Origin of the sequence: Polaribacter sp. AHE13PA (assembly GCF_019278505.1) — a bacterium.
In the GTDB taxonomy this organism is placed as follows: domain Bacteria; phylum Bacteroidota; class Bacteroidia; order Flavobacteriales; family Flavobacteriaceae; genus Polaribacter.
On record NZ_CP058985.1, the window covers coordinates 115,343 to 173,013 of the forward strand.

General features: G+C 31.1%; 49 protein-coding genes and 3 tRNA genes (1 of these 52 cut by a window edge). 25 read left to right on the forward strand and 27 right to left on the reverse strand.

Going from position 1 to position 57,671, the window contains the following annotated elements; genetic code table 11:
* The first annotated feature begins 471 nt into the window (after positions 1–471).
* Complete coding sequence (locus H0I28_RS00500) at positions 472–3,531, forward strand: TonB-dependent receptor (RefSeq protein ID WP_218760050.1); 3,060 nt, start codon at positions 472–474, stop codon at positions 3,529–3,531.
* 12 nt (positions 3,532–3,543) lie between these two features.
* Positions 3,544–5,121 (forward strand): RagB/SusD family nutrient uptake outer membrane protein, encoded by a 1,578-nt coding sequence (locus H0I28_RS00505; RefSeq protein WP_218732771.1) that lies wholly within the window; start codon positions 3,544–3,546, stop codon positions 5,119–5,121.
* A gap of 447 nt (positions 5,122–5,568) precedes the next feature.
* Here the strand turns inward: H0I28_RS00505 and H0I28_RS00510 are convergent, their stop codons facing one another.
* On the reverse strand, positions 5,569–6,081 hold the full coding sequence (locus tag H0I28_RS00510) for a hypothetical protein (protein ID WP_218732772.1): 513 nt from the start codon (positions 6,079–6,081) through the stop codon (positions 5,569–5,571).
* Between the two features lie 280 nt (positions 6,082–6,361).
* Positions 6,362–6,436, reverse strand: a tRNA-Pro gene (locus tag H0I28_RS00515).
* Positions 6,437–6,518: 82 nt separating this feature from the next.
* On the opposite strand from H0I28_RS00515, the gene H0I28_RS00520 reads away from it, so the two are divergent.
* Together H0I28_RS00520 and trxB are read left to right on the forward strand one after the other, a co-directional pair.
* On the forward strand, positions 6,519–7,601 hold the full coding sequence (locus H0I28_RS00520; protein ID WP_218760052.1) for a PQQ-dependent sugar dehydrogenase: 1,083 nt from the start codon (positions 6,519–6,521) through the stop codon (positions 7,599–7,601).
* A gap of 108 nt (positions 7,602–7,709) precedes the next feature.
* Entirely contained in the window at positions 7,710–8,657 is a 948-nt protein-coding gene (gene trxB, locus H0I28_RS00525; protein WP_218732774.1) for a thioredoxin-disulfide reductase, read from the forward strand.
* Positions 8,658–8,733: 76 nt separating this feature from the next.
* Here the strand turns inward: trxB and H0I28_RS00530 are convergent, their stop codons facing one another.
* A complete protein-coding gene (locus tag H0I28_RS00530; RefSeq protein WP_165732937.1) occupies positions 8,734–9,180 on the reverse strand; it encodes a KTSC domain-containing protein in 447 nt (148 codons plus the stop codon).
* Between the two features lie 236 nt (positions 9,181–9,416).
* Here H0I28_RS00530 and H0I28_RS00535 point away from each other — a divergent pair, with 236 nt between their 5' ends.
* On the forward strand, positions 9,417–10,190 hold the full coding sequence (locus tag H0I28_RS00535) for an RNA polymerase sigma factor (RefSeq protein WP_218732775.1): 774 nt from the start codon (positions 9,417–9,419) through the stop codon (positions 10,188–10,190).
* 56 nt (positions 10,191–10,246) lie between these two features.
* Here the strand turns inward: H0I28_RS00535 and H0I28_RS00540 are convergent, their stop codons facing one another.
* The 6 genes from H0I28_RS00540 to H0I28_RS00565 form a co-directional block, all read right to left on the reverse strand.
* Positions 10,247–11,062, reverse strand: a complete 816-nt coding sequence (locus H0I28_RS00540) for a 5'-nucleotidase, lipoprotein e(P4) family (RefSeq protein ID WP_218760054.1) — start codon at positions 11,060–11,062, stop codon at positions 10,247–10,249.
* Positions 11,063–11,291: 229 nt separating this feature from the next.
* Positions 11,292–13,088, reverse strand: a complete 1,797-nt coding sequence (locus H0I28_RS00545) for an acyl-CoA dehydrogenase family protein (RefSeq protein WP_218760055.1) — start codon at positions 13,086–13,088, stop codon at positions 11,292–11,294.
* Positions 13,089–13,137: 49 nt separating this feature from the next.
* Positions 13,138–13,500 (reverse strand): four helix bundle protein, encoded by a 363-nt coding sequence (locus H0I28_RS00550; protein ID WP_218599624.1) that lies wholly within the window; start codon positions 13,498–13,500, stop codon positions 13,138–13,140.
* A 41-nt stretch (positions 13,501–13,541) separates the two neighbouring features.
* Positions 13,542–14,732, reverse strand: a complete 1,191-nt coding sequence (locus H0I28_RS00555; RefSeq protein ID WP_218760056.1) for an acetyl-CoA C-acyltransferase — start codon at positions 14,730–14,732, stop codon at positions 13,542–13,544.
* Positions 14,733–14,809: 77 nt separating this feature from the next.
* Positions 14,810–17,215 carry a 3-hydroxyacyl-CoA dehydrogenase/enoyl-CoA hydratase family protein gene (locus H0I28_RS00560; protein WP_218760057.1) on the reverse strand — a complete coding sequence of 802 codons (2,406 nt, stop codon included), beginning with the start codon at positions 17,213–17,215 and terminating at the stop codon, positions 14,810–14,812.
* 103 nt (positions 17,216–17,318) lie between these two features.
* Positions 17,319–17,780 carry a MarR family winged helix-turn-helix transcriptional regulator gene (locus H0I28_RS00565; RefSeq protein WP_208888610.1) on the reverse strand — a complete coding sequence of 154 codons (462 nt, stop codon included), beginning with the start codon at positions 17,778–17,780 and terminating at the stop codon, positions 17,319–17,321.
* A 283-nt stretch (positions 17,781–18,063) separates the two neighbouring features.
* Here H0I28_RS00565 and H0I28_RS00570 point away from each other — a divergent pair, with 283 nt between their 5' ends.
* From H0I28_RS00570 to H0I28_RS00590, 5 genes are read left to right on the forward strand one after another with little or no spacing between them, the layout of a single operon-like run.
* On the forward strand, positions 18,064–18,993 hold the full coding sequence (locus tag H0I28_RS00570) for an ABC transporter ATP-binding protein (RefSeq protein WP_218732781.1): 930 nt from the start codon (positions 18,064–18,066) through the stop codon (positions 18,991–18,993).
* A 4-nt stretch (positions 18,994–18,997) separates the two neighbouring features.
* Positions 18,998–20,326 (forward strand): ABC transporter permease, encoded by a 1,329-nt coding sequence (locus tag H0I28_RS00575; RefSeq protein WP_218760058.1) that lies wholly within the window; start codon positions 18,998–19,000, stop codon positions 20,324–20,326.
* A gap of 11 nt (positions 20,327–20,337) precedes the next feature.
* Complete coding sequence (locus tag H0I28_RS00580) at positions 20,338–21,180, forward strand: mechanosensitive ion channel family protein (protein WP_218732783.1); 843 nt, start codon at positions 20,338–20,340, stop codon at positions 21,178–21,180.
* A gap of 8 nt (positions 21,181–21,188) precedes the next feature.
* Positions 21,189–22,058 (forward strand): DUF6268 family outer membrane beta-barrel protein, encoded by an 870-nt coding sequence (locus tag H0I28_RS00585; protein ID WP_218760059.1) that lies wholly within the window; start codon positions 21,189–21,191, stop codon positions 22,056–22,058.
* On the forward strand, positions 22,058–23,221 hold the full coding sequence (locus H0I28_RS00590) for a sigma-54 dependent transcriptional regulator (protein ID WP_218760060.1): 1,164 nt from the start codon (positions 22,058–22,060) through the stop codon (positions 23,219–23,221). The genes H0I28_RS00585 and H0I28_RS00590 overlap by 1 nt, the downstream gene beginning before the upstream one ends.
* Here the strand turns inward: H0I28_RS00590 and H0I28_RS00595 are convergent.
* A complete protein-coding gene (locus H0I28_RS00595) occupies positions 23,199–23,699 on the reverse strand; it encodes an ankyrin repeat domain-containing protein (protein ID WP_218760061.1) in 501 nt (166 codons plus the stop codon). The two genes, H0I28_RS00590 and H0I28_RS00595, sit on opposite strands and share 23 nt — an antisense overlap.
* Before the next feature lie 164 nt (positions 23,700–23,863).
* Entirely contained in the window at positions 23,864–26,038 is a 2,175-nt protein-coding gene (gene katG, locus H0I28_RS00600) for a catalase/peroxidase HPI (protein ID WP_218760062.1), read from the reverse strand.
* Positions 26,039–26,341: 303 nt separating this feature from the next.
* On the opposite strand from katG, the gene H0I28_RS00605 reads away from it, so the two are divergent.
* The 3 genes from H0I28_RS00605 (at position 26,342) to H0I28_RS00615 (ending at position 27,626) form a co-directional block, all read left to right on the forward strand.
* Positions 26,342–26,983, forward strand: coding sequence for a peroxiredoxin (locus H0I28_RS00605; protein ID WP_165732922.1), 642 nt, complete (start codon positions 26,342–26,344; stop codon positions 26,981–26,983).
* Between the two features lie 69 nt (positions 26,984–27,052).
* Complete coding sequence (locus H0I28_RS00610) at positions 27,053–27,361, forward strand: co-chaperone YbbN (protein ID WP_218752327.1); 309 nt, start codon at positions 27,053–27,055, stop codon at positions 27,359–27,361.
* A 7-nt stretch (positions 27,362–27,368) separates the two neighbouring features.
* A complete protein-coding gene (locus H0I28_RS00615; RefSeq protein WP_218760063.1) occupies positions 27,369–27,626 on the forward strand; it encodes a hypothetical protein in 258 nt (85 codons plus the stop codon).
* 34 nt (positions 27,627–27,660) lie between these two features.
* On the opposite strand, the gene H0I28_RS00620 is transcribed toward H0I28_RS00615, so the two are convergent.
* From H0I28_RS00620 to H0I28_RS00655, 8 genes are all read right to left on the reverse strand, one after another.
* On the reverse strand, positions 27,661–28,437 hold the full coding sequence (locus H0I28_RS00620) for an SGNH/GDSL hydrolase family protein (protein ID WP_254712811.1): 777 nt from the start codon (positions 28,435–28,437) through the stop codon (positions 27,661–27,663).
* A complete protein-coding gene (locus tag H0I28_RS00625; protein ID WP_165732919.1) occupies positions 28,427–28,594 on the reverse strand; it encodes a hypothetical protein in 168 nt (55 codons plus the stop codon). Before H0I28_RS00625 ends, H0I28_RS00620 begins: the two co-directional genes overlap by 11 nt.
* Positions 28,595–28,615: 21 nt before the next feature.
* On the reverse strand, positions 28,616–29,302 hold the full coding sequence (locus H0I28_RS00630) for a GNAT family N-acetyltransferase (protein WP_218760064.1): 687 nt from the start codon (positions 29,300–29,302) through the stop codon (positions 28,616–28,618).
* A gap of 72 nt (positions 29,303–29,374) precedes the next feature.
* Positions 29,375–30,226, reverse strand: coding sequence for a DUF2807 domain-containing protein (locus H0I28_RS00635; protein WP_218760065.1), 852 nt, complete (start codon positions 30,224–30,226; stop codon positions 29,375–29,377).
* Positions 30,227–30,304: 78 nt separating this feature from the next.
* Positions 30,305–31,933 (reverse strand): pyruvate dehydrogenase complex dihydrolipoamide acetyltransferase, encoded by a 1,629-nt coding sequence (locus H0I28_RS00640; RefSeq protein ID WP_218760067.1) that lies wholly within the window; start codon positions 31,931–31,933, stop codon positions 30,305–30,307.
* 3 nt (positions 31,934–31,936) lie between these two features.
* Positions 31,937–32,926, reverse strand: a complete 990-nt coding sequence (gene pdhA, locus H0I28_RS00645) for a pyruvate dehydrogenase (acetyl-transferring) E1 component subunit alpha (RefSeq protein ID WP_218732792.1) — start codon at positions 32,924–32,926, stop codon at positions 31,937–31,939.
* A gap of 129 nt (positions 32,927–33,055) precedes the next feature.
* Positions 33,056–33,730 (reverse strand): hypothetical protein, encoded by a 675-nt coding sequence (locus tag H0I28_RS00650; RefSeq protein WP_254712812.1) that lies wholly within the window; start codon positions 33,728–33,730, stop codon positions 33,056–33,058.
* A gap of 75 nt (positions 33,731–33,805) precedes the next feature.
* Positions 33,806–34,474 carry a M15 family metallopeptidase gene (locus H0I28_RS00655; RefSeq protein WP_218760069.1) on the reverse strand — a complete coding sequence of 223 codons (669 nt, stop codon included), beginning with the start codon at positions 34,472–34,474 and terminating at the stop codon, positions 33,806–33,808.
* A 123-nt stretch (positions 34,475–34,597) separates the two neighbouring features.
* Between H0I28_RS00655 and ctlX the strand changes: the two genes are divergently transcribed.
* A complete protein-coding gene (ctlX, locus tag H0I28_RS00660) occupies positions 34,598–35,533 on the forward strand; it encodes a citrulline utilization hydrolase CtlX (protein ID WP_218732794.1) in 936 nt (311 codons plus the stop codon).
* Positions 35,534–35,659: 126 nt separating this feature from the next.
* Positions 35,660–36,358: a PrsW family intramembrane metalloprotease gene (locus H0I28_RS00665; RefSeq protein ID WP_218760071.1), complete on the forward strand. Its 699-nt coding sequence runs from the start codon at positions 35,660–35,662 to the stop codon at positions 36,356–36,358.
* Positions 36,359–36,416: 58 nt separating this feature from the next.
* Here H0I28_RS00665 and pafA read toward each other — a convergent pair whose 3' ends face one another.
* On the reverse strand, positions 36,417–38,057 hold the full coding sequence (pafA, locus tag H0I28_RS00670; protein WP_218732796.1) for an alkaline phosphatase PafA: 1,641 nt from the start codon (positions 38,055–38,057) through the stop codon (positions 36,417–36,419).
* Between the two features lie 108 nt (positions 38,058–38,165).
* Here pafA and H0I28_RS00675 point away from each other — a divergent pair, with 108 nt between their 5' ends.
* The 5 genes from H0I28_RS00675 to H0I28_RS00695 all read left to right on the forward strand — a co-directional run bounded on the left by H0I28_RS00675 (position 38,166) and on the right by H0I28_RS00695 (position 41,603).
* Positions 38,166–38,906 (forward strand): ABC transporter permease, encoded by a 741-nt coding sequence (locus H0I28_RS00675; RefSeq protein ID WP_165732910.1) that lies wholly within the window; start codon positions 38,166–38,168, stop codon positions 38,904–38,906.
* A gap of 3 nt (positions 38,907–38,909) precedes the next feature.
* Positions 38,910–39,683, forward strand: a complete 774-nt coding sequence (locus H0I28_RS00680) for an ABC transporter ATP-binding protein (protein WP_218760073.1) — start codon at positions 38,910–38,912, stop codon at positions 39,681–39,683.
* A 56-nt stretch (positions 39,684–39,739) separates the two neighbouring features.
* Positions 39,740–39,812 (forward strand) — tRNA-Lys (locus H0I28_RS00685).
* Positions 39,813–39,927: 115 nt separating this feature from the next.
* Positions 39,928–40,000, forward strand: a tRNA-Lys gene (locus tag H0I28_RS00690).
* A 121-nt stretch (positions 40,001–40,121) separates the two neighbouring features.
* Complete coding sequence (locus H0I28_RS00695) at positions 40,122–41,603, forward strand: DUF389 domain-containing protein (protein ID WP_218760075.1); 1,482 nt, start codon at positions 40,122–40,124, stop codon at positions 41,601–41,603.
* Between the two features lie 160 nt (positions 41,604–41,763).
* Here H0I28_RS00695 and H0I28_RS00700 read toward each other — a convergent pair whose 3' ends face one another.
* From H0I28_RS00700 to H0I28_RS00715, 4 genes are all read right to left on the reverse strand, one after another.
* On the reverse strand, positions 41,764–42,360 hold the full coding sequence (locus H0I28_RS00700) for a SprT-like domain-containing protein (RefSeq protein ID WP_218760077.1): 597 nt from the start codon (positions 42,358–42,360) through the stop codon (positions 41,764–41,766).
* Positions 42,361–42,387: 27 nt separating this feature from the next.
* Complete coding sequence (locus H0I28_RS00705) at positions 42,388–43,068, reverse strand: SDR family oxidoreductase (RefSeq protein ID WP_218760078.1); 681 nt, start codon at positions 43,066–43,068, stop codon at positions 42,388–42,390.
* Positions 43,069–43,337: 269 nt separating this feature from the next.
* A complete protein-coding gene (locus H0I28_RS00710) occupies positions 43,338–44,855 on the reverse strand; it encodes a hypothetical protein (protein WP_218760079.1) in 1,518 nt (505 codons plus the stop codon).
* A 111-nt stretch (positions 44,856–44,966) separates the two neighbouring features.
* Positions 44,967–46,010 carry a glutaminyl-peptide cyclotransferase gene (locus H0I28_RS00715; protein ID WP_218760080.1) on the reverse strand — a complete coding sequence of 348 codons (1,044 nt, stop codon included), beginning with the start codon at positions 46,008–46,010 and terminating at the stop codon, positions 44,967–44,969.
* A 262-nt stretch (positions 46,011–46,272) separates the two neighbouring features.
* On the opposite strand from H0I28_RS00715, the gene H0I28_RS00720 reads away from it, so the two are divergent.
* Together H0I28_RS00720 and H0I28_RS00725 are read left to right on the forward strand one after the other, a co-directional pair.
* On the forward strand, positions 46,273–46,527 hold the full coding sequence (locus H0I28_RS00720; protein ID WP_218760081.1) for a type B 50S ribosomal protein L31: 255 nt from the start codon (positions 46,273–46,275) through the stop codon (positions 46,525–46,527).
* Positions 46,528–46,814: 287 nt separating this feature from the next.
* Positions 46,815–47,783, forward strand: a complete 969-nt coding sequence (locus H0I28_RS00725) for a YpdA family putative bacillithiol disulfide reductase (RefSeq protein ID WP_218760082.1) — start codon at positions 46,815–46,817, stop codon at positions 47,781–47,783.
* An 11-nt stretch (positions 47,784–47,794) separates the two neighbouring features.
* Here H0I28_RS00725 and H0I28_RS00730 read toward each other — a convergent pair whose 3' ends face one another.
* The 3 genes from H0I28_RS00730 to gcvP form a co-directional block, all read right to left on the reverse strand.
* Positions 47,795–48,481: a hypothetical protein gene (locus H0I28_RS00730; protein WP_254712813.1), complete on the reverse strand. Its 687-nt coding sequence runs from the start codon at positions 48,479–48,481 to the stop codon at positions 47,795–47,797.
* Positions 48,482–48,929: 448 nt separating this feature from the next.
* On the reverse strand, positions 48,930–50,570 hold the full coding sequence (glgP, locus tag H0I28_RS00735; RefSeq protein WP_218760083.1) for an alpha-glucan family phosphorylase: 1,641 nt from the start codon (positions 50,568–50,570) through the stop codon (positions 48,930–48,932).
* A gap of 375 nt (positions 50,571–50,945) precedes the next feature.
* Positions 50,946–53,825: an aminomethyl-transferring glycine dehydrogenase gene (gcvP, locus tag H0I28_RS00740; RefSeq protein WP_218760084.1), complete on the reverse strand. Its 2,880-nt coding sequence runs from the start codon at positions 53,823–53,825 to the stop codon at positions 50,946–50,948.
* Between the two features lie 185 nt (positions 53,826–54,010).
* Here gcvP and H0I28_RS00745 point away from each other — a divergent pair, with 185 nt between their 5' ends.
* The 3 genes from H0I28_RS00745 to H0I28_RS00755 form a co-directional block, all read left to right on the forward strand.
* The gene (locus tag H0I28_RS00745; RefSeq protein ID WP_218732807.1) at positions 54,011–54,832 is read left to right on the forward strand and encodes a hypothetical protein; all 822 of its coding nucleotides are present in this window, start codon (positions 54,011–54,013) and stop codon (positions 54,830–54,832) included.
* Positions 54,833–54,973: 141 nt separating this feature from the next.
* Positions 54,974–56,866, forward strand: coding sequence for a phosphoglycerate dehydrogenase (gene serA / locus H0I28_RS00750; RefSeq protein WP_218732808.1), 1,893 nt, complete (start codon positions 54,974–54,976; stop codon positions 56,864–56,866).
* A 10-nt stretch (positions 56,867–56,876) separates the two neighbouring features.
* On the forward strand, positions 56,877–57,671 hold the 5' portion of the coding sequence (locus H0I28_RS00755; protein WP_218760085.1) for a M23 family metallopeptidase. Its footprint extends 57 nt past the window's final position; the window shows 795 of its 852 coding nt (coding positions 1–795); its start codon is at positions 56,877–56,879; the stop codon falls past the right edge of the window.

Here is a 57,671-nt window from a genome sequence, read left to right on the forward strand (position 1 = left end):
TTTGGTTTCTATAATTTGCCCTATATTATTTCGTGCTTTACGGAAAAATATAGGGCAAAATATTTTATTAAAAACATGTTCTTTTGAAGTAGCATATATACAAGCTTTATTCAAATTTCTACGTTCTATCTTAATATTAAACTAAACATTATTAGTTTTAATATTTTATCGATTACTTCTCTTTTTTTTTAGTAAAAATAAACACTATATTTTTTTAAATTATTATTGGTAATACATGTTTTTTAAGCATTACCTATGTAAAAAGGGCTTCTCTAAAGCAATACTGATTTTAGTGATATCATCTTTTTTATAAACTTAAATTACTGGTTATTTAGAATTTTATGTTAATTGTTGAGTAATTGCAACAATACTACCCTGTTTTTGAGAATTTCTGAATTTAAATAATTAATAGGTTTGAAGTAACCATTCGTTGTAATGGTAAAACCAAATTATAAACTAATTATTAAATCAATGAAATTAAAACTAAGTGCTTTGTTGTTGCTGTTTTGTAGTTTTATGTCTTTAACGGCTCAAACAACAATTACAGGGACGATATCAGACGAGACAAGTTTAACTCTTCCGGGAGTTAATATTTTGGTAAAAGGGACAGATAGAGGTACAAATTCTGATTTTGATGGAAAGTATTCTATTAAAGTTTCTAAAGGTGAAATTTTACAATTCTCATTTGTAGGTTTTGTAAATCAAGAAGTTGTGGTTGCGGATAAAAACGTAATAGATATTGTCTTAAAAGAAGATGCTCAACAATTAAATGAAATAGTAATAATAGGATATGGTTCTACTACAAAGAAAGATCTGGTTTCTTCTGTTTCTTCTGTAAAAGCAGATGTATTAGAAAATCAACCAGTTGCAAGATTAGACCAAGCATTACAAGGTAGAGCAACAGGAGTTTCTGTAACCTCTAATAGTGGAGACCCAGGTTCTGGTTCTACAATTAGAATTAGAGGTAATAGTTCTATTAATGGAAATAATAACCCATTATATGTTATAGACGGATTTATTGTAGGTACAGATTTTAACTTAAATACTTTAAATGTAAATGATATTAAATCTGTAGATGTTTTAAAAGATGCTACTGCATTGTCTATTTATGGAACAAGAGGTGCTTCTGGAGTTATTTTAGTAACGACTAAAAATGGTACAGAAATTTCAAAAGGAAAACCAAGAATTAGTCTGAATCATTATTATAGTGTGCAGCAAGTAGCAAATGAGGTCGATCTTTTAAACGGAGAAGATTATGTAAATTATATTAATGAGGCAGGGCAATTTAACCCGAACTTAAATAATGGTTTTGGAGGGACCGATCCTACTTTGCCTTTGTTGTTTAGTGAGCCTGGTGAAATTGAAACTACAGATTGGTTAGATATTGCAGCTCAAACAGGTTATGTTAGAAATACAGATTTATCTATAATGGGGAATTCAGAAAATTCTAATTATTATATTTCTGTTAATCATTTTGATCAAGAAGGAATTTTAAAAGGTTCTGGATTAGAGAGAGTTACTTTTAGAACGAATTTAGATGTAAGGCTTTCAGATAAATTTAAAACAGGTATCCGTTTAAATGCAACACATTATAAAAAAGAAAATAATAAAGTCAATTATTCAAGTATTGTCTCTTCAGTTTTACCTATTAGAACTGTCTATGATGAAAATGGAGATTATACAGGTGTAAACCCAATAAGTTCTTCAACGGAAAGAAACCCGGTAGCAGATGCTAATTTAAGAGTGGATCATGATTTAGTTACCAAGCTTATTACAAATGCTTATCTTGAGTATGAGTTGTTTGAAAACTTTAAATTGAAGTCTACTTTTGGTGCAGAAATAACTCATACAAAATACAACGATTATCTTCCGGGAGCTTTACCTGATAGACAGATTTCTAATGGTGGAACGGGATACGCTAATATAGCTACAAATTATGCAAAAAGTATTTTAAATGAAAATACGTTTACCTATGATTTAGGTTTAGAAGATCATTCTGTTAAGTTGTTAGGTGGGTTTACATGGCAAAAGGATACGAATGAAAGCACTGTTTCCCAGGCAGATGGTTTTCCTAATGATGCTGTTTTGTTTAATAATTTAGCTTTAGGTGATGCAACGCTTTATTATGCAAATTCTGGATATGGTCAAAGAACATTAGCTTCTTTTTTAGGTAGGGTAGATTATGGTTACAAAAGTAAATATCTTTTAACTTTAGTTGGTAGATACGATGGCTCTTCTGTTTTTGAAGAAGGTAGCAAATATGCCTTTTTTCCTTCTGTGGGGCTTGCTTGGAATGTAAGTGATGAGGCTTTTTTAGAAGATGTAGATGTAATTGATAAATTAAAAGTTAGAGGTAGTTATGGTATTGTTGGTGAACAAGGAGTAAATTCTTATAATTCTATTGCAACGTATAATAACACTATTAATATTTTTAACGACAATGTTGTAAATGGTGTTCAGTTGGGATCTGTACCAAGTGAAGGATTAACATGGGAAACGACAAAACAGTTGGATCTTGGTTTTGAAGTTAGTTTTTTAAAGGATAGAATTTCTTTTGAAGCAGATTACTATTTAAAAACTACAGAAGATTTACTTTTAGCAAAAGCTTTATCTGCACAAGCAGGAGGTGGTACTCAGTTGCAAAATGTAGGTTCTGTAGAAAATAAAGGTTTTGAATTTTCATTAAACACCATTAATGTGGAGAAAAAGGATTTTTCTTGGAATTCAACATTAACAATATCTACAAACAAAAGTAAAGTTTTAGAGTTAGATGGTAGAGATTATTTAGATTTACAATCTACAGGTAACCAGGGTGGTACTTCTGCAAGACTTATTGTTGGAGAGTCTATGCCAGTTTTTATTGGACTTAAATACTTAGGAACTTATAAAAATGAAGATGAGATAATTGCAGATGGTAGAAAAGGAATGTCTTTTATTGGTGGTCCTAGGTTTGAAAATTTAGATGATAACCCTACCTGGAATGATGAAGATGCTGTTATAATTGGTAGTCCAGAACCAGATTTTTATGGAGGTTTTAGAAATACATTTACTTACAAAGGTCTTTCTTTGGATGTCTTTTTTCAAGGTCAATATGGTAATGATATCTTCAATATAAGAACACAGGCATCTTATTACGGAAGAGGAGAGCAAAATTTAGATTCTAGAGTGTTAAATCGTTGGCAAGAAGGGGTAAATGAAACTTCAGATATACCTAGAGCGGGTGCTTCTACAAGTTTATTCAATCCTAATAGTACTGTTAATATAGAGGATGGTTCATTCTTAAGATTAAAAACAGCTACTTTAAATTATAATCTTCCATTAGATAAAATAGGATTAGAAAATACATTAAGCGCATTTAATGTATATGTAACCGGTACTAACTTGTTTTTATTATCTAAATTTAAATTAGGAGATCCAGAAACAAGTAATTTTAGTGCTAGTAGTGGGTTAGGTTCAGTATCTCAGGGTTTTGCTTCTGGTACTTACCCTTATGCTAAATCTGTTACATTAGGATTAAAAATGGAATTTTAAAAAAATAATAAAATGAAAAATATATTAAAAAATAAAGTTGTTCTAGTCTTACTAGGTTTATTTGCTTTAATTTCTTGTGATGATTTTCTACAAGAAGATTTAAGAGATGCAATTACACCTGGAAATTTTTTCAATAATGACAAAGAGGCAGAATTAGCTGTAAACGGAATTTATAGAATATATCATAATAATAACCTATATGCACAAAGAGGTTTAGATGATTATTACACGCATGGTGCAGATGTTGTTGGACCTAATAGAAATGTAAATGGATCTATACACAATTATTTAATTGCAGAAGGAGTAGCAGACGGAAACGGTGTATGGTCTCAATTGTATGAAGTTGTAAACGGAACAACAGAATTTTTAGCAAATATTGACGGTAATGAAAAACTTACGGAAGCTAATAGAAATCAGGCGGTTGGAGAGTTACTGTTTTTAAGAGCTTTGGCTTTTTATCATTTAACAAATTTATGGGGAGATGTTCCTTATTTTAGAGAAATGTTAAACCCAATTGAGGCTGGAGAATTAGGGCGTTATGATAAAGACCTAATTAGAACAGATATGAAAGCAGATTTAGAAAGAGCGGTAAGTTTATTGCCATCTACATATTCTGGTTCAGATTTAGGAAGAGCAACAAAGTGGGCGGCTTATGCTTTAAAAGCAAAATTTCATTTATTTGATAAAGAGTGGTTATTGGCAAAAAATGCTTGTGATGAGATTATAAACAATTCTCCACATACTTTATTATCTAATTATGCAGATGTTTTTAATCAATCAGATCCTGCTAATTCAATAAATAACGAACACATTTTTATCATCGATTTTAAATCAGATGAGGTTTCAACTACAAGAACCGATGATTATAATCCTCGAATAAGAGATGAGCCTTCAAATAGAAATGATGATGCTTTTGATGAATTTGGAGCACCTGTTTTAAAAACGAATGGTACACAAATGAAAAGATGGGAATACTTTCAAAGTGTAATGTTAGAGCAAGAGGAAGATATGCAGGGTTATGGATGGTCTGTCCCTTTACCAGAATTAGCAGATAAAAATAACTGGCAAGATGGAGATTTGCGTTATGATGCAACTGTAGTAACCGAGTATTTAGGATTTGAACTAGCGTTTCCATATTTCAGAAAAAATTGGAACTTAGATCAAGTGAACTCTTTAAGAGGGAACCATCATGAAAATTATATTGTTTTTCGTTTAGCAGATATTTATTTAATGGCTGCTGAGGCAGAAAATGAATTAAATGGTCCAGGAACTGCGTATTCTTATGTAAATGAAGTTCGTAAAAGAGCTTTTGAACCAGATCAGCCTTGGAGTGGAATGTCTCAAACATCTTTTAGAGAAGCAATGTATGATGAAAGAAAGTTTGAACTTTCTGCAGAAGGACATAGAAAAATGGATTTAATTAGATGGGGAATTTTATTAGATGTGGTTAAAAGTACAGAACATAGAAGTTGGAATAATCCGGCAGCTAATATTCAGTCATATCATGTGTTACTTCCAATACCACAAGCACAAATAATATTGAATGCAAATTTATTAACATCAGATCCTTCTAATAACGGTTATCGTTAGGATGTAAGAAGTTTTTAGTAAAGAGGTTGTTTAAAAAGTTAGTTTCTTGTCATTCTGAATTTATTTCAGATTCTTATGAAGGTTAAACTTCAGTGCGACAGGATTTATTTCTTTCTATACGGCCTCTTTTTTTGGGGAATATTTGTCACTTAATTTTTTAAAATAAAATACCATTTAAAAAGCATGCTTTTTAAATGGTATTTTATTTGTTCAACAGATAGATAGTTAAACAATAATCTCAAACAAAAAGTATAATATCCTTTAAAGTAATTGATAAAAGAAATATAATGAGCCCCTTTTAGAGATAGTTAAAAGTACTAAATGTTAATCTTTGATATTTTAATATTGTTTTTATAAATCTACTTTGTTCGCTAATTGCTTTAAGATTAAAGTTTTTTTAATCAAAAAAACAAAATGAACAAAGAAGTTATCGTTTTTTATTGAAAATTAAAATCGTTTTCCAATACCGATTCCTATGGCCCAAGTACCTAAATCATTTGCACGATAATCGTATAAGACGGTAGGAGAAACATCCCAATGATTTCCAAATTCTATTTCATATTCCAGGCCTGTTCTTATAATAAAAAGATTCTCTTGTTTTTCCAACTCAACACCTGTACCTAGTACTAAAACCCAATTTTTGTGAAACTTATAAAGTGCATCTATAGTTAAAACTACAGGGTACTCCTTTTCAACAAAAAGTTCATGTTCTTTTTCTATTTCAAAAGTTTCAAGTTCTAAATCATTGTGTAAACCCACTCCCCATTTTTCATTAATCCAATATTCTAAATCCAATCCAATAGTAGGTACAATAACAGTTTTATTTCCATCGGATGTAGAGGTGGGAATATATGTATGGCTTAATACGGGGCTAACTCTAAAGTGTTTAAAGTGATTTTCTTGTGCGGTAGTAATAAAACTAATAAAAGTAAATACGATTATTAAAATGGCTTTTTTCAAAATTATTTTTATTTAGGCAGCAAAAATAACTATAAAAATAAATGCCAAATATGATATATGTTATTTTTTAAGAAAGATTTAGAAAATATTTAAATTGCTGTAATGTCAATTTAAGTCTTTAAGTAGTATCCTTTGTTGATGGAGTTTCTTAAACTGAGAGGGCGATTTTTGTAAGAAGTTATAATTTCGACAACTTTTAGACTTGATTCAATTTTCGATTTGATTTGTAGTTTTTGTAAAATAAAAAAGCAGAATATTTTAAAAAATATTCTGCTTTTTGTCGGGGTGGCAGGATTCGAACCTGCGACCTCCTCGTCCCAAACGAGGCGCGATGACCGGGCTACGCTACACCCCGAAAATTGATACATCAATTTGCGAGTGCAAATATAGAATAATATTTATATATTTAATGAAAATTTAATTTTATTTTTAAAAAAATGAAGCAATCTATTTATTTCTTTTTCGTCTATTTTAGTTTTATTGTATTTGGGTTTTCTCAAAGTAAAGAGTATGAGTTAATTGTGCCTAATTTAACAAATCCTTGGGGTTTTACTTTTTTACCGGATAACGCTATGTTAATTACAGAGAAAGAAGGAAAGCTAATTCATTTTAAAGATGGAGTAAAAACAGAAGTAAAAGGTGTTCCAGAAATTTACCTGAGAGGTCAGGGGGGATTTTTAGATATTGAGTTGCATCCTAATTATCAAAATAATAATTGGATTTATTTTACCTACGCATCATCCGAAGGAAAAGGAAGTGGTGGAAATACCAGTTTAATGAGAGCAAAATTAAAAAACAATCAATTAATAGATAAACAGGTCTTATACAAAGCAAGTCCTAATTCTTCTAGAGGACAGCATTTTGGTTCTAGAATAACTTTTGATGAAGAAAACCATGTTTATTTTAGTGTAGGAGATAGAGGAAATAGAGATGAATATCCGCAAGATATTACAAAAGATGGCGGAAAAATATATCGGTTAAATGATGATGGTACTATCCCTAAAGACAATCCTTTTGTAAGTGTTAATAATGCAAAAAAAGCAATTTATAGTTATGGACATAGAAATCCACAAGGGATGGAAGTGAATCCAGAAACAAAAGAAACTTGGTCTCACGAACATGGTCCGAAAGGAGGAGATGAAATAAATATTATTAAAATTGGTAAGAATTACGGTTGGCCTAAAGTGAGTTATGGTGTTAATTATAGTGGCACTAAATTTACAGATAATACTTCTTTGCCGAATATGGAAAACCCCATTTATTATTGGACACCCTCTATTGCACCAAGTGGTATGGCTTTTATCAACAGTGAAAAATATGGTAAATGGAACGGTAATTTATTAATTGGTTCTTTAAAGTTTCAATATTTAACAAGATGTATTTTAAAAGGAAATAAAGTTTTTAAAGAAGTAAAAATGCTTAAAGATATCGGGAGAGTCCGTTCTATAGAACAAGGTTTAGATGGTTTTATATATGTTGGTGTAGAAAATTTAGGGATTATTAAATTACTCCCAGAATAATATTTCAATTTTATAAACTTATTTTTCCATTGTTAAAACTTATAAACAATCGTGTTATAAAGGAATAAAAAAGAATATTTTTGTTATCCATAATCAAATAAATTTAAAATGTCAGATACAATAGAAAAAATAAAATGTTTAATTATTGGTTCTGGTCCTGCCGGTTATACCGCAGCAATATATGCAGCTAGAGCAGACATGAAACCTGTAATGTATACAGGAATGCAAATGGGAGGGCAATTAACAACTACAACCGAGGTTGATAATTTTCCGGGATATCCAGAAGGTACAGATGGTACTGCAATGATGACAGATTTACAAAAACAAGCAGAACGTTTTGGTACAGAAGTTCGTTTTGGTTTGGTAACAAGTGTAGAATTAAGTGACAAAGTTGGCGGAATTCATAAAGTTATTGTGGATGAGTCTAAACATATTGAAGCAGAAACCATAATTATTTCTACAGGAGCTACTGCAAAATATTTAGGTATAGAGAGTGAGCAGCGTTTAATTGGTGGTGGAGTTTCGGCTTGTGCTACATGTGATGGTTTTTTCTATAAAGGACAAGATGTAGTTGTTGTTGGTGCAGGAGATACTGCAGCAGAAGAAGCTACATACTTATCTAATATTTGTAGTAAGGTTACTATTTTAGTTCGTAAAGATTTTATGAGAGCTTCTAAAGCGATGCAACATAGAGTTAATAAAACTAAAAATATTGAAGTTTTATACAACACAGAAATAGATGAGGTTTTAGGCTCTAATGTAGTAGAAGGTGTAAGAGCAATTAACAATCAAACAAAGGAAACTACGGATATTGCAGTTACTGGAGTTTTTATTGCAATTGGTCATAAACCTAATTCAGATTTGTTTAAAGGTGTTTTAGATATGGATGAAACTGGGTATTTAATTACTAAAGGGAAATCTACAAAAACAAATTTACCAGGAGTCTTTGCAGCTGGAGATATTCAAGATAAAGAATACAGACAAGCAGTAACTGCCGCAGGTACAGGTTGTATGGCAGCTTTAGATGCAGAGCGTTATTTAGGTGCTTTAGAGTAGAGTATTTTAAATAGAGCATAAAAAAAGAGATTACATTAAAATGTAATCTCTTTTTTTGTTTTTATAAGAAAAGTCTTTAAACAGTTACAGAAGCTTTCATAGATTTTCTGTAAGTAAAAGAGTTAAAAATATTTCTTTTACCAAAGTTGTTCATTGATTTCGCATTTACAAATTTTCCAAAAAGTATTTTACTAACACCAAAGTATTCGTATTTATTACCATCTGTAAAAGTTACTTCTAATAACATACTTTTGTGATGCCAGTCTGCAACTTGAAACTCTGTAATAGTTGTTTTATAAGCATCTAAATTAGCTGCTTTAGTTTCTGGAGCTATACTTACTAAGAAATGATACCCATCTATAATTTGAGTACTCATAAGATCTGCTTCCTCCTTTTTAGCGTCATCGGTAAATTTATCTGGATGCCATTCCTTAACTAAACCTCTATAAGCTTTCTTTAAATCTTTTAAATCTATAGGACCTTCTACTTTAAAAAGTTTTTTATATTCTTTAATACGTTTCATTCGTGTGTTTTCAAATTGCGTGCAAAAGTATTGATATTAAATGGATTATAATGCAATAAAAGTTTATTAAATTATAAAGAGAGTTTTTAAAGGTTTAATTTCTTTTAATTAGAACAAATTTATCGCTCCCTAAGACAGTTCTTTTTTATTGTTAAAGTTGATAGTTAACTGATTTTTATCATTTTATTACCAGGTTTTCTTTCGCATCTTTAGAGATATCTTTAAAGTATTTTATTATGAAAACGAGCATTTCTTATTTCGAAACCAAAACCGAATTTCGTCTGTTTGTAACGAAGTCATTTTCAAGTTTAGTAAAATTAAAAAAGGAAGAAAAACAAATCGATTTTAATCAATTGGTTTTAAAAATTTTACCTGAAATTAGAAAGTATGTAAATCAAAGATTAAATACAGCGATAAAAAAAGGTCACTTTTCTAAAAAAAAATATAAAGCAGATGATATTATAGATCAACTTTTTATTACTATTTATGATACTATTGATGAAGTAGAAAATGAAGGTGATTTCTATTTATGGTTGTATAAAAAAACGAATGATTTATTAGAAGACGTTATTGTTGAAGAAGAGTTTAATGAATTGTTTTTCAAAAACATTGATGATTATTCTAAACCAGATTGGGATGAAATGCAAGAAGAATTTAGCATAGACGGAGAGGGAGATTTATTACTGTTAGAAGAAATAGATGATGTTACTTATTCAGATAACGAATATAGCTTAGATCATGTATTTGTAGAAGATGATGAGAAAGATTTGGTAGATAAATTAGATACACAATTAGGGGAAGATAAGGTGAATGCACATATAGAATTAGTACTGCACAATATGCCTGTTGCGATGCGTATTGTTTTCTATTTATTTACAAATCAAAAATTAAAAATAGAGGAAATTGCAGAAATACAGAAAAAGTCAATTCCAGAAATAGAAAAACTTCTAAGTGATGCTAAAAAAGCAATACAAAGAAGTTTGTTTAATAGATATTCTGTATCTGATTAATATTTTAAAACGGAGGTTCTTAAATCACTTTTTATACGATTGATAAAAAAATCAATTTAATAAGAAGTGATTTTTTTATGACGAATAGAGTCTTTTTGAGAATCGGTCCAATTATAGTTTCCTTCATAAATACCTTTTGTTTCCCAATCTCCATACATTGGGTTTGGTAAAACAATATATTTATTCCCAAAAGAAGTATGTAAACTATCAGTGTTTTTATTCCTCTTATCAGTAGTGCTATTTTCGAATATTGATGAAAAGTCAGATAAATTATCACCTAAAAGCAATACTATTTCATGTGTTTTATTAACAACACTTCTTCTGGTGATTTTTTCGCTACTGTTCGTTTTTAAAAGTACATGAGTTTCATCGGCATAAGGGAAGCCTTTTAATTGTAGGTTTTCGATGGTTTCTTTTGTCTGTACTGCAGATCTGTTAGAGATGTAAAATATGGTTACATTTTTAGTTTCAGCGTATTTAAAAAAAGCGAGTGCTCCTGGTATTGCATTTGCTTCTTTCTGTGCTACCCATTCTGCCCATCGATCTGATGTGTAGTTTTCATCTAACTCAATTTGTTTACCAGAATACGGACTGTTGTCTAAAAGAGTTTCGTCTATATCTGTTACAATAGCTATTGGCTTTTCAGAATCATTATTGGCAAGAATTTGATCTAATCTAAGTTGTGCCAAATTATATGCTTGGTAAGTTAACGCTTTGTATTCTGCAGCATTTTGAACCCATAATAAAGATTGTATGGTATGCTCTTTAATAGGAGTATTATTTATAGTTTGTTGTTTAATTGTGGTAATCTGAGTTTTACATCCTAAAAAGATGAATGCAGCAAAAAGGAAAAAAAATATTTTATTTTTCATTATTAATTATGTTTTGTAAATACTAAAGTACTTCAAAATTAATATAATTTTAATTATTCTATGAATGTTTAGGGTATAAAAAAACCATCAAAAAAAATGATGGTTTTTACAACAAACAACTAATTTTTAACCTAAAAGTAAGATTAATTTTTTATTATATAATGATAGTCAGTTGAGTTTGAAGAAGAATTTGAAAACTTCGACAAACTCAATTTGACATCAAGAGTTTTTAGAAGCAGTATTTATTTTCTGCTTTTACTTTTTCTGCGATTTCGTTTCGTAAATCTACAATATCTGGGTAGTTTTGGTATTTAGTAAAACGTTTTAATCCCATTAACATCATACGTTGTTCATCTCCTTCGGCAAAAGAAATAATACTTTCTTTCCCTTTTTCTTCAATAATATCTACTGCATGATATAAATATAATTTAGACATTGCAATTTGAACAGACTGTGCTTCTTTGCTAGTACGTTTTACATTTTTTTCTGTTCTTAAAATGGCAGATTCTGCCATGTATATTTCAATTAAAATATCTGATGCAGCAAGTAATAATTGCTGATGTTCTTCTATTTCTGGACCATATTTTTGAAGTGCTGCACCGGCAACCATTAAAAATGTTTTCTTTAGTTTGGAAATCATCAGTTTTTCTTCAGAAAATAATTCAGAAAAATCAGGAGTATCAAAAGAAGGAATTCCCATTAAGCTATTTGCAACTTCTGTTGCAGGGCCTAATAAATCAACATGACCTTTCATCGCTTTTTTAATAAGCATTCCTACAGAAAGCATTCTGTTAATTTCGTTAGTTCCTTCGTAAATACGAGCAATTCTTGCATCTCTCCAAGCAGATTCCATTGGGGTTTCTTCAGAGAATCCCATACCTCCAAAAATTTGAATTCCTTCGTCCGCACAATTTTGTACATCTTCAGAAACGGCTACTTTTAAAATAGAACATTCAATAGCATATTCTTCTACACCTTTTAATTCTGCTTCTTGATGTGTGTTTCCAGCTTCTACTCTTAACGCAATTCTATCTTCAATATCTTTAGAAGCTCTATAAGTTGCAGATTCGCCAACATAAGAATTCGTTGCCATTTCTGCTAATTTTACTTTAATAGCACCAAAATCTGAAATAGGAGTTTTAAATTGTTTACGTTCGTTTGCATATTTTACAGCATGTGTAACAATTCTTCTTTGAGAGTCTAAACAAGCAGCAGCTAATTTAATTCGCCCAACATTTAAAGCATTCATGGCAATTTTAAAACCTTCCCCACGTCCTGCTAACATGTTTTCTACAGGAACTACAGTATCATTAAAAAATACTTGTCTTGTTGATGAAGCTCTAATTCCTAATTTATGTTCTTCTTCTCCTAATGTAATTCCATTAGGGTTTTCCTGATCAAATTCAACAATAAAACCTGTTATGTTTTTATCACCTTCTATACGAGCAAAAACGATCATTAAACGACAAAAACCTGCGTTTGAAATCCACATTTTTTGTCCATTAATTTTATATGATTTTCCATCTGCAGACAATTCAGCAGTTGTTTTACCAGAGTTTGCATCCGATCCAGCGCCTGGTTCAGTTAAGCAATAAGCTCCAAACCATTCTCCAGTAGCTAATTTTGGAACATATTTTTGTTTTTGTTCCTCTGTACCGTATAAAGTAATTGGCATAGTTCCAATTCCCGTATGTGCACCAAAAGCAGTACTAAAAGAACCTGTTCCAGAAGAAATATAATCGCAGGTTAAAACCGTAGAAACAAACCCCATTCCTAAACCCTCATAAGCTTCAGGAACTGCTACTCCTAAAAAACCTAATTCACCAGCTTTACGCATTACTTCTTCTGTAAGTGCGTAATCTTTTGCTTCAAAACGTGCTTTATGAGGAATAATTTCTCTGTCATTAAATTCAGTAACAGCCTCTTTCATCATTTGTTGCTCTTCAGAAAAATCTTCTGGAGTAAATATATCTTCACAGTTTGTTTCCTTAACAAGGAATTGACCACCTCTTAATAAATCTGCCATATTTTTGTTTTTTTTAGATTATAGAAGAAAGAAAATAGAAAAAAGACCATTATTGGAGGTTCCTTTGAAATCCCATAGTCATTCGTTGGAATTCTTCTATTTTTTCTTCAATTTTTTTTAAATTAATTTCAGTAATATACTGCCTATGTTTTGCTACTAATAGTTGAGTTCCTAATTCAAAAGAAGAGCCTAAAGAAATATCTAAGAAATGACTGAAAGATTTATTCGTTCTAGAAGAACCTTCAGCAATATTACTTGGCATAGACACAGAACATCTACTTATTTGTGAACTTAAATCATATCTTTCATGCTTTGGAAAGTTTAATAACAAGTCAGAAATATCATTTGTAATCTCTAAACCGAGTTTCCAAATTTTTAAATTCTTGTAATTATGTCTTTGCTTAGCACACATCTATTTATCTCTTATCTTTTTTCTTTGTTCTCTTTTTTATTTTATGAAAGAAATTCAAAAACACCCGCAGCACCTTGTCCTGTACCAACACACATTGTAACCATTCCGTATTTGTTTTTCATATCGCGTTTACGCATTTCATCAAATAACTGCACAGATAATTTTGCTCCTGTACAGCCTAAAGGATGTCCTAATGCAATGGCTCCTCCATTAACATTTACAATGTCTTGGTTTAAATCTAACTCACGCATTACTGCTAAAGACTGAGAAGCAAATGCTTCATTCAATTCAATTAGCTCGATATCTTTTTGTTGTAAACCAGCTTGTTTTAAAACTTTAGGGATTGCAGCAACAGGCCCAATTCCCATAATTCTTGGTTCTACACCCGCAGCAGCATAATTTACTACTCTTGCAATTGGTTCTAGATTTAATTCTTTCACCATTTCTTCACTCATTACCATAACAAAAGCAGCACCATCACTCATTTGTGATGAGTTACCTGCAGTTACACTTCCACCAGCAGCAAAAACCGGACGTAATTTATTTAAAATAGCTGTTGAGGTTCCTGTTCTTGGACCTTCATCTTTATTTACGGTATACTTTTTTGTAGCTTTCTTTCCGTTTGCATCTAAATAAGTTTCTTCAACTTCTATAGGTACAATTTGGTCTTGAAAACGGTTTTCTGCTTGCGCTTTTAAAGCTTTCATATGAGAATTAAATGCAAATTCATCCTGATCTTCTCTAGAAACTTTAAATTGGTTTGCAACTGCTTCAGCCGTGTTTCCCATTCCCCAATAATAATCTGCATGACCAGATTTAATGGTGTCATAATTCAATTCTGGTTTAAAACCTGTCATTGGAACCGAACTCATGCTTTCTGCACCTCCGGCAATAATACAACTCGCCATTCCTGCATTAATTTTAGCTGCTGCCATGGCAATTGTTTCTAATCCTGAAGAACAGAAACGGTTTACAGTTACACCAGGCACATCCACAGAGTTTAATCCTATTAAAGAAATAAATCGTGCCATGTTTAATCCTTGTGCTCCTTCTGGCATTGCATTACCAACCATAACATCATCGATGCGCTTTACATCTAAATTTGGAATTTCTTTCATCATGTGCTGAATGGTTTCTGCACCTAATTCGTCTGCTCGTTTAAAGCGAAAAACACCTTTTGGAGCCTTTGCAACGGCAGTTCTATATGCTTTTACTATATATGCTGTTTTCATTTTTTCTTGATTTTTAGATTATTGGATTTTCAGATATTTAGATTTCAAACAATCGAGAAATCTAACGTTCTAATAATCTAATTTCTTAATGGTTTTCCAGTTTTTAACATCGCTTGAATTCTCTCTAACGTTTTTCTTTCCGTACAAAGTGATAAAAACGCTTCTCTCTCTAAATCTAATAGATACTGTTCTGTAACTAAAGTAGGTTCAGATAAATCTCCTCCTGCCATAACATAGGCAAGTTTATTGGCAATTTTCATGTCATGTTCAGAAATATACTTAGAATGTTCCATAGAATCTGTTCCTACTAAAAACATACCTAAAGCTTGTTTTCCTAAAACTTTTACATCTGTTCGTTTAACAGGTTGAGTATAACCACTTTCTGCCATTAATTTAGCGTGTGCTTTTGCAGTTGCTATTTGTCTGTCTTTATTAACAACGATTACATCTTTTCCTTTTTGAAGTAAGCCTAAATCGAATGCTTCATACGCAGAAGTAGATACTTTTGCCATACCGATGGTTAAGAAATTTTCTTGTAAAATGTTTAGCTCAACATCTCCTTTTTGAAAAGAATCAGATGCTCTTAAAGCCATTTCTTTAGAGCCACCACCACCAGGAATTACACCAACTCCAAATTCGACTAATCCCATATAGGTTTCTGCTGCTGCCACAACTTTATCTGCATGTAAAGAGATTTCACAACCACCACCTAAAGCCATTCCGTGCGGAGCAGAAATAGTTGGAATAGATGAATAACGCATGCGCATCATGGTATCTTGAAAATATTTAATGGCATAATTTAATTCATCATATTCTTGCTCCACAGCCATCATAAAAATCATACCAATGTTTGCCCCAACAGAAAAGTTTGCTGCTTGGTTACCAACAACCAAACCTTGAAAATCTTTTTCTGCTAAATCTATTCCTTTATTAATTCCGGCTAAAACATCACCACCAATGGTATTCATTTTAGATTGGAATTCTATATTTAAAATTCCGTCTCCAATATCTTCTATAACAACACCAGAGTTTTTAAAAACTTCGTTTGATTTTCTAATGTTATCTAAAATAATAAAACCATCTTGACCCGGTTTTTTAGTTTGAGATTTCTTTGGAATATCATAAAAATAAGTAGCGCCTTCTTTTACTGTATAGAATGATGAAACTCCATTTGCTAACATTTCTGTTATCCAAGTTGCAGGTTTTGCTCCTTCAGCTTTCATTAACTCAATCCCTTTTTCTACACCAATTGCATCCCAAATTTCGAAAGGACCATTTTCCCAACCAAAACCAGCTTTCATTGCATCATCAATCCTGTAGAGTTCATCAGAAATTTCTGGAATTCTATTTTGAACGTACGCAAACATTGCAGAAAAGTTCTTTCTGTAAAATTCACCCGCTTTGTCTTTTCCTCCAACTAATATTTTGAAACGGTCAATTGGCTTATCAATCGTTTTCGTAAGTTCTAAAGTTGCAAATTTTGCTCTTTTAGAAGAACGATATTCTAAAGTATCTAAGTCTAAGGTTAAAATTTCTTTTTTACCTTCAGCATTTACTGTTTTTTTATAGAAACCTTGTCCCGTTTTACTTCCCAACCATTTGTTTTCCATCATAGTGTTGATGAAATCTGGAAGTTTAAATAGATCATGAGCTTCATCATCAGGACAGTTTTCATAAATTCCGTTAGCAACGTGTACCAAAGTATCTAAACCAACAACATCAACAGTTCTAAAAGTAGCAGATTTTGGTCTACCAATAACCGGTCCTGTTAATTTATCAACTTCTTCAACAGTTAAGCCTAATTCCTTTACTTGATGGAATAAAGATTGAATACCGAAAATTCCAATCCTATTCCCAATAAAAGCAGGAGTATCTTTTGCTAAAACAGAAGTTTTACCTAAAAATTTTTCTCCGTACATCATTAAGAAATCAGTAACTTCTTGTTTACAATCTGGACCAGGAACAACTTCAAAAAGTTTTAAATATCTTGGAGGATTAAAAAAGTGAGTAACCGCAAAATGCTTTTGGAAATCTTCACTTCTTCCTTCATTCATGAATTTTATAGGAATACCAGAAGTATTAGAAGAAATAATAGTACCTGGTTTTCTGTATTTTTCTAGTTTTTCAAAAACTATTTTTTTTATGTCTAGTCTTTCTACAACAACCTCCATAATCCAATCTACATCAGCAATTTTTGCAATATCATCATCTAGATTACCTGTGGTAATTCTGTTTGCAAATTTTTGATTATAAATAGGAGATGGTTTAGATTTTAGGGAAGCTGTGAGTGCATCATTTACTAAACGATTTCTTACAACTTTGTCTTCGAGGGTTAGTCCTTTAGCTTTTTCTTTGTCGTTTAATTCTCTTGGCACAATGTCCAATAAAAGAACTTCAACTCCAATGTTTGCAAAATGACAAGCAATTCCGCTTCCCATAATTCCAGAGCCAATGATTGCTACTTTTTTAATTCTTCTAGTCATTTGTTTTTAAAATTTTTTGACGTATGATTTAAAAAGAAATAAGATGTAAGACTTTTGTTTTCAGTCTAATTATCTCAGGTCATTCAGTCTTTAGTCAATTTTGTTATACTGCTTTATTTTTGTTGGCATTTTCGTAAATATCTTTGTCTGCAATTAGTTTGTTAATGGTAGATGTTACTTTAAAAAATCCTGCTAAATCTTCTTCAGAAACATTTTCCATTACGGTTTCATTAAACTGTATTACATACGCTTTAGATATTTTACGCATTTCTTTGCCATACTCAGTTAATTTGATGATGACACTTCTACCGTCATCTGGGTTTTTCTCTCTAGAAATAGCACCTTTATCTTCCATCGTTTTTAATATTCTAGAAAGACTTGTAGGTTCCATTCCCATTAAAGGGCCTAAAGCTGTAGATGGTGTACCGTTTAGCTTGTCTATATTTAATAAAACAAATGCGGTAGCCATTGTACTATCATGTTTTACGGCCTGCTCGTTATACACTTTAGCTACTGCTTGCCAAGTTGCTCTGAGCTCATGATCTATTGATTTTAGTTTATTCATTATGTCAAATATATAAAAATTTATTATGCATGCATAGTAAATTTATAAAAAGTTATGCGTGCATAGTAAATTTTAACAAATAATTTAGCGTTTTTAAGGCCAGAAACTTATGTTTCTAGAGTTACATTTTATAATTATTATCTAAAAGGAGATCTTTTGTTTTAATTAATTGAAGTCTTTTTAAATTATATTGTAACGTTTTATCAAGTTTTTATACTAATCTTTTTAAAATATGTAAGTTTGTGATTACTGAGAACTTTCAGAAAAAAATTATTAAGAGGCAATGAAAAATTTATTAGAAGTTAATAATGTTGTAAAAAATTATGGTGATTTTAGAGCATTAAATGATGTTTCATTACATATACCTAAAGGATGTGTTTTTGGATTATTAGGTCCAAATGGAGCAGGAAAAACATCTTTAATTAGAATTATAAATCAAATAACAATGCCAGATAGCGGATCTATTATTTTAGATGGAGAAGTATTGGCACCGCATCATACAGCACAAATTGGTTATTTACCAGAAGAACGTGGTTTGTATAAATCTATGAAAGTAGGGGAGCAAGCCTTGTATTTAGCACAATTGAAAGGATTGAGTAAAGCCGAAGCGAAAAAACGTTTAAAATATTGGTTTGATAAATTTGATATTTCTGCTTGGTGGAATAAGAAAATTGAAGAGCTTTCTAAGGGAATGGCACAAAAAGTTCAATTTATTGTTACGGTAATGCACAATCCTAAATTATTAATTTTTGATGAACCTTTTTCTGGGTTTGATCCTATAAACGCGCAATTAATTGCCAAAGAAATTTTACAACTTCGTGACGAGGGTGCAACCATCATTTTTTCGACCCACAGAATGGAATCTGTAGAAGAAATGTGCGATGAAATTGCTTTGATAGATAAATCGAACAAAATTTTAGACGGTAAGTTAGACGATATCAAGCGTCAGTTTAGAACGCATACGTTTCAAGTTGGCCTGCATACGGAGCATCCTAAAGAAGTAGAAGCGAAATTAAAAGAGAATTTTGAGGTTTTTCCATCAAACTTTAAATTATTGAATGATAGTTTAACCATGAATATAAAATTAACAGAAGGGAATTCTGCAAACGATTTGTTATCATTTTTAACAAGTAAAGGAGAAGTACAGCATTTTGTAGAATTGATACCAAGTGCAAATGATATTTTTATTCAGGCAATAAATAAAAACAGTTAAGAAAATGAGCAAGTTAAAATTAATAATAGAACGCGAGTTCATAGCAAAGGTTCGTAATAAATCATTTATAATGATGACTTTTTTAAGTCCGTTATTGATGATTGGTATGGGAGCTTTGGTTTATTTTCTGATGCAAAAAAATGATGAGAAGGTTAAAGAAATTGTTTATGTAGATAATAATTCTGGAATGTTCTCTAAAGAAGATTTTAAAGATTCTAAAACCATTCATTATACAGATTATACTGCTTTAGGAATTGAAGAAACAAAGAAAAAAGTAGAAGAAGGTAACTATTACGGAGCATTAATTATCCCAAAACAAGATAGTTTAGAGTTATTGGCAAAATCTATAGAATTTTATTCTACAGATTCCCCAGGAATGTCTGTAATGAGTTCTATGGAAAATAAGATTGAAACTAAAATTAGGCACCTAAAACTGAATAATTTTGGTATTGATATAGAGAAAATAGAAGCTTCTAAAATTAATACAGATATTAAAATGTATAATTTTTCTGGTGAAGAATCATCCAAATTAATAAACGGATTAAAAATAGGAGTTGGAGCTATAGCTGGTTACTTATTAATGATGTTTGTAATGATTTATGGTACTTCTGTAATGAGAAGTGTCATTGAAGAAAAAACAAGTAGAATTATAGAAATTATTGTTTCGTCTGTAAAACCATTCCAACTGATGTTGGGTAAAATTTTAGGAAATGCCTCTGCAGGTTTATTGCAGTTTCTAATATGGGGAATTATACTTTTTGTGATTTCTATAGTAGCGTCTTCTGTATTTGGAGTAGATATGGTAGAAATGCAATCTGCAAGAGTACCTGCAGAACAAATGGAAGCTGTAAATCAAGCAACAGCTGGAGATAAAGGTCAGATGATTGTACAGGAAATTTTGAAACTACCAATTTTAAAAATGTTTGTATTATTTATTTTTTACTTCCTAGGTGGTTTTATGCTGTATAGTTCTTTATTTGCAGCTGTTGGTGCCGCGGTAGATAATGAAACGGATACACAACAATTTATGATGCCAATAATGTTACCTCTTATTTTAGGAGTTTATGTTGGTTTCGCAACTGTAATAAATGATCCTCATGGTTCTATTGCTGTGTTGTTTTCTCACATTCCGTTTACAAGTCCTATTGTAATGTTAATGAGAGTTCCTTTTGGAGTTTCTTGGTATGAATTGGTTATATCTATGGCATTATTAATGGTTACTTTTGTATTTATGGTTTGGTTAGCGGCTAAAATTTATAGAGTAGGTATTTTAATGTATGGTAAAAAGCCAACTTATAAAGATTTATATAAATGGTTAAAATATAAAGGGTAATACTAATTTTAATGAGAGAAATTCTAGATTTATTAAACAAAAACTACGAAATTACCAATGCTTTTAGTTTAAGTATTATGGATGTTATTGTTTTGACAATTACTTTAGCAATAGCATACACGGTGCTTAAATTGTTTAAAAAATTTGTTAATAGAAAATTACAGCCAGAGAATGAATTAAAAGTACGAAGTATTTTTTCTTATTTAAGTTGGATCATCTATGTAGTTATTTTTTTAGTAACTATGAGCAAAATGGGGGTAAACTTAACGGCTCTTTTTGCTGCATCTGCAGCACTTTTAATTGGTGTTGGTTTAGCTTTACAAACGTTGTTTCAAGATATTATTTCTGGGGTATTTATAATGATAGATAAATCTGTTCGTGCTGGAGATATTATTGAACTAGAAGGAAAGGTTGGTAGAGTAGAGGAGATAAAATTAAGAACCACAAGAGCAGTCACTTTAAATAATAAAGTATTGATAATTCCTAATCATTTATATTTAACCAACAGTTTGTATAATTGGACGCAAAACGGAAATACAACAAGAGAATCTGTAAAAGTTGGTGTTGCTTATGGTAGTGATGTACAGTTGGTAAAAGAGTTGCTGATTAAAGCTGCAAAATCTCACCCAAGTGTTTTAATAAATCCACCAGTTTCTGTTCTTTTTGAAGATTTTGGAGATAGCTCTTTAAATTTTAAAGTAGTATTTACGCTCTCAGATAGTTTTAAAGCACAATTTCCACAAAGTGATATTCGTTTTGAAATTGATAGATTATTCAGAGAACATAAAATTTCAATTCCATTCCCTCAGAGAGATCTACATATTTATTCTAATGCGCAAGAATTGGTTAAATAAGAATTAAAATGAAGAGGTATATAATTGTTTTAGTATTATTTGTTAGTTTATCAACAAATGCACAGTTAACAGATTTAGCAAGAGTAGAATATTCTTTTATTCCTAAAAAAAAATCTGATGATCAATATACTAGAATTAGAGCACTTTTTAATTATCCTATAAAAATAAAAGAAGATAGTTATTTAATAATTGGTTCAGAATTTAATAGGATATTTTTAAATTTAAAAGATGAATACCCTTTTGATACATCGTTATTAGAGAATATTAATGTTATTGATTTAAATTTAGCATACACTCATAAAATTAGCGATCATTGGAGAGTTGCTTATAGTTTTACACCTAGATTAGCAGCAACCTTAACCAAAAAAATAACGAGCGAAGATTTTTTTATTAACGGAGGTCTTTTTTTTATAAAAGATATAACAAAAGATAAAAGTGTAATAAAACCATATCGTTTAACTTTGGGTTTAACATATAATACAACTGCGGGTATTCCTTTTCCGTTACCTTTAATAAATTATTTTAGGCAAGTAAACGAGAAATGGTCTTATACAGTTGGTGTGCCTAAAATGAATTTAAAATATAAAATAAACCCAGTAAACAGTTTACAATCTTTTGTTGGTTTAGATGGTTATTTTGCACATTTAAAGACGCCAATAATTATGGATAATAAAGAAGCAGACAATATATCTTTATCTGTATTGGTGGCAGGTTTGGGCTATGACTATCAACTTACAAAGCACTTAGTTCTGTTTGCATATAGTGGTTACACTGTTAGGTTGAGTAATGTTTTAAGAGATAAAGACAGAAAGCATGTATATACTTTAGATAAAGTAAATGCGTTTTATTTAAGAACAGGTATTAAATTTAAAATATAATGTCAAAGATTTTAATTATAGAAGATGAAGCCGCAATTAGAAGGGTTTTAACAAAAATTATTTCAGAAGAAAATGAATCCTATGATGTAGAAGAAGCAGAAGACGGTTTGTTAGGAATAGAAATGATTATGAATAACGATTATGATTTGGTTTTATGTGATATTAAAATGCCGAAAATGGATGGTGTTGAGGTATTAGAAAAAGCCAAGAAAATAAAACCAGAAATTCCTATTGTTATGATTTCTGGCCACGGAGATTTAGACACTGCGGTAAATACAATGCGTTTAGGCGCTTTCGATTATATTTCTAAACCACCAGATTTAAACAGACTTTTAAATACAGTTAGAAATGCTTTGGATAAAAAAGTTTTGACTGTAGAAAATAAAAGACTGAAGAAAAAAGTAAGTAAAAACTACGAAATGATTGGTGAAAGTGCTGCAATTTCTCAAATAAAAGAGATGATTGAAAAAGTAGCACCTACAGATGCAAGAGTTTTAGTAACCGGACCTAACGGAACAGGAAAAGAATTGGTTGCACATTGGTTGCACGAAAAATCAGATAGATCTAAAGCGTCTTTAATTGAGGTAAACTGTGCTGCAATTCCATCAGAATTAATAGAAAGCGAGTTGTTTGGTCATGTTAAAGGTTCTTTTACAGGAGCAAATAAAGACAGAGCAGGTAAATTTGAAGCAGCAAACGGAGGTACTATTTTCTTGGATGAAATAGGAGATATGAGTTTGTCTGCACAAGCAAAAGTTTTACGTGCTTTGCAAGAAAATAAAATTCAGCGTGTTGGTTCGGATAGAGATATTAAGGTTAATGTTAGAATTGTTGCAGCGACTAATAAGAACCTTAAAGTTGAAATAGAAGAAGGTCGGTTTAGAGAAGATTTATACCACAGGTTAGCGGTTATTTTAATTCAAGTTCCGTCTTTAAATGATCGAAGAGAAGACATTCCTTTATTGGTAGATTTCTTTACTGGAAAAATATCTGTAGAACAAGGAACGCCTAAAAAATCATTTTCATCGGATGCAATAAAACTATTGCAAGAATATGATTGGACGGGAAACATCCGTGAATTAAGAAATGTAGTAGAACGTTTAATTATTTTGGGAGAAAAAGAAGTCTCTGCAAACGATATTAAAATGTTTGCAAGTAAGTAGCTTCTTTTGTTTCTAATAAACTAATAATTTCTGTAAAATTTTTAGCTTTTGCAGTATCTAAAGCAGATTTGTTTTCTTTATCTTTAAGAGATAAATCTGCATTTTGTTCCAATAAGAATGCCACCATCTTTGGTTGATTATAAATAGTCGCAAAAATTAAAGGAGTGTAACCAAGGTTGTTTTGTGTATTTATATTTGCATTATTCTTTAAAAGAAGTTTTGCAATATCAACATTACCTTTAAAAGCGACACCTAATAAAGCGGTGTTTCCTTTAGCATCTCTATGATTTACATTTGCTTTGTGGTTTATTAAAGTTTCTGCAATTTCTATTTTATCAAAATAGGTAGCAAAAACTAAAGGTGTAAAACCTCTTTTATCTTGTGCGTTTGCCAATTTTGGAAACCTTTTTAAAAGTGTTTCTATTACATTGATATTTACAGATTGAATTGCTTCAAAAAAAGTATTTAAGATATTCATAATTAGGGTATTTATTAAAAGAAGCTGTTCAAAAAGGATTAAATCTTGTCATACTGAACTTGTTTCAGTATATCAACTTGCTGAAAATGAATCTTCATAAGAATCTGAAATAAATTCAGATTGACAAAAAAAATACTTTTTAGACAGCCTCTTTCTTTAATTATTTATTTGTTATCAAATCGATCAGCATTCATCACTTTTGTCCAAGCTTTTACAAATGCATTTACAAATTTTTCTTTATTATCATCTTGCGCATATACTTCTGCGTAAGAACGTAAAATTGAATTAGAACCAAATACCAAGTCTACACTTGTTGCAGACCATTTAAAAGCATCTGTTTTACGGTCTCTAATTTCATACAAACCTTCACCAACAGAATTCCAAGTATTTCCCATATCTGTTAAGTTTACAAAGAAATCATTTGTTAAGGCACCTTCATTATCTGTAAATACTCCATGTTTCGTTCCTCCGTAGTTGGTACCTAAAACTCTCATACCTCCAATTAAAATTGTCATTTCTGGAGCTGTTAAACCTAAAAGTTGTGTTTTATCTAACATCATCTCTTCTGGACTAACAATATATTCTTGTTTTAACCAGTTTCTGTATCCATCTGCAACTGATTCTAAAGGCTCAAAAGAAGCTGCATCTGTCATTTCATCGGTAGCATCTCCACGTCCAGCAGTAAAAGGAACAGTTGTATTAAAACCAGCTTTTTTAATTGCTTTTTCTACACCAACATTACCTGCTAAAACAATCGTATCTGCAATACTAATTCCAAATTCTGTTGCAATAGGAGTTAGAATATCTAATACTTTGTTTAATCTCTCTGGTTCGTTACCAACCCAATCTTTTTGAGGAGCTAAACGAATACGAGCACCATTTGCTCCTCCACGCATATCAGAACCTCTATAAGTTCTTGCACTATCCCAAGCGGTAGAAACTAATTCTGCAACTGTTAAATCTGTATTAGAAATTTTTGCTTTAACAAGGTTTACGTCATATTCTTTATTTCCTGTAGGAATTGGATCTTGCCAAATTAAATCTTCAGTAGGTACATCTGGACCATAATATCTAACTTTTGGCCCCATATCTCTGTGTGTTAATTTAAACCAAGCACGTGCAAAAGTTTCAGAAAAATATTGGTGGTCTTTGCTGAATTTCTCACAGATTTTACGATAGATAGGATCTACTTTCATGGCCATATCTGCATCTGTCATCATAGGGTTCAAACGAATAGAAGGGTCTTCTACATCTACAGGTTTGTCTTCTTCTTTAATGTTTATTGGTGCCCACTGTGTAGCTCCTGCAGGACTTTTTGTTAATTCCCATTCATAACCAAATAAAAGATCGAAAAATCCATTATCCCATTTTGTAGGCTCTGTTGTCCATGCTCCTTCTATACCACTTGTTACAGTGTCTCTACCAACTCCAGTTCCGGTAGGATTAGACCAACCAAAACCTTGGTTTTCAATAGGAGCAGCCTCTGGTTCTGGTCCTAAAATACTTGCATCTCCATTTCCGTGTGCTTTTCCAACGGTATGACCACCTGCAGTTAATGCAGCAGTTTCTTCATCGTCCATTGCCATACGAGCAAAAGTTTCTCTAATGTGTAAAGCGGTTTTTGCAGGATCAGATTTACCGTTAACTCCTTCTGGATTTACATAAATTAATCCCATTTGTACGGCTGCTAATGGGTTTTCCATTGTGCTAGCGTCCTCTACATCATTATAACGCTCATCACTTGGAGCTAACCATTCTTTTTCATTACCCCAATAGGTATCTTTTTCTGGTTGCCAAATATCGGTTCTACCAAATGCAAAACCATAGGTTTTTAATCCCATAGATTCATAAGCGATGGTACCCGCTAAAATGATTAAATCTGCCCAACTTAATTTATCTCCATATTTTTTCTTAATTGGCCAAAGTAAACGTCTTGCCTTGTCTAAACTAGCATTGTCTGGCCAAGAATTTAAAGGAGCAAAACGTTGGTTTCCTGTTCCACCACCACCACGTCCATCACTAATTCTATAAGAACCTGCAGAATGCCATGACAAACGAATCATTAATCCTCCATAGTGCCCCCAATCTGCTGGCCACCAATCTTGACTATCTGTCATTAGTTTGGTTACATCTTCTTTTAAAGCCTCAACATTTAAGCTTTTAAGGGCTTCATGATAATTAAATTCTTCACCAAGTGGATTTACTTTTGTGTCATGCTGGTGTAAAATATCTAAATTTAAAGAATTTGGCCACCAATCATTATTAGTTTCATTTGTTGTGTTTCCTCCGTGAAATGGACATTGTGAAATGTCTCCAGAACCATGTTTTAAGTTTTCCATTATATATGTTTTAAATTTTATGTTTTAATTTTTGACAAAACTACAACTTGTTTTTAAATAATTTTTATCTATTGTTTTTATTTTGGAATAGTTAAAAACTATTTTAGTGATAGTTTTTAAAAATACGAATTTTATAAACATAATTTTATTAATAGTGAAAATTTATTTAGTTGTTCTTTATGTATAGTTAAAAGCTATAGCAATATTGAAACTAACCATTAAAATACTATATTTTTTTTTGCTTTATTTTTATCTTTGCGTCAGTAATAAATAAAACATTAATAATTATAAAACTTATATAGAATGGCAACAGCAGTTGGAAAAAAATTCCCAGATTTAAACGTAGACGCAATGAATGAAATGGGCGATACATTTAAAGTGAATGTATTGGAAGAAGCGGTTAATAATAACAAGAAAGTAGTGTTATTTTGGTACCCAAAAGACTTTACATTTGTATGTCCTACAGAATTACATGCTTTTCAAGCAGCTTTAGGTGAATTTGAAAAAAGAAATACTATTGTTATTGGTGCTTCTTGTGATACTCCAGAAGTTCATTTTGCATGGTTAAGTCAAGCAAAAGACAACGGAGGAATCGAAGGTGTTACATACCCACTTTTAGCAGATAGTAATAGAAATTTATCCTCAATTTTAGGTATTTTAGATATCACTAACGAAACTTTTGATGAAGCTACACAAACTATACAAGTAGAAGGAGATAATGTAACTTATAGAGCTACTTATATTATAGATGAAGAGGGTGTTGTACAACACGAAAGTATTAATAACATGCCTTTAGGTAGAAATGTTGGTGAATACTTACGTTTAATAGATGCTTTAACGCATGTACAAGAAAAAGGTGAAGTTTGTCCTGCAAATTGGGAAGAAGGAAAGGATGCTATGTCTCCAGATGCAAAAGGAACAGCAGCTTATTTAGCTTCTCACTAAAAACTAATTATAAATTAAGGATTGCGGATTTTTTAATCCGTAGTTCTTAATTTTAAATTCATATTTAAAATGGTACAAGAATTAACAGAAGATAATTTACAAGAAATTGTAAATGGAAACGATAAAGTAGTTGTACAATATTCTGCAACATGGTGTGGAAATTGTAGAATTATGAAACCAAAGTTTAAAAAGTTAGCTTCAGAAAATGAAAATGTAACTTTTGTGATTGCAGATGCAGAAAAATTTCCTGAAAGTAGAAAATTAGCAGATGTAAGTAACTTGCCAACTTTTGCAACTTTTGAAGGTGGTAGTTTAAAAAATCAAACGCAAACAAACAAGTTTGATGTGTTGAAAGAATTAGTAAACGAAGTAATTTAATTAGATTATGAAGTTACCTGTAATTAAACATCTTACTAATTTTATCGAAGAAAACGATCAAGATTATGTGCTAGAAGCTATTGAAACTCTAGAAGCTTTAACAGAAGTTCCGTCTTTAAAAGACGAAGAATTAGATGTTATTGGAGAATTAATTTCTAATATGTATGGTGCTCTTGAAGTTGATAAAATGGTAAAAGAAGGCGCACCGAAAAAAGAGGCGTTAAATACTTTTATGAAACGCGTTTTAGGTTCTATAGATCAATAAATATATAGATCTGTTTAAGTATAATCCTAAGTATTTAACTTGGGATTTTTTTTGTGATAAAATTAGCCATTTCTTCTCCCCAAACTTTATAGGTCAATTCAGACGGATGCACCCCATCGCTAAAGTAAATTTTAGAATTGTTCTTAGATAAAGAGTGCTTTTTACTCCATTTTTTTAGGGTGATGATTTCATTATAGTAAAAAACGTTTTTTCTATCTTGTGTTACATCTTGAAGTCTTTCTCCTAAAATTTCTACCAAATTACCAATTACAAATTTTATAGGTTTTGTAAATGCAGGGAATTCTTTAATAGGAGGCATGTTTGTAAAGAATAGAGGAGTGCTAGGAAATTTGTTTTGTAATAAATTGATGAGGTTTTCTATTGAATCAGCCCATTTTTTTGGAGAATTTAAGGTAAAAGCATCATTACCTCCCATACCTATAACAATAATATCTGTAGATGTTTCTTCAATTTTAGGAATAATTTTTTTACAGACTTGTGCTACAGTATAACCACTTCTGGCATATACGCGCCAATTTATGTTACTCTTTAAATTGATAGAAAGTGTATTTGATAAAGACCCTGTAAATCCATTTTTATGATGGTCTACACCAACGCCTGCAATAGTGCTCTCTCCAATAGAAAGTATATTTAGCGTTTTATTAAAATTACCATTTATAAAACCTTTTGGTTCTTTGGCCTCTGGAAGTTTTGGGACCTTTTTTCGAATGTTTTTTCCTTGGAAATATAAGAAGGGTAATAATGGCACGGAAACTATTGCACCAAAAAAGTATTTTACTTTATTCATCATCCTTTTTGGCATCATTTACTTTTTTAATGATAGCTTTTAAACGTTCTCTATTTAACTGTTTTTCTAACTTCACCTTATTAATTTTCTGATTCATCAATTTAGTGTGTTTTGCTTTATTAACGGAATTTTTAGCTTTTCCTTTCCCTTTTTTTGGCATGTTATTAAATTATAAGGTGTATTATTTTCTGCGGAATAACCACCAATTCATATCTCTACTTAATTTAAAACCTAATTTCTCATATAGTGAAATTGCTGTGTTTCCTTTATTGGTATGCAATATAGGAAGTTTTTTTTCTTTTAAAATTTCTTTAGTTGTATGATGAATTAATTGTTTTGCAAATCCTTTTCTAGTATAATCTGGATGTGTAACTACAGAACTAATTTCAATAAAATCATCAGTTTGCATTCGTTGTCCTGTAATAGCAACTAATTTGTCGTCTTTAAAAATACCAAAGAACTTACCCATTTCAAAGCCTTTCTTTTGATAAAAACCAGGCATTACTAACCAAATTAAATCATATACTTCGTCTATGTGTTCTTGTGTTAATAAAACAATATCTTCTGTAATTTCTACAGATATAAGGTTCTCTAATACCATCTGGCATCCGTTTATTTTTTTCTCAAGGACTACATACTTGTCATCTACTGTAGGAGTGCCTTTTTCTGAAACTAAAAAGAATTTTTCTACAATTTTAGAATGGGCTGTTAATGCATTTGCTGTTTTCCCAGAGTCAAAAAAAGAACCAAAAGAACAGGTGTTTGGCTGATAAAATTGTACGCCATCATACTTTATTAAAGAGGTATTGTGGGTTTCATTTAATGAATACCAGACAGGGTTTTTTAGTTTTTGTTCTAAGTCTTTCATCAGAAATAAATATATTGAAAAAAGCTCACAATTTGCGAGCTTTTTTTTCTTGTTTCGCGTTTTTAAAAAGTATTATAATTCTTTCTTAAATAGTTTAGAACTCTCTGAAAATTGAGTTAAAATTATTTTAGCATCTCCATATAGTTCTGTTTTGCTTTTATCTGAAGCTTCTATAGTAATACTTTCTGATGTATTTATAATAATAGCAGCCGAATCTTTTATAATACTTTTACAAGTAGTAACATTTAATTTTTCTCCATTTAACGCTGAATTTTCTAATGTAATCGCATTAAATAAATTAGCAGTTCCTTCAATATTTAAGCCAGAATTACCAATCATTCTTGTGTTTAAATTTTCTGCTTTAAGAACCAAGTCTACCTTGCAAGATTCACTTAAATCTAGATCTACATCTTTACTTTCTACATCTAACTTACTTTTAGATCTAAATTGCATTCTAGATTTATTATTATTAAAGAGCTTAAAAATATCAGATTTTATCTTTAAATCAGCTATTCCGTAATCATTTATTTTAAGTGACATAGAAGTTGTTTTTATGGTGCCTAAAGATTCTATTTCTGCATCATTATTTAAAATTATTTCCTTTAATGCATTTTTATAATTTACTGAAATATTTAACTTTTTTGCTTTTAATTTTTTGTCAGTAGCTATTGTTAAAACAGAATCCGTAACGTTAAAAATAATATGCTCGTGTAGGTTTTTATCGGTTTCTATCTCTATAGATGAAGATGTATTAGAGACTATCAGCTCTACTTTAAAATCATTATTTATGATCACACTATGAAAAGGAGCTAGATCTGTTTTTATCTTTGATATTAATCTATTTCCTTTTATTTTTTCCTGACTAAAGGTGCTGTTAAATAAAGCGAATACGAATACTAATAATAATGTAGTTTTTTTTGTCATAATTGTTATTGTTATAAAAACTAAAAACCATTTCAAAAAATATTGAAATGGTTTTTATTATAAAATTTAAGGTAAACCTTAAGCTAACATTGTAACCGGGTTTTCAATAAATGTTTTTAATGTTTGTAAAAATTGAGCTCCAACAGCACCATCTACAGTTCTGTGATCTGATGTTAAAGTCAAATTCATTGTATTACCTACAACTATTTGTCCGTCTTTTACAACTGGTTTTTGTACAATTGCGCCAACAGATAAAATTGCTGAGTTAGGTTGGTTGATGATAGAGTTAAAACTACCAATACCAAACATACCTAAGTTAGAAACTGTAAAAGTACTTCCTTGCATTTCTGCAGGAGTTAATTTTTTATTTCTAGCTTTCCCTGCTAAATCTCTTACACCAGCACCAATTTGAGTTAAACTCAATCCGTCTGTATGTTTAATTACAGGTACTAATAAACCATCATCTACAGCTACAGCAACACCTACATGAATATGACTGTGGTAAATTGTATTTGCCTCAGACCAAGAAGTGTTTACTTGTGGGTGTTTTTTTAATGCCATTGCACATGCCTTAACTACCATATCGTTAAAAGATACTTTAGTGTCTGGAATTGCATTTATTATTTTTCTAGATGCCATTGCATTGTCCATATCAACTTCAATATTTAAACTGAAATCTGGAGCAGAGAATTTAGAGTTACCTAAAGACTTAGCTATTGCTTTACGCATTTGAGAATTCTTAACTTCTTCTGAGTTTTCTACACCAGCAGCAGCAACATTTGCAGCGGCAGGAGTAGCTTCAACTTTAGCAGCAGGAGTATAGTTTTCTATATCTTTTTTAATGATTCTTCCGTTTTCACCAGAACCACTAACATCTGCTAAATCAATTCCTTTATCAGAAGCAATCTTCTTTGCTAAAGGAGATGCAAAAATACGACCGTTAGAAGTATTTGAAGTAGAAACAGTTTTAGTTTCTTCTACTTTAGCAGCTGGTTTTGTAGCAGCAGCTTCAGCTTTTTCAGGAGCTTTAGCAGTAGCTGTTTTTTCTTCAGTAGGAGCAGATGCAGCACCACCATTTGCAACTATTGCAGAAACATCTGTTCCGGCAGGGCCAATAATAGTTAATAAGCTATCTACAGGAGCAGTTTCTCCTTCTTGTACACCAATGTATAAGATAGTTCCTTCATAGAAACATTCAAATTCCATTGTTGCTTTATCTGTTTCAATTTCAGCAAGCATATCACCTTCAGAAACTTCGTCTCCAACTTTCTTTAACCATGTTGCAATGGTACCATCAGTCATTGTATCGCTTAAACGAGGCATTGTAATTACTTGCACTCCTTCTGGAATTGTAACTGAATCACTAGCAGTTGTTTCTGTACTAGTTTCTTCTTTTACTTCTTCGGTAGTTGCTTTTTCCTTTGCAGGTTCTGCTTCATCACCATTTATAATTGCAGAAATGTCTTCACCTTCTTCACCAATAACAGCTAATAAAACATCAACAGGAGAAGTTTCTCCTTCTTGAATACCAATATATAAAAGTGTTCCTTCATGGAAGGACTCAAATTCCATTGTAGCTTTGTCTGTTTCAATTTCGGCTAATATATCACCTTCTTCAATTTTATCTCCAACACTTTTTAACCATTTTGCCACAACACCTTCTTCCATGGTGTCACTTAGTCTGGGCATATTTATTATTGTAGCCATATCTTAACTTATAAAAGGATAATCTTCTTGTTCATAAACCATATCGTACATCTGTTGAGGTTCTGGATAAGGAGAATCTTCTGCAAATTGCTCACATTCTTTAACCTTCACTTTTACCTCTTTATCAACAGCAGCTAATTCTTCTGCAGTAGCATATCCTTTTTCTAAAATAACATCTTTTACTTGTGTAATAGGATCTATTTTTTTGTATTCTTCTACTTCGTCTTTAGTTCTATAGTGTTGTGCATCAGACATAGAGTGACCTCTATATCTATATGTTTTCATTTCTAGGAAAGTTGGTCCATCACCACGTCTAGCTCTATCTAAAGCTTCGTCTATAGCTTCTGCAACTTTAATTGGGTTCATTGCATCTACTGGTCCACAAGGCATTTCGTATCCTAAACCAAGTTTCCAAATATCTGTATGGTTTGCAGTTCTTTCTACAGAAGTACCCATTGCATACCCATTGTTTTCACAAATAAAAATTACAGGTAATTTCCATAACATAGCTAAATTAAAAGCTTCATGTAATGAACCTTGTCTTGCAGCACCATCTCCAAAACAGGTTAATGTTACACCACCAGTATTATTATATTTATCACCAAAAGCAAGACCTGCACCTAAAGGAATTTGACCTCCAACGATACCATGACCACCATAAAAACGGAATTCTTTTGAAAAAATATGCATAGAACCACCCATTCCTTTAGACGTTCCGGTTGCCTTTCCGTATAATTCTGCCATTACACGTTTAGGATCTTCTCCCATACCAATCGGTTGTACGTGATTTCTATAAGCCGTAATCATTTTGTCTTTAGATAAGTCCATTGCATGTAATGCACCCGCTAAAATTGCCTCTTGCCCATTATATAAGTGCAAGAAACCTCTAACTTTTTGTTGAATGTAAACAGAAGCAAGTTTGTCTTCGAACTTACGCCAAAAAAGCATGTCTTTGTACCAATCTAAATAGGTTTGTTTGGTGATTTCTTTCATTTTTAGTGATATTGTTTGTTTTAAGACTATTAAAATTTACTTTTTTAATAACCAGTTACAAAAATAACTGTTTTTGATAGAATAAAAAAACTAGATTAGTTTAAAATAAAACAAAATATTTTAAGAGTATTATTTGTCTTTAGCTATTACTATCGTGGCTTTAGCGCCAGTTGCCAAGTTCCATTCATTAGAAGATAGTAGTGTACCTTCATCATTATATACCTTAAAAGCGGCTGTATTTGGCCCAGATGTACCTTGATTTAGAGCTTTAAAGGCAATCTTATTAATACCTATTTCTAAAGGGATGTTAAACTTTTGATAGCTTCGTTTTAATGTAATGTTATGTACTACGGGTATGTCATTCACAAATATGGTAACCATGTCTCCGTCAGGGTATTGGAAATCTCTGCAAATGATATTAACACTTTTAGAATCTGTTCTAAAACTACCTAGATCTTGGTCTATTACAGGATAAATATATTGTCCGTTTACTTTTTTAAATGCTTTTAAAAAACGCTCTTCTCTTTGCTTTTCTTGTGTTATAATACCTTTATTATTAAGGTCATTTTCTTCCTTTTGCTTTTTTAATTTAGCATTTTCTTTATCAAAAGCATTTTTAAAACCATTATTTCCATCTAATTCTAATGCCTTTGGTTTTGTTACTTCTTTAGAATTATTTAAAACAATGCCTTTAACTTTACCTTTTTCTTTGCTTCCTGAATTAGTATCTAACTGTGCAGATAGTTGTAAAACAGAGAATAATGAAATAGTAAAAAAAAGAAGTAAGTTTATATTTGTTTTCATTTATAGGACTTTCAGGCAATTGTGCAAATATAATGCCGATTTTCAGTGAGGCTGTTTCTATTTTGTTAAAACTTCTTACTCTATCGGGAAATTGAAGTATGTTTTAGGAAAAGGTTCGTTTCTTAAAGTAAAATGCCACCATTCGTTTTTATAAGGTCTAAAATTATTTTTTGACATTAAGTTACGGAGTAACAATCTGTTTTTTTGTTGTTCTGGAGTGATGTTTTTTGGTAGATAATGAGACTTTATACCAAAAAAGTCAAATGGGCTGCCCATATCTAATTCTTTACCTGTTTTAATATCTACAATTGTTAAATCTACAGTACTTCCTCTTGAGTGTCCAGATCTAGAGGCAATGTATCCTCTTTTAAATAATTCTGATTTCGGTACATCTGGGTAATAGGCCTTTTTCATTAATGTATCATCTAAAACCTTTGCCCAGCGTACAAAATGGTTTACTGCTTGTTGCGGCCTGTATGAATCAAATATTTTAAGACTGAATCCTTCTTTTTGAAGGCTCTTTTGTACTTTAGTTAAAGCATCAGCGGAAGCTTTAGTAACTATTATACAGTTTTTATGATAGCCATCAATTGGTTTTCCTATAAAGTTATTATTGCTTAGATAGCGCAATTCTTTTTGAATTGTTTTATCAACATCAGATAAATAGGCAAAACCCTCAGGAAGAATTTGTCCGAAGGAAAAAAGAGAAATAAAGAATATAAAAAAGGCAAGTGTTTTTTTCATGAAGTAAAAATAAACAAAAAGTCAATAGTAAACTTTTAGAATTGTTTTATATCAGAAAATAAAATCATTGAAATCTATAGTGATTAAAAAAAAGGCTAATTTTGTACCTAATAAATGAATTAAATGAAGCAAACTACAAATACAATTTTAATGATTCGTCCTGTTAGTTTTAGGATGAATGAGCAAACTGCTGTAAATAATTACTATCAACATAATATTGATAATGCATTACCAGCTACCATTAATACAAAAGCGCAGAACGAATTTGATACTTTTGTGGAGAAATTACGTGGTTTTGGTATTGGTGTAATTGTTGTTTCTGATACAAAGGAAGTGGATACACCAGATGCTGTTTTTCCAAATAATTGGATCTCTTTTCATGAGGATGGTACCGTTGCTATTTACCCAATGTTTGCAGAAAATAGGCGTTTAGAAAGACGTGAGGATGTTTTAGAACAGATAGAAAAAGAAGGCTTTTTAATAGAGAATATTGTTGATTATACTTCTGCAGAAGACGAAGGTGTTTTTTTAGAAGGAACGGGTAGTATTTGTTTAGATAGAGGGAATAACAAGGCATATTGTGCACTTTCGCCGAGAGCAGATGAAGAGTTGTTTATAGAGTTTTGTGAAGATTTTGAATATACACCAGTTGTTTTTACGGCAAATCAAACAGTAGACGGTAAAAGAGCGGCAATATACCATACCAATGTTATGATGTGTGTTGGAGAAACTTTGGCTATTATCTGTTTGGCTTCTATTGATGATAAATCTGAGCGCAAAAATGTATTGAAGCATTTAAAAGAAGATGGTAAAAAGGTAATTGACATTACAGAAAAACAGGTTACTAACTTTGCTGGGAATATGTTAGAAGTTAGAGGTAAAGATGATGAACGTTTTTTAGTAATGAGTCAAGCTGCTTTTAATAGTTTAACGCAATCTCAAAAATCACAAATTAACAATCATTGTAAAATTATTTCTAGTCCTTTAGATACTATTGAGTTTTGTGGTGGAGGTAGTGCGCGTTGTATGATGGCAGAAGTTTTTTTGCCTAAAAAATAAAGTTAGCGAATAATTAATCACAAAAATACAAGTTAAACGCAAGGTTGGTAAAGGAATTATAAAATTCTTCTTTTCAAAACTTTGCGTTTGTTTTATTTTATAAAAAAAAAATATTTAAATTTCTCCATGCATTTACTTCTTCTTGCTATCGCTCCTGCAACCATTATTATTCTATATATTTATTTTAAAGATAAGTTTGAAAAAGAGCCTATTCCTTTTTTATTTAAAAACTTTCTTTTAGGAGCAACAGCAAGTGTGCTAATTACGGTAATTCTTGGTGGTTTTGCAGATAGATTGTTGCCTGTTACTAATGTAACTAATATATTTCAACAATTTGTAAAGGCTTTTATAGTAGTTGCCTTGGTAGAAGAGTTTTCTAAATATGTAATTGTAAAATATTATGCACAGAGAAATAAAGAATACAACGAGCCTTTTGATGGTATTGTCTATGCAGTAATGGTTTCTATGGGCTTTGCTACCTTAGAAAATGTTTTGTATGTTTTTCAACACGGAGTGTCTACTGGAATATTAAGAGCATTTACTGCGGTTCCAGCACATGCAACATTTGCCATTTTAATGGGATACTTTATGGGAAAAGCAAAGTTTTCTAAAAATAGAATAGTTTTAAATTTAACAGGTTTGTTATTTGCAACGCTGTTTCACGGTGCATATGATTTTTTTCTGTTCATCAATTTTATACCGGGAATTTTTATAGGTGCATTTATTTCTTTAGGAATTGGAATCCTACTATCTAAGAAAGCGATAAAAAGACATCAAGATAATTCTGTATTTAAATTTTTAATCAAAAAGAAACCCCAAAACTAAGTCTTGGGGTTTTCTAATAATTTATTCCTATTAGAAAGGATTATAAATAGAACTTATTTTATTTTTCTAAAACTTCATCAACTACAACACCGTTTGTTCCGTTTGGCGACTCTATATTTAATAGATTTGCAATAGTTGGCGCAATATCTGTAATGTTGTATCTTTTTGATGATGAACCTTGTTTTATTCCGTTTCCATAGAAAATAATTGGTACATGTGTGTCATAAGAATATCCAGACCCATGACTTGTACCTGTTCTTCCTCCGGTTAAAGTAGCCGGATTAGGAATCATTAAAACATCTCCAGATAATTTTTGATTATACCCGTTTTGAAGCGAATTCAATATTCCAGAAGAGAAATGTGTTGTTTGCAAAGTTCTTGCGGTTACTGCTTTGTAGATTCCGTCAAAATTAATTACTTCATCAGCTAATTTTTGAGCAACGTTATTCACCTCTAAACCTAAAGATTCTACTTTATCTTTATCTAAGAATATTTGATAATTAGAAACGTTTTCAATTAAATCTACAGAATTAAAATATTTTTTAGTGGTTTCTAAAATAAACTCTTTAAATTTTGTCATCTTTAAATAGTGAGCAGGTATTTTTAAAGATTGTAAATAAGCTGGTACATGCACTGCTGCATGATCTGCAGTTAAAAATAAGGTGTAATTATCTTTTCCAACTTGTTGGTCTAAAAATTGAAATAAATTAGCCAAATCTTTATCTAAGCGCAAATAGGTGTCTTCTGTTTCTATGGCAGCAACTCCGTATTTATGACCAATATAATCTGTAGAAGAATAACTAACAGCTAAAAAGTCTGTGTGTTCACCTTTACCTAAGTTTTCACCTATAATAGCAGCTTTGGCAAAATCTGTTGTATAAGTATTACCTGCTGGTACTGTTTTTATCAAATCGAAATTACCATTCTTAGAGCGCAATGCTTTTAAGTCTTTCGGAAAAGTTGGTGCTTCCTGTCCTTTTAATTTACCTTCATAAATATTATCGTCAACTCTACTGTTTGTGTATGTTTTAATATCGTAAAGTGTTTCCCAAGGTGTATTTAGGTATTTATCTGCGTTATTATTTCCATTAAAATCTTTTACCCATTTAGGCAATTCATTCATATAATATGTACTAGTAATCCAAGTGTTAAAATTACCACCATCATACCAATAAGCTGCATTTGCAGAATGGCCAGCAGGTAAGATTGCAGATCTATCTTTTATAGAAACTCCAATAGTTTTACCAAACATATTTTGAGCCAAATGTAATTGATCTGTTATGGTTGATGTAAAAAGTCTTTTTGGAGATTTTTGCCCATATTTACCCTCGTTTCCAACAGTTTTGTAATTGTTGTCATCTACACAGTAAATAGATTCTTTTTGATATTTGTCATACCAGTTGTTAGAGATAATTCCGTGTTCACTTGGTGTTGTTCCTGTGTAAATAGAGGTGTGCCCAACGGCTGTATAGGTTGGTATGTAGTTATAATGAGCATTTTCTAAAGAAAACCCTTCTTGTAAAATTCTATTAAATCCATCTTTTCCATATCTATCGGAAAACCTTGTTAAATAATCATATCTCATTTGGTCAATAACAATACCAACCACCAATTTTGGTTTTTTATTTTGTGATGTTAGTTTGTTGTTTCCTAAACAAATAAATAGGCAGATGAAGCTGAAAAGTAATTTGAATTTCATAAGTACATATATAAATTATGAGTCAAAAGTAATTATTTTTTGTTTTGATTTGGTCAATTTAACGGACTATTAATGATAATTTAATACTTTAGCATAAAATTAAAATGAATGGGTTACCTAGAACATGTTGGTAAATATTTTATGATGTTAGGGCGTGTTTTTAAAAAACCGCAAAAAGGAAAAGTTTTTTACGAAGCTTTGATAAAAGAGATTGATGAATTAGGCTTAAAATCTTTAGGGATTATTATGTTTATTTCCTTTTTTATTGGAGGTGTAATTGCCTTGCAAACGGCTTTAAATTTAGACAATCCTTTTATTCCAAAATCTTTAATAGGTTTTGCGGCTAAGCGTTCTATTATTTTAGAATTTGCTCCTACTTTTTGTTCCATTATTTTAGCAGGTAAGGTCGGTTCTTATATAACTTCTAGTATCGGTACTATGCGAGTTACAGAACAAATTGATGCATTAGAGGTAATGGGTATAAATGCTTTAAGTCATTTAGTATTGCCTAAAGTGATTGCAACAGTTTTCTTTTATCCTTTTTTAATCTCATTGGGGATGTTCTTAGGTATTTTAGGAGGATGGGTTACAGGTGTTTTATCGGGTCTTTTTTCTGGAGCAAATTATATAGAAGGTATTCAAACAGATTTTGATCCTTTTTTATTATCGTACGCAATTATTAAAACCTTAATTTTTGCATTTCTAATATCTACAGTGCCTTCTTATCATGGTTATTATGTAAAAGGAGGATCTATAGCGGTTGGTAAAGCAAGTACGCAAGCTGTAGTTTGGACGACTATTTTAATTGTAATAGCGAATTATTTTTTAACTCAAATGCTTTTAACCTAAAATATGATTGAAGTAGATAATTTACATAAAGGTTTTGGAGATGTAAAAGTATTAAAAGGTATAACAGCTACTTTTCTTCCTGGTGAAACCAGTTTAATAATTGGTCAAAGTGGTTCTGGTAAAACAGTATTTATAAAATCTTTATTAGGTTTACACACACCAGAAGAAGGTTCTATTTCTTTTGATGGTAGAATAAATACAAAATTTACTGAAAATGAAAAACAGCAATGGAGACAAGAAATTGGTATGGTTTTTCAAGGAAGTGCCTTGTTCGATTCTCAAACAGTAGAAGATAATGTAATGTTTCCGTTAAAAATGTTTACAGATAAATCTCACGCAGAAATGCTAGAGCGCGTAAACTTTGTTTTAAATAGGGTTAATTTAGAAAACTCTAATAAAAAATTACCAGCAGAGCTTTCTGGAGGAATGCAAAAAAGAGTTGCCATTGCCAGAGCAATTGTTATGAACCCTAAATACCTTTTTTGTGATGAACCAAACTCTGGTTTAGATCCAAGAACTGCAATTGTAATAGATAACTTAATTCAAGAAATTACTGATGAATATAAAATTACAACCGTAATTAATACACATGACATGAATTCTGTGATGGAAATTGGAGAAAAAATAATTTTTTTAAAGGAAGGTCGAAAAGCTTGGGAAGGTACCAGTGAAGATATATTTAAAACTGACAATGAGGCTGTTGTGGACTTTGTGTATTCTTCTAATTTATTTAAAAAAGTAAGAGAAGCATATTTAAATGAAAAAAAATATAAATAGATTTGTTTTTTCTAATATAAAGTATATATTTGCAGCCGCTTAAAAGGAAATAAATTGACCTGGTAGCTCAGTTGGTAGAGCATCTCCCTTTTAAGGAGAGGGTCCTGGGTTCGAGCCCCAGCCCGGTCACAAAAAATAAGAACTTCATAATAATGTGAAGTTCTTATTTAAACAATTTAAAAGAGAAAGTCGTTTCTCTAATTAGTAAAAAAATATCTTTTTAGTCGTTAAGATAAAAATAAATGACCTGGTAGCTCAGTTGGTAGAGCATCTCCCTTTTAAGGAGAGGGTCCTGGGTTCGAGCCCCAGCCCGGTCACATTAGATTAAAAGCTTCACAGAAATGTGAAGCTTTTTTTATGCAAAAAATTATTATAATCAGTTTTATTGTCAATTTTAATTTTTTGTATCTTTCCCAGAATAATTGAAACTTAAATTTGATGGAAGAAAATAAGGGAGCTGAGGAAAAGGTAGATCAATCTAAGCAAGGAATGAAAGATGAAGCTAGAGGTTTACTCTTTAGTATCAGAAAATATTTAACCGAACTTTTAGACTTTAGACACGATACGGATCATGAAGCTACCATGGAGGCTATTAAAGCAGATATACCTTTTAAAGGTGCCACTGCTTGGATTCTTATTTTTGCAGTCTTTGTGGCTTCTATAGGGTTAAATGCTAATTCTACTGCAGTTGTTATTGGTGCCATGTTAATTTCACCCTTAATGGGGCCTATTTTGGGAATAGGAAGTGCTTTTGCAATTAATGATATTGAAGTGTTTAAAAAATCATTAGTCAGTTTGGCAACGATGATCACTTTAAGTTTACTTGCGTCATTTGTTTTTTTCTATTTCTTTCCCTTGAGTGAAGATACATCCGAGTTATTAGGGAGAACAAGACCAGATATTAGAGATGTGTTAATAGCCTTTTTTGGTGGTTTGGCTTTAATGGTTGCAAGAACAAAAAAGGGAACGGTAGCTTCTGTTATTTTTGGAGTTGCTATTGCTACTGCATTAATGCCGCCCTTGTGTACTGCAGGATTTGGTTTAGCAAAAGGTTTTTCTGGAGATACTGTTGGTTTTACGTATGCTTTAGGAGCCATGTATTTGTTTACAATTAATACCATTTTTATTGCTTTGGCAACATTTATCGTATTAAAACTGTTAAGTTTTCCAATGCATAAATATGCAAATGCCGCAAGAAGAAAACGATATGCTACTATTGCAACAGTAGTAGGTATTGCTGTTATGATTCCTGCCGTTTATACTTTTTTACACGCCTTAGAAGAAAGTAGGGTAAATGCACAGTTAAAAACGTTTGTTAAAAATGAGGTAATGACTATTGATAACTATCAATTAATTGATGAAGATTATGATTTTGATACTAAGGTTTTAAAACTTAATTTCTTTAACGAAGTAACTGCTGTAGAGAAAAATATGTTAGAAAACAGCTTGATTAATGACCCAAGATATGATCGCTTAAAAGAAGTGAAGATTAATATTAAAGGAAGTGATACTAAAAGTTTTGAATTAATAACAACAGCTTATACAGAAAAAAGAGAAGAGTTAAATGAGAGTAAAAAGTTAATACAAGAACTTCAAGACAAAATTATTGAGTTAGAAGGTATTATTTCTGGTTTAAATATAAGAATTGAAAATGATGCTCTTAATAATGATAAAAAAGCAATTGCTTTTAGTAGAATTTCTAAAGAGGCTAAAATTCTATATAATGAAATTGAAGAAATAGGGTTTTCTAAAGTTTTATTTTCAAAAGATTTTATTAATATAGATACAATTCCTACGGCAACGGTAAAGTGGAATTTAAAGGTGTCAGATACTGTTATTCGTGTAAAAGAAAAAAAATTACGTACTTGGTTGCAAAAAGAAATGAATTTAGATACATTATTTATTAAAAGAGATAAGTAAGTTTTAAGGAGTTTTCTAAAAAGGATAGTTTTTTGTCAATCTGAATTTATTTCAGATTCTTTTGATCATTGAAATTTAGATTGTTTAGATGGAGAAAGAACTTTAGTATGATATGATTCAATCCTTTTTAGAGATTTTTTTTATTATCAAATATTAAATTCTAACCGTTTTTGTAGAATTCAATTTCTACATTTTGGTTGAATAGATACACTTTTTTATTGCTCATATTCATGCATTCATATCGGGTTCTACGTTTATTTCCTCTTTTGTAGATGGTGTTTTTAAATACAAATAAACTACCAAACGGAATATCAAAAATAAAATGCTTGCCGGTTTCTGCTACATTTCCTCTTAGCGCTAAAGATAGATCTGCATCAGTATCTGTACTTGCTTTTGGGTTTTTAAAATACCTTGCTAAAAAAGGTAGCATTTCCATAGGGTAAATTTCTGGGCGTAAAAACGGTAGCATTAAATGCTGAAAAACCATTTTCCACTCTTTACCATGAGGCTGTACGCGTCCGAATTTTTGATGCGTGACATGATGTGCAATTTCATGAACTAGCGTAAGTAAAAACTGATATTTATTAAGGTTATTATTTACGGTAATTTGAAATCTTCCGTCGGGTAATTGTCTAAAATCACCATGTTTTGTTTCTCTCTGATTTACAATTTTTAGCGTAAAAGAATGTTCGTTTATAAGAAACTCTATAAACGGAATTGCTTTGGAAGGAACGAAATCTTTGTAATTTGAATTCAATTTTTAATTTTTTTGAATGCTTATTGCTTACGGAGTTGAAGAGGATACTTGTAAGACTTTTCCGTTATAAAATTTATTTCCTGTTAAAGAGAAATCAAAAACATAATTCGCCATTTCTGTAGCAGAGGTAGGTGCTTCGTATCCAGGGAAAGCTTCTTCTAGCATTTCTGTTTGTACGGCTCCTAAAGCCAAAACATTAAATGCAATTTGTTGTTCTTTATATTCTTCTGCTAATAATTCTGATAGCGTAATTACTGCGCCTTTGGCGGATGAATATGCTGCTAATCCAGGAAATTTCATACTCCCTTGAATTCCTCCCATTGAGCTTATGGTAACTACATGACTTCCTTTTTGCATGAACGGAATCATTAATTTAGTCAACTCAGCAACGGCAAAAACATTCACTTTATAAACTTCTAAGAAATCATCCGAAGATAAATCTGTAAAAGGCTTATTGATTAATTTACCTGCATTATTAATTAAAACATCTACTTGTTGCCAGTTATTGTTAACATAATCAGTTACTTTTTCTAGGTCTGAATTCACAGATAAATCAACAGAAATTAAAGTGATGTTTTTATGATTAAACTCAGATAGTGGTTTTGTGTTTCTAGATAAGGCTAATACCTGATGTCCTTTTTCAGCAAACTGTTTAGCGAGTTCAAAACCAATTCCTCTGCTTGTACCTGTAATTACAATGTTTTTCATTTCAATAAAAAAATTTGAACGAGCAATTTACTCAATTTTTCATAAATTTAAACTCAAAATCATGACAAATGAAATCTGTTGGAATTTTAATTTAAACCTCAAAGATTTTAAAACCTTTGAGGTTTATCTGTATTTTTAAAAATTAGAAGGGCTAGTAATCCTTAGGAGTATATGGCTTAAATTACTTATTAAAATTCAGGGCCATGAAATTCAATATCTTATAGAGCCTATTGTACCCTAATTAAGGTTGGTTTCATTTAATAGAAAAACTACTCTTCTGTTTCAAAAGTGATATGTTGGTAAGCACCAATATCAGGATTTGTACTTCTGTCAATGCCTAAAATATCTGTAGTGAAAGAGGTTGCTTTTGCTTTATTAATAGCATCAGATTCTTCGCCAATTATAAAATCACTCTTTTGAGTATTTCTAAAGTGAGCGTTTCCGTTTATAATATTGTCTTGGTAAAAAGAACTTGTAAAATCTAGCTCTGTGTTGTCTTTAAAAGAGTCATTACTATCTGTAAACTTAATCATGGAATTACTAACGTTGTAGTTAAATATACCGCCTCCATCAACTTTATCTAAGATAAACTCTATGTTGTTATTTCCATCAAAAATACAATTGGTAAAATTAGCCGCATGTAAATTTCTGGTCTCAATAATTTCTTGTCCTGTTGCATCCGAATATACAAAAAAGTTGTTCACCAAAACAGCAGGAAGTTGACGTAAACCACTGTTCCAAAAGTTTGCAAAAGTAGAATGCGTAAAATTATACGTTCCACCAATAGTTGCTGCTAAAGAAACCTGACCAGCAGCGCCAACAACTACATTGTTACCTTCAATATTTGCTTCTCTACCTAAAATACCATAACTAGAATGGTTGTAGATTTCTGTGTTTTGTAATTTTAAAGTTGGAGTAGAAGGAGTACCAATGCTATCAACCAAAATACCTATTATTCCGTTTTTAATAATGGCGTGGTTCATTTCATTGTTTTTACTTCCAGCACGCATCCAAATAGTTCCCCATTGTCCTGCAGTTTCACTAAAAGAGTGTTCTAGTCGGTCTCCTTCGAAAATTACTTTATTAGCAAGTGTTCCGTTTACTTTTAAGGTCGCTTGGTCATCTACAATTAAACCAGAATTATCATGAAAATAAACTTTTGCTCCAGCTTCAATAGTTAGTGTTTTGTTTGCTGGTACAGCTGCAAATCCATAAATAACCGTAGGTTTCACATTGGTAATGGTTAATTCTGTATCTGTTAAAAAACGTCCTTTTAAAGTGGTTGGTTCTCCGTCTAAAGTTAAGCTATCAATTTTCATGGAAATAGCATCTTTTCCAGGAAATATAAAATTAGCATCTTGTACTAAAGTAACTAAATCTACATCTTGTTGAGAACTACCAGAATCGAATAGAATTCTATCCGTGTATAACGGATTAACTACATTACTCGCATTTATAGTAGTTTCTACAAAGATAAAAATACTGTCTTTGGCAAGAATATCTATGTTTTTAAAATCTTTTCCAGGAATTCCATCTACATTTAACCTGTAGTTAGAATTCGTACCGTTTTCTAATTTTATTTCAGGAATGGTAATTGCATTTTTTCCTCTATTATATACTTTTAAATTATACGTGGCAGAACCAATATTTGTAAATATAGTATCTAGAAAAACGGTGTCTTTAGAAAATTCTAATGCACCAGAACTTGGTGTTGTATTAAAATCTTTTCTACAAGAACTTACAGAAATAAGAACGAGACAAATAATAAAGGAAATAAAGTAACGCATAATAGTAATTTCTGTCTCCTCGAGCGCAGTCGAGAGGTTGGTTATAGGTCTCGACTGCGCTCGACCTGACATTTTATTAAAATATAATAATAGAACTTTTTAATAAGTCTATTATTGTTTTTTAATCAATTCAATTTCAAATAATTTACCCCAATGTTTACCTGTTACAAAAAGACGGTTATTCTTTTTGTCATAAGCAATACCATTTAAAACTTCGTCATGAGGAACTAATTTTTGTGTTTTTTCCATTTCTGTATGCAATCCTTTTAAGTTTGCAATACCTTCTACAACACCTGTTTTTGGATCTATGACAACGATAGCATTTTGCTGATATTTATTTGCATAGATTTTTCCATTGATCAATTCTAATTCATTTAAGTCAGCCACTGCGTATTTGTTGGTGTACACTTGAATCGATTTTTCTTCTTTTAAAGTCTCTGGGTCTAAGAACCAAATTTTGTTTGTACCATCAGATTTTATCAACTGAGTTCCGTTATGTGTAAAACCCCAACCTTCTGCACTATTATTATAGGCAAATTCTTTTTCTTGTTTAAAGGTTTCTAGATTATAAACAAAACCCTTTTTAGCCTGCCAAGTTAACCAGTAAATCTTATTATTAAGAATGGTCATTCCTTCACCAAAATACTTTTTATCTAAATCTATTTTTTGTAAAACTTTACCCGTTTCAATTTCAACTTTTCTTAGTGTAGATTTTCCTCTTTGACCTGTAGTTTCATATAAAAAACCATCATGATATTCTAAACCTTGTGTGTATGCGGTTTTATCATGCGGATATTCATTTATAATTTTATAGTCATATACAACAGGTTTTTTATTTGCTAAAACTTCAAAAAAACTATTTTCTTTTTTTGTCTTTTCAGCATAAAAAACCAGCGCAGAAATTTGGTGCTTTCCAACGCCTAATTCAGTTGTATTAATAGAAATTGCATTTCCATCCGAAGAAACTTCATTTCCATTCACGAAAAATTGAACACTATTTATGGCTTTCTCTTCTTTCTCTTTTAAAGTAACTTCTACATTAGAATTTAGAGCGACTTGTTTTTTATGCTCTAAACTAAATTTATAGACATCAGAACAAGATGTAATTAGTAGAAAACACGCAAAAAATGCAACAAGTAAGGTATTCTTTTTCATTTTTGTAATTATTTATATTTATTTTTAGTCTTTTTAGCTTTTATAAAAGTGCTGAAAAACCACTATTTATCAACGAAATCTGATGTAAAAATAACTAATGTGATTGTTAGACCAAATAAAAACAAAATATTTATTTGTTAATTAAAAAATATAGTTAAATTTGCATCCTCAAAATAGTAAACAACAACTATTTAGAGAATCGAGTAAGCTTTACCAACTTCACTCATGCAAACATAACATTAAAGTATTAAAATATAATAAAATGAGAAAAGGAATTCATCCAGAAAATTACAGAATGGTAGCTTTTAAAGACATGTCTAACGAAGATGTATTTTTAACACGTTCTACAGTAGACACTAAAGAAACGTTAGAAGTTCATGGTGTTGAGTATCCTTTAGTAAAATTAGAGATCTCTAGAACATCTCACCCATTTTACACTGGTAAATCTAAACTTATTGATGCTGCAGGACGTATCGATAAATTTAAAACGAAATACGCAAAATTCAAAAAAGAGTAATTCTTTTAGAATTTTCAACATATTTAAAACTCCAACATTCATTTGTTGGAGTTTTTTATTTTAGATTATACTGATTTTTTGGGGTGTTTAACATGGAAAACAAGATATTGTAATTTGTGGTTTTCTGTGCAGTCTATTTTTTAGTAATTTTGATGTTGTCTTGCAGGTCAAGACTTAGGTGATTATCTGTTTTTAAGTTGATATTATTAAGAGTTTTTAGAGGTGAAAAAGAAGGAAGCAATTAGATTCGAAACAATTTATTATAATAAATAAGAAGAGTATATTTTATGAAAAATTTTGATATTGTTATTATTGGTGGTGGTCCTATTGGAATTGCTTGCGGATTAGAAGCTCAAAAAAATGGGTTGAGCTATGTAATTTTAGAAAAAGGGCCGATAGTAAATTCATTATATAATTATCCAGTGAATATGCAATTTTTCTCTTCTTCAGAAAAGTTAGAGATCGACGAAATTCCGTTTATTAGTAAAGAAGCTAAACCAAGAAGGAGTGAGGCTTTAGAATATTATCGAAGAATTGCAACTTCAAATAAGCTACATATTAATTTATTTGAAAAAGTAACTTCTGTGTCTAAATATGAAGATGAATTTTCAATTATTTCTGATAAAAACACCTATAAGTCTAAGAATATTGTTATTGCAACTGGTTTTTATGATATTCCGAATTTGCTAAACGTACCTGGTGAAGATTTACCAAAAGTTTCTCACTATTATAATGACCCACATTTTTATGCTGGACAAAAATTAGCTGTAATTGGGGCGAGCAATTCGTCTGTAGATGCAGCTTTAGAAAGTTATAGAAAAGGAGCAGATGTTACCTTAATTATTAGAGGGACAGAAGTTGGACAACGTGTAAAATATTGGGTAAGACCAGATATTATCAACCGTATAAAAGAAGAAAGTATACAGGTTTTTTATAACAGTACGGTAAAAGAAATAACAAAGGATACCATTGTTATAAATACAGAAAATGGAGAAGAAACGTTACTAAATGACTTTGTTTTAGCATTAACGGGTTATAAACCAAATTTTACGTTTTTAGAGCAAGTTGGTGTTTCTTTTTCTAATGATGAAAAGAAAATTCCTACTTATAATGATGAAACGATGGAAACCAATGTGAATGGAGTCTATTTAGCAGGTGTTATTTGTGGTGGAATGGAAACGCACAAATGGTTTATAGAAAACTCAAGAATCCATGCAAAAATGATTATAAGTAATATTAAAAAATTAAAAGAATAGTTTGCTGCAAACTATTCTTTTAATTCATAAACATCAATTTGAAGTTCATCAACTTGATCTTTAGGTATTTTTTTAATGACTTTTTTAGTGAAATTAGGTGTCTGAATATAATAACTAACTTCACCTTCGCGCCCGGGTACATATTTAATCTCTAACGTATTTGTACCTTTAATTAAGTGTAAATCTGTAAGTCCGCCTGTGCCTCCAAAATACATTAAGCTATTACCATTTAGAGTTGCTTGAAAGACATCCATTCTTTCAGAGTAAATAAAAGCAGCATCTTTATTACCTAAAGTAACTTTTTCTTTTTCTGATTTATCTTTTTTAAACTTTAAGTCAAACTTTGAAGTTATAGTTCCAGATTCTTTTTCGCTTGAAACATAGTAAAAAGGAATATATTCTATTGAGCTTCTTAAACCAAAACTAAATTTTCTAGGTGGATTGAAGTTTGTTGTTCTTCTATCAAATTTTATTTCAATAGTATTCTCGCCTTCTTTTAATACAAAAGCCATTAGGTCTTGAATAAAAGGAGGCATGTCTTGTAATTGATTTTTAAATGGGTGTTCTTCATTAAAAATCTTTAGACCAGAAAGGTCTCCTTTGTTTACCGGTTTTCCATTAATTTTTAGCTGAACATCGTAATTACTATTATGTCCAGAAACAAAAGCTTTAATATGTTTAGTGTCTTGGGATGTCATACTTATAAAAATTAGTGATATTAAAATTAATAAACTCGCTCTTTTCTTCATGTCAGTTTTCTTGTTTTTAATTGTTATATTTTAGAAATGTTACTTTCTTAAATAGCAATATAGAGGGGGAGATTTTTATTAATATTCTTTAAAATCGATAGATTTATTGGGCAAATGTAAATGTTATTCTATGATTTTTAAACGTTGTATCTATTTCATTCTGGAAATAAATGAACCCTCTTTTTAGTTCGATACCTAGAAGGTAGTTACTCAACTGTTTATTTACTTTTTTATTAAAAAAAAGCTAGCTGTAAAAAAGACATTATGGAAACCAATTTAAAAGGTGTGTGTTTAGTAGATCTTGTTTTCGGAGGTGTGGAATACACATAGAATTTAAAAGAAACAAGCCTTAACATTTAATTGTTAAGGCTTGTTTTTAGCTGTTTTAATATTTTGTTTAAAACAATTTCTTATAATAATCAGTTGCCATTCTTTGGGTTGTAAACTCAGGAATAACATCATCCATAGCTTTAAATACTATTTTTTGCCAGTTTTTAGGAGCATCGTAATACGTTGGTAATACTTTGTTTTCTAAAATATTGTATAAATTATCGGCGTCCAATTTGTCTTGCTCATAGGTTGGTAATTTATAATCTAATGCTGGTAACACAAAGCAGTTTTCTTCATCTTTTTTAAATTCAGGTATCCAGCCATCATCTGTAGAAACATTTACAGAACCATTCATTGCAGCGGTCATACCACTTGTGCCAGAAGCTTCACGTGTAATTCTTGGCGTGTTCAACCAAACATCAGAACCACATTTTAATTTTCTAGACAAGTCTATTTCGTAACCAATAACTACTGCTAAATTTGGTTCTTGTTTAGATTGATGTACCAAGTTGTTAAAAGTATCGATTGCACCATAATCAAACGGATATGGTTTTCCTGCCCAAATAATTTGTACAGGATATTTTTCATTATGAATTAATTTTTTAAATCGATCGTAATCATGTAAAAGTAAATCGGCTCTTTTATAACCTGCAAAACGTCTTGCCCAAACAATGGTTAACACATTCGGATCTAATTTTTTACCAGTTTGTTTGTAAACTTCTTCAAAAAGTTCGCTTTTTAACGCCGTTTTTTTCTTTTTATAAGCAGTGACATTTCCTTTATTCCAAGATTTTTTGATAGTTTCATCTTGCCAAAATTTTTGATTTTGAGCGTTTGTAATCGGAATTATTTTACAAATACCTTCGTAATCTTTCCACATATCATTTGCAACAATAGCATGAAGTTTAGAAACTCCATTTGCTTTTCTTGCCATTCTTAACGCAGAAATTGTATAATTAATCATGCCACCATTCACCATTTCGGTTTGCAATTCTTGTTCAGAATAGGTTCTACCAAAGAATCCACATCGGTTTAAATGACGCGCATCTCGCTCTTCATTTCCTGCTTTTTCTGGTGTATGTGTTGTAAATACCATTTGATCTTTGGTTACACCTTTATCTTTTAAATAATAAAAGGCAGGTAAAGCATGCCCTTCATTTAAATGGTAGGTGTCTGCGCCTCCTAGTGCTTCTACTACTTTAGCTCCCGCAATTCCTAAAACAATACTTTGCGATATTCTTGTTACCTGGTTTTGATCGTATAAATGGTTGGTAATAGTTCTAGATAAATGGTCGTTTCCGTCTACATCTGTACTTAAAAAATACATTGGTACGGTTCCAAAAACCTCTGGTTTTAAAACATAAGCCCTTACTTTTACATTCGGATTGTCATGAAGTTTAATAGTTACTTCAATCCCTGTATATTCTAAAAAATCGAAGTGTTTTTCATTAAATTCAGTTTTTAATGTTTGGTCATCATTTCTTGCTTGGTCGTAGTAGCCATATTTCCAAAGCATACCAATACCAATCATATTTTGTTTTAATTCGAAGCCAGAACGCATGTGAGAACCTGCTAAAAAACCCAGTCCTCCAGAGTAAATATTAAAAGCTTGATCGATACCGAATTCCATACTAAAATACGCAACTTTCTTTTTATATTTTGTTGCAGGTTTGTATGGGTGATGCCATTTACTGTATATATGTTCCATGATTTTTTTTGATTTTAATATTAAAAGTAAGGAAAATAGATAATTTATGATGTTGTTTATAAGTTAAATTTAGGTAATTAAAGTTAATTTATAATGCTTTTAAATTTAAGGTAAATGGTTTGTTTTTAGTTTTTTATGATATCCGTCATTTGTGGTTTAAATAGGTTTTTTAAATGCCTTTTTTAACTTTTCTGAGATTTCTCAATCGCTTTAAAAAAACTCATTTTGGAATGACATTCGTTTTATTATTCCGAAGAATGAGGGGGGGGATAAAAGAATTAAAAAAGAAAGAATACTTCTAAGTTATTATAAAAAACAAAAAAAAACCGCTTCAAAAAGAAACGGTTTTAAAATACTAAAAGAACACTGTGTGTTCTACATATAATCTTCAATTGGGTTACAAGAACAAATTAAGTTTCTGTCTCCAAAAGCATCATCAACTCTACGTACAGTTGGCCAAAATTTATTTTCAGCAATGTACTCTAAAGGAAAAGCCGCTTGTTTTCTAGAATAAGGTAAGGTCCATTCATCTGCAGTTAACATTTCTTGCGTGTGAGGTGCGTTTTTTAAAGGGTTGTTCTCATCCTCTTTGGTTGCGTTTTTAATTTCTTCACGAATAGAAATCATCGCATCACAAAAACGATCTAACTCTGCAATAGATTCAGACTCTGTAGGTTCAATCATCATAGTTCCTGCAACAGGGAAAGAAACTGTTGGAGCGTGAAAACCATAATCCATTAAACGTTTAGCGATGTCTACAACTTCAATTCCGTTTTGTTTAAAATCACGACAATCGATAATCATTTCGTGCGCAGCTCTGTTCATTTCTCCAGTGTATAAACTGTTGTAATGTCCGTGTAAACGTTCTTTAATATAGTTGGCATTTAAGATGGCATTTTTGGTGGCATCCATTAATCCTTTTGCACCTAACATGGTAATATAACCGTAAGAAATTAAACACACTAAAGATGATCCCCAAGGAGCCGCAGAAATGGCTGTAATTGCATTTTCTCCTCCTGTAGCAACTACAGGGTTTGTTGGTAAAAACGGAACTAATTGTGGAGCAACACAAATTGGACCAACTCCAGGACCGCCACCACCATGTGGAATGGCAAATGTTTTGTGTAAGTTTAAATGGCAAACATCAGCACCAATCGTTGCAGGATTTGTCAACCCAACTTGTGCGTTCATATTTGCACCGTCCATGTATACTTGTCCGCCGTTATTATGAATAATTTGTGTAATCTCTTTAATTGCTTTTTCATATACTCCGTGTGTCGAAGGATAGGTAACCATTAAGGCAGCTAAATTATCTTTGTGTAAAACTGCTTTTGCACGTAAATCTTCAACATCAATATTTCCTTTTTCATCTGTTTTGGTAACCACAACCTTCATACCTGCCATAACTGCTGACGCAGGATTTGTTCCGTGTGCAGAAGCAGGAATTAAACAGATATTTCTGTGAGAATCGTTGTTAGATTCGTGATATGCTCTAATAGTCATTAAACCAGCAAACTCACCTTGTGCACCAGAATTTGGTTGTAAAGAAGTACCAGCAAAACCAGTAATAATATTTAATTGATGCTCTAATCTTTTTAAAACTTGTTGATATCCTTCAGCTTGATTTAAAGGTACAAAAGGGTGAATATTTCCCCACTGTGGATTACTTAAAGGCAACATTTCAGAAGCTGCATTTAATTTCATGGTACAAGAACCTAAAGAAATCATAGAGTGATTTAATGCTAAATCTTTACGCTCTAATTTTTTAATATAACGCATCATGTCTGTTTCAGATTGATACGTGTTAAACACGTCGTTGTCTAAAAACGATGTACTTCTTTTAGTGTTTTCTGTAATAACTTCAAAATCTGCACTAAAAGATTCTTTTGTTAAGATTTGATGAAAATCATCTACAGTTTCCGATGCAATCGGTTTCTTTTTAAGTTGACCAAAAATGGTAAACAAGTTCATTAAATCTTTCTGTGTAGTTGCTTCGTTTATAGAGATAGAAATGTGTTTTTTATCAACATAATTAAAGTTCACTTTAAAAGACTCTGCAACAGATTTTAACTTAATACAATCTATTTCTACCAATAAAGTATCAAAATAAGAAGAGTTTAACTGCTTAAAACCTGCTTTTTCTATAAAATTGGCAACTAATTTAGTTTTGTTGTGTACAGAGTCTGCAATAAATTGTAAACCACTTTTACCATGGTAAACAGCATACATACCTGCCATAACTGCTAATAAAACTTGTGCTGTACAAATGTTAGAAGTCGCTTTTTCTCTTTTTATATGTTGCTCACGAGTTTGCAATGCCATACGTAAAGCACGTTCTCCGTTGATGTCTTTGGTAATACCAATAATACGTCCTGGAATACTTCTCTTGTATTTGTCTTTAGTTGCAAAATAACCAGCATGAGGACCTCCATAACCTAACGGAATTCCAAAACGTTGTGTAGTTCCTACAACAACATCAACTCCAAATTCTGCAGGAGCTTTTAATTTTACCAATGATAAAATATCGGCAGCAACAGCAACTTTTATATTGTTTTCATTCGCTTTCGCTACAAAGGCAGTATAATCATAAACTTGACCATGTTTACCTGGATATTGTAAAATAGCTCCATAAAATTCCTCAGAAAAATCAAATTCCTCATGGTTTCCAATTACCAACTCAATTCCAATAGGAGTAGCGCGCGTTTGTAAAACAGATATTGTTTGAGGTAAAACTTCTTCAGAAACAAAAAACTTATTTACACCAGCTTTCTTTTGTGCTCTTTCTCTAACATCAAATAAAAGTGCCATTGCTTCTGCAGCTGCAGTACTTTCATCTAATAAAGAAGCATTTGCCAATTCCATTCCTGTTAAATCACAAACCATGGTTTGAAAATTTAACAACGCTTCTAATCTACCTTGTGCAATTTCTGCTTGGTAAGGTGTATACGCTGTATACCAGCCCGGGTTTTCTAAAATATTACGCTGAATTACACTTGGCACAATTGCCTCATGATATCCTAGACCAATGTAACTTTTAAAAACTTTATTTTTTTCTGATAACTCTTTTATATGTGATAAATACTCGTATTCGCTCTTAGCAGGCGCTAAATCTAACTCATTTTTTAAACGAATATCATCTGGAACAGTTTGGTAAATTAACTGATCTAAATTATCCGCTTTTATAGTTGATAACATTTTTTCTTGCTCCTCTTTGTTAGGACCAATATGTCTGTTTTGAAACAAATTTGTATTCATGTAATAGGGTTTTGTTAATGCTCTTTTAATCTGATTTCGATTGTTCTTAGTTGTGTGTATTTATTCGAAATTACGCAGACCAAAAGTAGGGAAATAATAAAATAATTTAGCCCATTTTTTTGCCAAAAAAGGGGGAATTATTAACCAAAAAAGAATGTTATGAACATAAAACCTATTTTTGCCGAATGAGATTCTTAAAATTGGTTTTAGATTTTTATATAAATGCAAGTATTCATGTTGCATTTTCTGTGTATGCGCTGCTAAGAATTACAGAAGTTTATTTAGATTTACCTTATAATAGCGACTTAAATTATTTTATGTTTTTGGGAACTATTACAGGGTATAATTCTGTAAAATATGCAGGTGTGGCAAAATTGCATCATAAAAGTTTAACCAAAAGCTTAAAGAATATACAAGTGTTTTCATTTTTCTGTTTTTTAGCCTTGGGATACTTTGCATACCAAATTTCTTTAAAAACACTGTTTTATACCATTCCTTTCTGTTTATTAACGGTATTGTATGCGGTTCCTTTTTTAAGTGGATTTCATAAAAATTTAAGGGAAGTAAGTTATTTAAAAATTGTAGTTGTAGCTTTTGTTTGGGCAGGTTTTACAGTGTTAATTCCTGTGGTAGATGCGAATAAAGAAATCACTTTAAATATACTTTTACTAATGTTGCAAAGGTTTTTAATAGTGGTGGTTTTAATATTGCCTTTTGATATAAGAGATGTGCAATATGATGCTATTTCTCTACAAACAATACCGAAGAAAATAGGTGTAGCAAAAACAAAGAAATTAGGATTAATGCTATTGGTTTTTTCTTTAGTTTTAGAATATTTGATTACAGCTAATACGCTAGTAAAAACTCCTTTTATGCTTTTCTTTTTTCTATTGATAATTTTCTTAATGAGAGCAGAAAAAGAACAATCTAAGTACTTTAGTTCCTTTTGGGTAGAGGTGTTGCCAATTGTTTGGTGGTTATTTCTTTTAGGATTCCATAATTTTTAAGGATGAAAAACTATTATTCTATCAGTATTTTTAAATTATCAGAATAAATAAAATAGATATCATAAAACTGTAAATTAGCTTCTTCATTCCCTACTATATTTGTAGATTTACTCACTTAAATTCAACCAAGATTCTTAAGTAATGATTAGCACAAAAAGAAATTATATTTTCGATTTTGACAGTACCTTAACCAAGGTAGAAGCATTAGATGTTTTAGCAGAAATAACCTTAGAGAACAATCCTAAAAAAGAGGCAATTATTCAAGAAATAATTGACATTACCAATTTAGGAATTGACGGCGAAATATCCTTCACAGAATCATTAGAGAGAAGAATAAAATTATTAAAAGCTAACCAAGCCGATTTGTCTGGTTTAGTAGCAGCTTTAAAAAAGCAAGTATCAAAATCCATAGAAAGCAACAAAGAATTTTTTGAAAAATTTGCAGATGACATCTATGTGATTTCTTGTGGATTTAAAGAGTTTATAGATCCTATTGTAGAAGAATACAATATACCTTCAGAAAGAGTGTATGCAAATACTTTTGAGTTTGCAGCAGATGGTGAAATTATTGGTTTTGATGCTAATAACCCATTGTCTCAGCACAACGGAAAAATAAAGTGTTTAAAAGACATGAATCTCGAAGGAGAAATACAAGTTATTGGTGATGGGTACAGCGATTATGTAACTAGAGAAGCTGGTGTAGCAGACAAGTTTTTTGCATACACAGAAAACGTTTCTAGAATTAAAACAACAGAAAACGCAGACCACATTGCCCCAAATTTAGATGAATTTTTATACGTAAACAAGTTGCCAAGAAATATCTCATACCCAAAGAATAGAATTAAAATATTATTATTAGAAAACGTACATCCAGATGCTTTTAACAAGTTGTCTACAGATGGTTTTTCTGTAGAAACCGTTTCTAAAAGTTTGTCTGAAGACGAATTGATAGAAAAAATAAAAGACGTACATGTTTTAGGTATTCGTTCTAAAACAAACGTAACGCAAAGAGTTGTAGACGCTGCAGAAAAATTAATGGTAGTTAGTGCATTTTGTATTGGTACCAAACAAATAGATTTAGAAGCGTGTAAAGAAAATGGAGTGGTGGTTTTTAATGCACCTTACAGCAATACACGTTCTGTTGTAGAATTAGCAATTGGAGAAATCATTATGTTAATGCGTAGTGTTTTTCAAAGAAGTACAGAAATTCACAATGGTCAATGGAATAAAACGGCAGAAGGTTCTAGAGAGGTTCGTGGTAAAAAACTAGGTATTGTAGGTTATGGTAATATTGGTAAGCAATTATCAATTTTAGCAGAAGCTTTAGGTATGGATGTTTATTATTATGATGTAGAAGATACCTTAGGTTTAGGAAATGCAACTAAGGTTGATCAATTATCAGACTTATTAGCATTATCTGATGTGGTTACTTTACATATTGATGACAATTCTGCAAATAAAAACTTTATTGGAGAAAAAGAAATTTCTCAAATGAAAGATGGCGCACTTTTAGTAAACTTAGCAAGAGGTTTTGTAGTAGATATTCCTGCATTGGTTGCTGCTTTAAAAAGCGGAAAATTAGCTGGTGCTGCAGTAGATGTATATCCTTCTGAACCTAGAAAAAATGGAGAATTTTACTCTGAATTACAAGGTTTACCAAACGTAATTTTAACGCCTCATGTTGGTGGAAGTACAGAAGAAGCACAAAGAGATATTGCAGATTTTGTACCAAGTAAAATTATGGCGTACATTAATTCTGGAAATACAGTAGATGCTGTAAACTTCCCTAATATCCGTTTACCAAGACAAACAAATGCACACCGTTTTTTACACATTCATAAAAATGTACCGGGTGTAATGGCTAAAATAAATAAAGTTTTAGCAGAATATGATTTAAACATTAATGGTCAATTTTTATCTACAGATCCAAAAGTTGGCTATGTAATAACAGATTTAGACAAAGAATACAACAAAGAAGTTTTAGATGCCTTAAGAGAAATTGAAGGGACTATTAAATTTAGAGTGTTGTATTAGTAGATAACAAATGAATAAATATCTATTTATTTTCATTTTATTAATTTCTTATAATTCATTCTCTCAACTTAATTTTAAAACTTATTTTAAAAAAGCAGAGAATGGATTTGAGTTTTTAGCAGACAACAATGAGTATTGTCCGGTTTCGGTAGAGGTAGATTTAGAGTTGGTTAACTTGTCTACATCCAACGGAAATTTTAAAACATACGTAATTCCTGCAAGAACTACAGGCTTTGTAATTACTACATTAAAAGCAATAAAAGCTGGTTCTTACAAGTACAATTCTAAAACACGGTATAATTACGGAGATTTTGCAACGAAAGAGAAAGATACTATTGCCGTAAATAAGAAAGACACCATTGCTGTTGAAGAATACATTTACAATCTTCCTTTTAAACAAGGAAAAAAGTTTAAAGTATCTCAAGGTTATAATGGCATAATAACACATCAAAAGAAAAACGCACTAGATTTTCTAATGCCAATTGGTACAGAAATTTATACAGTAAGGGAAGGTGTTGTAATTAAGGTGGTAGATCATAACACCAAAACATGTGTTACCAAAGGCTGTTTAGAGTATAATAATTTTATTTTAATCTATCATTCAGACGGTACATTCTCCGATTATGCACACATAAATACCAATTCTGCTATCGTAAAACCAGGCGATAAAGTAGCTAAAGGTCAGTTAATTGCTAAAAGCGGAAATATTGGTTGGTCAACCGGTCCTCATTTACATTTTGAAGTTTTTAAGCAAGAAATTATCAAGCGAGAAACCCTTAAAACCAAGTTTAAAATTAACGACGGA

Bases quoted from the DNA above. Each gene is read 5' to 3' on its own strand.
- H0I28_RS00500 (WP_218760050.1), top strand. From the start codon at position 472: ATGAAATTAAAACTAAGTGCTTTGTTGTTGCTGTTTTGTAGTTTTATG.
- H0I28_RS00505 (WP_218732771.1), top strand. From the start codon at position 3,544: ATGAAAAATATATTAAAAAATAAAGTTGTTCTAGTCTTACTAGGTTTA.
- H0I28_RS00520 (WP_218760052.1), top strand. From the start codon at position 6,519: ATGAAGCAATCTATTTATTTCTTTTTCGTCTATTTTAGTTTTATTGTA.
- trxB (WP_218732774.1), top strand. From the start codon at position 7,710: ATGTCAGATACAATAGAAAAAATAAAATGTTTAATTATTGGTTCTGGT.
- H0I28_RS00530 (WP_165732937.1), bottom strand. From the start codon at position 9,180: ATGAAACGTATTAAAGAATATAAAAAACTTTTTAAAGTAGAAGGTCCT.
- H0I28_RS00535 (WP_218732775.1), top strand. From the start codon at position 9,417: ATGAAAACGAGCATTTCTTATTTCGAAACCAAAACCGAATTTCGTCTG.
- H0I28_RS00540 (WP_218760054.1), bottom strand. From the start codon at position 11,062: ATGAAAAATAAAATATTTTTTTTCCTTTTTGCTGCATTCATCTTTTTA.
- H0I28_RS00545 (WP_218760055.1), bottom strand. From the start codon at position 13,088: ATGGCAGATTTATTAAGAGGTGGTCAATTCCTTGTTAAGGAAACAAAC.
- H0I28_RS00550 (WP_218599624.1), bottom strand. From the start codon at position 13,500: ATGTGTGCTAAGCAAAGACATAATTACAAGAATTTAAAAATTTGGAAA.
- H0I28_RS00555 (WP_218760056.1), bottom strand. From the start codon at position 14,732: ATGAAAACAGCATATATAGTAAAAGCATATAGAACTGCCGTTGCAAAG.
- H0I28_RS00560 (WP_218760057.1), bottom strand. From the start codon at position 17,215: ATGACTAGAAGAATTAAAAAAGTAGCAATCATTGGCTCTGGAATTATG.
- H0I28_RS00565 (WP_208888610.1), bottom strand. From the start codon at position 17,780: ATGAATAAACTAAAATCAATAGATCATGAGCTCAGAGCAACTTGGCAA.
- H0I28_RS00570 (WP_218732781.1), top strand. From the start codon at position 18,064: ATGAAAAATTTATTAGAAGTTAATAATGTTGTAAAAAATTATGGTGAT.
- H0I28_RS00575 (WP_218760058.1), top strand. From the start codon at position 18,998: ATGAGCAAGTTAAAATTAATAATAGAACGCGAGTTCATAGCAAAGGTT.
- H0I28_RS00580 (WP_218732783.1), top strand. From the start codon at position 20,338: ATGAGAGAAATTCTAGATTTATTAAACAAAAACTACGAAATTACCAAT.
- H0I28_RS00585 (WP_218760059.1), top strand. From the start codon at position 21,189: ATGAAGAGGTATATAATTGTTTTAGTATTATTTGTTAGTTTATCAACA.
- H0I28_RS00590 (WP_218760060.1), top strand. From the start codon at position 22,058: ATGTCAAAGATTTTAATTATAGAAGATGAAGCCGCAATTAGAAGGGTT.
- H0I28_RS00595 (WP_218760061.1), bottom strand. From the start codon at position 23,699: ATGAATATCTTAAATACTTTTTTTGAAGCAATTCAATCTGTAAATATC.
- katG (WP_218760062.1), bottom strand. From the start codon at position 26,038: ATGGAAAACTTAAAACATGGTTCTGGAGACATTTCACAATGTCCATTT.
- H0I28_RS00605 (WP_165732922.1), top strand. From the start codon at position 26,342: ATGGCAACAGCAGTTGGAAAAAAATTCCCAGATTTAAACGTAGACGCA.
- H0I28_RS00610 (WP_218752327.1), top strand. From the start codon at position 27,053: ATGGTACAAGAATTAACAGAAGATAATTTACAAGAAATTGTAAATGGA.
- H0I28_RS00615 (WP_218760063.1), top strand. From the start codon at position 27,369: ATGAAGTTACCTGTAATTAAACATCTTACTAATTTTATCGAAGAAAAC.
- H0I28_RS00620 (WP_254712811.1), bottom strand. From the start codon at position 28,437: ATGATGAATAAAGTAAAATACTTTTTTGGTGCAATAGTTTCCGTGCCA.
- H0I28_RS00625 (WP_165732919.1), bottom strand. From the start codon at position 28,594: ATGCCAAAAAAAGGGAAAGGAAAAGCTAAAAATTCCGTTAATAAAGCA.
- H0I28_RS00630 (WP_218760064.1), bottom strand. From the start codon at position 29,302: ATGAAAGACTTAGAACAAAAACTAAAAAACCCTGTCTGGTATTCATTA.
- H0I28_RS00635 (WP_218760065.1), bottom strand. From the start codon at position 30,226: ATGACAAAAAAAACTACATTATTATTAGTATTCGTATTCGCTTTATTT.
- H0I28_RS00640 (WP_218760067.1), bottom strand. From the start codon at position 31,933: ATGGCTACAATAATAAATATGCCCAGACTAAGTGACACCATGGAAGAA.
- pdhA (WP_218732792.1), bottom strand. From the start codon at position 32,926: ATGAAAGAAATCACCAAACAAACCTATTTAGATTGGTACAAAGACATG.
- H0I28_RS00650 (WP_254712812.1), bottom strand. From the start codon at position 33,730: ATGAAAACAAATATAAACTTACTTCTTTTTTTTACTATTTCATTATTC.
- H0I28_RS00655 (WP_218760069.1), bottom strand. From the start codon at position 34,474: ATGAAAAAAACACTTGCCTTTTTTATATTCTTTATTTCTCTTTTTTCC.
- ctlX (WP_218732794.1), top strand. From the start codon at position 34,598: ATGAAGCAAACTACAAATACAATTTTAATGATTCGTCCTGTTAGTTTT.
- H0I28_RS00665 (WP_218760071.1), top strand. From the start codon at position 35,660: ATGCATTTACTTCTTCTTGCTATCGCTCCTGCAACCATTATTATTCTA.
- pafA (WP_218732796.1), bottom strand. From the start codon at position 38,057: ATGAAATTCAAATTACTTTTCAGCTTCATCTGCCTATTTATTTGTTTA.
- H0I28_RS00675 (WP_165732910.1), top strand. From the start codon at position 38,166: ATGGGTTACCTAGAACATGTTGGTAAATATTTTATGATGTTAGGGCGT.
- H0I28_RS00680 (WP_218760073.1), top strand. From the start codon at position 38,910: ATGATTGAAGTAGATAATTTACATAAAGGTTTTGGAGATGTAAAAGTA.
- H0I28_RS00695 (WP_218760075.1), top strand. From the start codon at position 40,122: ATGGAAGAAAATAAGGGAGCTGAGGAAAAGGTAGATCAATCTAAGCAA.
- H0I28_RS00705 (WP_218760078.1), bottom strand. From the start codon at position 43,068: ATGAAAAACATTGTAATTACAGGTACAAGCAGAGGAATTGGTTTTGAA.
- H0I28_RS00710 (WP_218760079.1), bottom strand. From the start codon at position 44,855: ATGCGTTACTTTATTTCCTTTATTATTTGTCTCGTTCTTATTTCTGTA.
- H0I28_RS00715 (WP_218760080.1), bottom strand. From the start codon at position 46,010: ATGAAAAAGAATACCTTACTTGTTGCATTTTTTGCGTGTTTTCTACTA.
- H0I28_RS00720 (WP_218760081.1), top strand. From the start codon at position 46,273: ATGAGAAAAGGAATTCATCCAGAAAATTACAGAATGGTAGCTTTTAAA.
- H0I28_RS00725 (WP_218760082.1), top strand. From the start codon at position 46,815: ATGAAAAATTTTGATATTGTTATTATTGGTGGTGGTCCTATTGGAATT.
- H0I28_RS00730 (WP_254712813.1), bottom strand. From the start codon at position 48,481: ATGACATCCCAAGACACTAAACATATTAAAGCTTTTGTTTCTGGACAT.
- glgP (WP_218760083.1), bottom strand. From the start codon at position 50,570: ATGGAACATATATACAGTAAATGGCATCACCCATACAAACCTGCAACA.
- gcvP (WP_218760084.1), bottom strand. From the start codon at position 53,825: ATGAATACAAATTTGTTTCAAAACAGACATATTGGTCCTAACAAAGAG.
- H0I28_RS00745 (WP_218732807.1), top strand. From the start codon at position 54,011: ATGAGATTCTTAAAATTGGTTTTAGATTTTTATATAAATGCAAGTATT.
- serA (WP_218732808.1), top strand. From the start codon at position 54,974: ATGATTAGCACAAAAAGAAATTATATTTTCGATTTTGACAGTACCTTA.